Raw genomic sequence first — 50,713 nt, 5'->3', positions numbered from 1 at the left:
GCCCTGCGCCCCGCCCGACCCCGGGGTGCGATCTTCCGGACCGCTGGGCCCCGGTCGCGGCCCTTCCGGACCACCGGACCTGGCCGCGCCGCCGCCCTCCGGTCGCACCTGTTCGGCCGTGCCGGGGCCACCGACGCGAGGGCCGGGGCCACCTGCCGCCGGCCCGGGCGTCGGCGCGGCCTGGTCGGCGACCGCACCCACGTGCCGGCCGGGTTCGTCGAGTACGGAGGCGGAGCGCCGGGCCGACGCGGCCACCTCGGCGGCCCTGGTCAACTGCTGCTCGCTGCGACTCACGTCGTCGATGGCCGTGCCGGCCGACCGGGCCAGCATCTCGATGATCTGCGGGTTGTTGTCGATCGTGTCGAGCGCCCGGCCCAGGACCGTCACCAGCTGCTCCAACCGCACCCGCAGCTGCGCCTCGGCGTGCACCCCGTTGATGTCCAGCTCGACACCGCGCAGGTGCACCCGTACGCCCGCGTCGATCTGGAGCAGATTGGCCAGCCGTGCCCGCAGGGAGAGGTCGGCATCCAGCCCGTCGACCGCCAGCCGGATCGAGTCGACCGACACCCTCGGAATGTCCAGCAGGACGTCCGGGTCCCGTTCGCTGACGTCCCGGTCCGGCTTCTGCTGCTGCGCGCTCTCGCTCATTCTCTCCCGCCCCGCCGCACACCTACCCGGTCGTCCGGGTCGTCCGGCGCGGATACCCGCTTTCCGGCGGCACATCCCGTCGGTGACGGCCCGGCGACCGACTGTCAAGAACCGGCCCAGCCCGAAAGCTGCACACCGGGGCACCAGCCGGTATGGTCCGGGCCTATGGGACAGGAGATGACTGATCCGGCCGACATCCGGCAGGACGCGGAGCGGTTCTCCTTACGGTGCAGCCTCCTCGTCCCCGGCTCCGCCGAGCACGCGTTCGCCGTGTTCACCGACGAGCTGACCGACTGGTGGGTCACCGAGTACACCTGGTCGGGGCCGGAGTCCCTCGCCGAGTTGGGCATGGAGCCGCGGGCCGGCGGGATGCTCTACGAAATCGGCCCGTACGGCTTCCGGGCCGACTGGGGCCGGGTGCTCACCTGGGATCCGCCCCGCCGGCTCGTCTTCGCGTGGCAGATCGGCCCGGACCGGGTACCCGTACCGGATCCGGCCCGGGCGAGTGAGGTCGAGGTGCTGTTCCTCCCGGAGGGGGCCGAGCAGACCCGGGTCGAGCTGGAGCACCGGCACTTCGACAGGCATGGCGAGGCCGCCGAGGGGTACCGCAAGGCGCTCACCGCCGGCTGGCACGAGTTGCTGAGCCGCTACCTCGCCTCGGTGTCGCGCCGGCACCCCGAGACGTCCGCCTGACCGCTGTCAGCGGCCGAGCCGTCGGGCGGCGGCGGAGCTGCCGTTGAGGTTCCGGCCGCCCAGGTCGGCGCGACTGCCGGCCTCGGCCCCGGAGCTGAACCCGGTGCCGGCCAGCCGGCGCGGCGGTGCGGTACGCAGCCCCGGGTACTGCTCGGCGAGCCGTCGTTGCACCCGGTCCGAGCGGTCGGCGAGCACCAGCGCCACCGACGGGGTGCCCGATCCGCTGACCGCCGCCGTCTCCGCCGCCCGGAGCCGTCCCCCGATGACCTCCGCGAAGCCGGCCAGCCACGAGCGGCGGAAGGCGGCGGGGTGGTCGTCCGCGGGCACCGGCGTGGCGGCCAGGCCATGCGCCGCCTGCACGAGCAGTGAGGTGAAGAGCAGGTCGACGCGTTCCAGGTCGCTGGCGAAACCGAACAGGTGCAGCGCGAACCCGTTGCCCCGCCGGCGGCGTACGCACCGGCAGCGCAGCGGCTCGGCGACCGCGGCGAGCAGCCCGACCTTGTCGCGGGCGTACGGGGCGACGATGTCCAGCACCCGGTCGCCGACCGGGTCGGTGGCCGGGTCGCGGGCGGCGAGCAGGGCCCGGTCGACTCCGTAGCGGGCGATCAGCTCGGTGGCCTTGGCGGTGAACGCGGCCGACTCGGCGGGCGTGCAGGCCGGGTCCTCCGCCTGGGCGAGCAGCTTGCGCACCTTGCTGAGCATGGCCTCGGACATGCTCCAGAGCTATCACACGGGCAGGACAGAACGGGACCGCGCGGCCATTGATCGATCAGTATCATCGTCACGGTCCGCTCGACCGTCCAATACGGACGGTCAACTCACCGCCATCGGAGGCACGCATGTCATCCCCGACCGCTCGCCTGCTCGCCGTCGCCACGGCCACCGCACTGCTCGCCGCCGGTGCGCCGGCGCGGGCCGCGCAGACCACCCCGGTCACGCCCGCCGCCCCCGGGACGAACCTCTTCGCCACCCAGGCCACCTGCTACGGCGGCGCTGTCCGGTCGTTCTTCCAGACCGGCGGCTACGGCGGCCAGGCCGGCACCTACCGCACCACAACCCGCTGCCGCGACATCAACGTACGCAACGCCAGCGCGTACGGGACGGATGCCTGCGTGATCTTCGTGGACAAGACGAGCGCCTGCAACTACTGGACGTACCTGCCGGCCAACTCGGGCTGGACAACCGTCGCGACGAACGTCCGCGACGGGGTCGACTTCCGGGTCCGTTTCGAGAACCTGCGCTACGAGTACGAGCCGCTTGTGGCGTACCACGCGTTCTGAGCCGTCCGCGCCGGGCGCGGCGTCCGACCCCCCGGCGGACGCCGCGCCCGCGGCACGTCACCCCGCGCGGCTGCGCAGCGTGGCGATCGTCGAGCCGGCGAGCGTGAGCAGACAGTCGGGCAGCTGCCCGTCCGCGACGGCCGCGCCGAACAGGGCCTCCCCGGTGGGTACGTCCCGGTTGGCGTACGCGCTGACGAAGCGGGCCACCCAGCGGGTGTCGTACTCCGCCTGGTCGATCCCGGGGAACTCCAACGCGGCTCCGCTGCCCGGTGGCGGGTCACCGACCATCGTTGCGGCCAGGCACCAGGCGACCCCGTACGCGCCGCTCAGGCCGGCCCGGTCGACGACCGCGTCGAACGCTCCCACCACCGCGTCCTGGTCTCCGTCCAGCGCCGAACTGAGCACGGCGGCCGCGTCGTCGAACGTCTGCTGTGGTAGGTCGGTCACGCAGCGCACAGTACGAGGGACGGTCAAGGCCACCCAGCGCTCGTCACTCTCCGTGTTCAAGGCGGGCGACCTGCGCTTTACGCCACCTCCACGGTCCCGCCGCCGGGCTGGGCACGCTAATGTGCGCAGCGGACCTTCGCCGGAGGAAGGACGACCATGCTCGTATCACGCCGCTCGCGGGTGGCCACACTGGCCGCCTGCGCGACGATCCTGCTCGCCACAAGCGCTTGCGGGGATGACAAGGCCAACGAGGGAAGCGCCCAACAGGTGCGCCTCTACGGCACGGACGGCAACATGCTCAACTCCTATCCAGGGGAGTTGAAGGAACGTGGCAACCTCGTCGACGGGATGAAGGGAACCACGCCCCTCACCCCTCTGCCCGAGGACTTCAAGAGCCGGCTACGGTCCGTCGATCCGGCGCTGACGGACTACCTGTACGCCGCCGAGACGTACGACGCGGTGGTGATCGGGGTGCTCGCCGCCCAGTTGGCCGGCAGCACCGACCCGGCGGCCATCGCCAAGCAGATCGTCGGCGTGACCAACAACGGCCAGCGCTGCGAGGATCCGGCGAGTTGCCTCTCGTTGGCCCGCAACGGCCAGGACATCGAGTACCGCAGCGTGTCGCTGACCCGGGCGGGTTTCACCGAGAAGGGTGAGCCGGCCACCGCGAGCTACGCCACGCTGACCTTCGACGGGCAGCAGATCAACGACGGCAAGACCGAGTTCGTCGGGGCCGGTACGGAGTCGGCGGCGAGCACCAGGACGCCGCCGAAGCCGAAGAAGGAGCGTCCGGGCGGCAAGCCCGACCAGCAGCCGCTGATCCTCGGTGGCCTGCTGCCGAAGACCGGTGACCTGGCGATCGCCTACCCGCCGATGGCCGCCGGCGCGGCGCTGGCGATCAAGGAGATCAACGCCGCTGGCGGTGCGCTCGGCAAGCCGGTCACCTGGATCGACGGCGACGACGGCACCAGCCCCACGGTGGCCAAGGCGACAGTGGCCAAGCACGTGGCGGACGGGGTCAGTCTGATCATCGGCGCGGGCGCCTCGGGCATCTCCCGGGAGGTGCTGCCGGACGTGGTCGAGGCCGGGAAGATCCTCTTCTCGCCGTCCAACACCGACAGCAGCCTCACCGACGTCGAGGACAAGGGCCTCTACTTCCGTACCGCCCCGCCGGACAGCCTCCAGGGTCGGGCGCTGGCCGACGTGATCCTCCGCGACGGATCGCAGAAGATCGCCATCGTCGCCCGCAAGGACTCGTACGGCGAGGGTCTGCAGGCCACCGTCCGTGACGAGCTGGCGAAGGCCGGTATCGCCGACGACCGGCTCAAGCTGATGACGTACGAGCCGCCGGCCGACGCGAAGGCGCCGCCGGTGGACTTCACCTCCGGCGCGAAGGAGATCAAGGATTTCGGCGCGGACGCCGTGCTCCTCATCGGCTTCGGTGAGTCGGCACAGGTTATCCGGGCGCTCGCCGACAACGGGGTGCCGATCCGGCACTGAGCACGTCCACGCGGACCACGGACGGCCGCGCCGGCAGCTGCCGGCGCGGCCGTCGTCGTTCGAGGATCACCGGTTGCGGCGTCGCTCCAGGAACTCGGTCATCCGGCGGTGCTTCTCGTCGTCCTCGAAGAGCACCGCCTGGCTGACCAGGTCGAGTTGTGGGTGCGCGGCGGCCGGCGCGTCCACCGCCAGTTTGGTCAGGCGCAGCGCCAGCGGCGAGCCCAGGGCCATCTCGTCCAGCAGCCCGTGCGCCACCTCCAGCAGCTCACCAGGCTCGTCCACCACCCGGTTCACCAGGCCAATCCGCAGCGCCTCGGCGGCGTCCACCCGCCGGCCAGTGAAGAGCAGCTCCTTGGCCCGGCCCTCGCCCACGAGGGCGGGCAGCCGGTGGGTCGCGCCGGCGCCGGCCAGGATGCCCAACCGCACCTCCGGCTGGCCGAAGACCGCCCGCGCCGTGCACACCCGCAGATCGCAGGAGTACGCCAGCTCCGCGCCGCCGCCCAACGCCGGGCCGTCCACGGCGGCCACGGTCGGCATCGGCAGTGCCCGGATCCGGGCGAACGCCGCCGAGTTGATCGCGGCGAGGGCGTCGGTGCGGCCCCGTTCCCGGAGCTGACCGATGTCCGCGCCACCGGCGAAGATCCCCGCCGTGCCGCCGGTGAGCAGCAAAAGCCGTGGCCGGGCCTCCAACTCGGCGCAGACCTGGTGCAGCTCGGCGATCAGGTCGGCGTCGATGGCGTTGCGCTTCTCCGGCCGGTCCAGGGTGACCACCAGCCGGTCCGGTCGTTCCTCGATCCGCAGACCGCTCACTGCCTGACACCGCCTTCCCAGCGGTAGAAACCGTGCCCGGACTTCTTGCCCAGGCGCCCGGCGGCCACCATCTCCTCCAGCAGGGGTGGCGGCGCGAACCGGTCCCCGTACGCGGCCTGGAGGGTGCGGGCGATGTCCAGCCGCACGTCCAGGCCGACGAGGTCGGTGAGTTCCAGCGGACCGATCGGGTGCCGGTAGCCCAGCACCATGGCCTTGTCGATGTCGGCCGGGCTGGCCACCTCGTCGGCGACCATCCGGATCGCCTCCAGCCCGAGGGTGACACCGAGTCGGGAGGTGGCGAAGCCGGGCAGGTCGCGTACCACGACGGGGTCCTTGCCCAACCGGCCGGCGAGCGCGACGGCCGCGGCGGTGGTCTCCTCGGCGGTGGCCGGGCCGACCACGACCTCCAGCAGGGCCATCGCCCACACCGGGTTGAAGAAGTGCAGGCCGAGGAAGCGCTCGGGCGTGTCCAGCCCGGCGGCCAGCTCGCCGATGGGGATGCTGGACGTGTTGCTGCCCAGCAGCGCCGGGTCCAGCGCGGCGGCCTCCCGTAGGACCGCCCGCTTCAGGTCGAGCCGCTCGGGCACCGCTTCCACGATCACCTCGGGGGCGGACGCCACGTCGGCGATCCCCTGGCGCAGCGTGATCCGCTCCCGGTTCGCGGCGGCCTCGTCGGCGCTCAGCTTCCCGCGCTGCACGGCCCGCTCCCACAGGTCGGCGAGCCGGTTCAGCGCGGTGGCGCCCCGGTCGGGGTCCACCTCGACCAGTTCCACGGCGTGCCCCGAGCCGGCCGCCACGTACGCGATGCCCAGCCCCATCGTGCCGGCACCGACGACCACGAAACGATCGTTCATCACGCCTCCCTGTCCCGCCCGGCGGCGCGCGGGGTCCCCGCCACGCCGGCCCGGGTGATCCGCCCGCTCCGCTCGCTCATGGTGCGACCCTATTCAGCGCGAGGACCCGACCCATGCGTGGGGGAGCGTGGGATCGGGTACTGACCACCCGTCAACCGAGGGAAGGACCGCACCGACATGAGCCAGGCACCGGAGAGCGTCACCGACTCCGAGATCGTGGAGACCCGGGGCGACGAGCGGGTGGAGTTGCTGCGCGCCGACACCAACAACGACGGCAAGACCGACGTGTGGGTGGTGGACACCGACGGCGACGGCAAGGCCGACCTGTTCCAGTTCGACACCGACGGTGACGGCAAGGTGGACATCACCATGGTCGACATCGACGAGGACGGCCAGCCGGACGAGGTTGTCGACGGCGACGGCGGCCTCCCGCCCGAGCAGCTCCCCCCGACCGTCCAGGTCTGAGACGTACGACGGCCCCCGCCTCCGCCCCGCCGGAGCGCGGGGGTCGTCGCATCAGTCGGCGAGGCGCAGGGTGGCGAGGTAGTAGGGGGCGTCCCGGTCGTCCACATCGGTGAGTCGCCAGCCGCTGCCGTGCACCAGGCCGGCGAACTCGTCGGCCGAGCAGACCAGGTAGTCGAACCACTCAGTGCCCAGTTCGCGGTAGCGCAGCCGCAGCCTGAGCTGGCCGCCGAGCCGACCGCGCCGCCTGTTGCGCTCGTGGTAGGCGGTGTGCACCGGGTCGCGGGTGCCGTACGGGTCGGTGCCGTGCGCGATGATCTGCGCCCCCGGCCGGGCCAGGGCGGCGAGCGCGGCCAGGAACCCGGGTGCCCGCTGTCGACCCTCGAAGAGCCCGAGGTTGTTGCCGAGCAGCAGGAACGTGTCGTACCGCTGGCCGTCGGCGACGTGGGTGTCCACCGTGCCGTGCACCAGCCGCCGCACGCCGCGGCGCCGGCTCACCTCCAGCGCGCCGGCCGAGGTGTCCAGTCCGGTGACCGGTACGCCGCGCTCCTGGAGCAGCAGGGCGATCCGGCCGGCGCCGGTGCCGACGTCCAGGGTCTCGCCCCGCACGCGGTCCACGGCCCGGTGGTCGTACGGCTGCCAGTCGGCCGGCCCGTCCAGGTAGTGCGCTGCCGGCGCGCCGTTGATCAACCCGTCGTCGCGTTCGATGATCTCGATGACCGGTCGGGGCAGTCGGCCGCCGACCAGCGGTCGAGGGCCCACCCCGGTGGCCACGGCGAGGGTGTCCCGCAGCAGTTCACCTGTCACGTCACCGATTTGAGGCTCGCCCGTCACGACGTTCACGCTATCTGGCCCCTCGGTGGCCCATGCCGGCCGTATCCTGGCGGCGTGACCACGCTGGACCGGCTGTCGGCCGAGAAGTACATCCTGCTCACGACCTTCCGCAAGGACGGCCGGGCGGTGCCGACGCCGGTCTGGGCGGTACGCGACGGCGACGCGTTGGCGGTCTGGACCAGGGCCGACTCGGGCAAGGTGAAGCGGATCCGCCGCAACGGCGACGTGACGGTGGCGCCGTGCGACGTGCGGGGCCGTCCGCACGGGGCGGAGGTGCCGGCCCACGCGACGATCTGCGGCAATGGCGACACCGGCCGCATCCGCGATCTGCTCAAGCACAAGTACCGGCTGATCGGCCGCCTGAGCCTGCTCGGCAGTCGGCTGCGTCGCGGGGAGGGCGGGACGGTCGGCATCCGGGTCACGTTGGCCGAGGGGCGGCGCTGACCCCGGGCACGGAAAGGGGCGGCGGATCGAGATCCACCGCCCCTGACCGAAGAAACCCCTACCGGCTCAGTCGCCCTGCCGCTGCTGCGGGATCTGGCCCTGCAACAGCGCCCTGACCTCCGACTCGCGGTACCGACGGTGGCCACCCAGGGTGCGGATGGCGCTGAGCTTGCCGGCCTTGGCCCACCGGGTCACCGTCTTCGGGTCGACACGGAACATCGACGCCACCTCGGCCGGTGTGAGTAGCGGCTCTGGTTCGTGCGTTCGCGATGCCATCGGTCACTCCTCCACATGTATAGACATCGGCCGGGGTCCCGCCGGCCGACGCGTCTCCCATGGTCCGGCTAGTCCCCGATGTCCGACATGGGCCGAACGGATGAAGGTCCCTAGACGGACGGATGAACCATGCCCGATTTTTACGACTTTTACACGGCAGAAACTACCTTATTCGGACTCATGATCACGGTTCGTGATGCGTCAACTACGAGCGCGCCTCGTCTTGGGAGCGCTCCTCGGGCTATTTGCCCTAGTTGCACCGCTCCAGCAGCTGCACCGCACGCCACCGGGCCACCAACGTGTCGTACGCGGCCGACGCCTCCTCGGCCTCACCCCGGGACAGCCCCGCGAGGCCGCTGGCGACCAGCTCCGGCGAGTCGTCCGCGACAAGCGTCTCGTCGGAGAGCAGGTCGACCAGGCCGCCGTAGTCCAGCTCCACCACCGAACGCGGATGGAACTCCTCCAGCCAGCGGGCCGCCTCCTCCACCGCGTCGGTGATCGGGGCCTCGCCCACCGACTTGCGCAGCACCGACAGCGCCCGCGACGAGCGCCGCCGAGCCTTGGAGATCTCGGTGCGGTAGCGCAACGCCCGCCGGCCCGGCTCCGTGACCAGGTCACGCTCCGCCGCGTCGAAGAGCACGAACCACCGCAGCGGTACGCCCCAGGTCGCGATCTGCTCGTGGACGCGCGGCACCCCGTGCTCCAACACCCGAGCGCCGCTGCGCCAGTCGTCCACCACCGCCCTGGCCTGCCCGGCGAGCACCGGCGGCACGAACGCGTCGGCGAGCACCGAGGGCACCCCGTCCCGGGCGCTGAGCGCCGCCTCAGCGACCCGGATGCGCAGGTTCCACGGGCAGACCAGCAGGCTGTCGTCCGTCTCCAGGACGTACGCCTCCTCGGGCAGGTCGGGCAGCCTGGTCCAGCCCGCGCCCAACGCCTCGATGACCGCCGTCCGTTGCCGGACGGGACCCTCCACGGGCGCCACCGCCCGCCCCTCGGACACGTAGCGACGCCAGTAACTCTGACGCTCCCGGTCGAAGGCGGTCAGCGGCTCGTACACGCGCAGGTAAGAAGCGAAGAGCGACGGCACGGCGCGATCCTCCCACGAACCGCACACGGGCGCGGTCAGCGCCCGGACCACGCGCGCCGCAACGTGGGACGACGGCGGCGCGTCGAGCACCCGCGCGGCGGCCGATACTAGGCTCGATCACACCGGCAGCATCCCCGCCGGGGTCCACCAGGTCCGCGTCCCACAAGGACGCACACCACTCCAGGAGCCAGCCATGGGCGTATTCGCGAGCACCGACGACCCGGTATCGACCGGTCACGAACAGGTCGTGTTCTGCCAGGACAAGCAGAGCGGCCTGAAGGCGATCATCGGGATCTACTCCACCGCGCTGGGGCCGGCGCTGGGCGGCACCCGCTTCTACCCGTATGCCAGCGAGGACGACGCGCTCGCCGACGTGCTCGACCTGTCCCGGGGGATGGCGTACAAGAACGCGCTGGCCGGGCTCGACCTGGGCGGCGGCAAGGCGGTCATCTGGGGTGACCCGGAGCAGATCAAGAGCGAGGCGCTGCTGCGCGCGTACGGCCGCTTCGTGGAGTCGCTGGCCGGCCGGTACTACACCGCCTGCGACGTCGGCACGTACGTGGCGGACATGGACGTGATCGCCCGGGAGACCCGGTACGTGACCGGCCGCAGCGTCGAGCACGGTGGCGCCGGCGACTCGTCGATCCTCACCGCCTGGGGTGTCTTCCAGGGGATGCGGGCCGCCGCCGAGCACGTCTGGGGCACGCCCAGCCTGCGCGGCCGGCGGGTCGGCGTGGCGGGCCTGGGCAAGGTCGGCAAGTACCTGACCGGGCACCTGATCGAGGACGGCGCCGAGGTGGTCGCCACCGACGTCAACCCGAAGGCGCTGGCCTGGGTCCGCGCCAACCACCCGCAGGTCACCCTGGTCGACGACGCCGCCGCGCTGGTCGCCGCCGACATCGACGTGTACGCCCCATGCGCGCTGGGTGGCGCCCTGAACGACGACACCGTGCCGGCCCTGCGGGCCAAGGTGGTGACCGGTGCGGCGAACAACCAGCTCGCCCACCCGGGCGTCGAGAAGCTGCTGGCCGACCGGGGCATCCTGTACACCCCGGACTACGTGGTCAACGCCGGTGGCGTGATCCAGGTGGCGGACGAGATCGAGGGCTTCAACTTCGACCGGGCGAAGCTGCGGGCGACCCGGATCTTCGACACCACCCGGGAGATCCTGCACCTGGCCGACGCCGAGGGCGTACCGCCGGCGGTGGCCGCGGACCGGCTGGCGGAGCGGCGGATGGCCGAGGTCGGCCGGCTGCGCACCATCCACCTGCGCTGACCTGTTCCCCGGAGGCGGATCGATCGGTATCCGCCTCCGGGCCCCTCCGCCGGCCCGTCTCGGTAGGCTGAGGCCAGGTCAAGTTTGGCGTGGTTTGTCCCGTGTCACGGGTGCTCTCCGATCCGCTCCTTACCGGGTACACTGGGTGACGGCCGGATCGACGCGACGCGCAGAGCCGGTCGACGGTAACCCGAGGTGCCGAACGGTGGCATCCCCATGTACCGTAAGAGCCACGAGAGATGCCTGACGTCATCGGGGCCCGCCTTCGGGCTGCCCCGCATTCTGTGCGAGGGGGTCGAGCCATGGGGCGCGGCCGTGCTAAGGCCAAGCAGACGAAGGTGGCGCGGGAGTTGAAGTACCACTCCCCGAACACCGACCTCACCGCCTTGCAGCGCGAACTGGCGGGTGCTGGTAAGTCTGAGCACCACTTCGACGACGACTCAAAAGAGTTCGTCGACGACGATGATGAGAATCATGCGGACGACGACCCGGATCCCTGGGTCCGTCCGACCCGCTGACCTCTCGACGTGAGCTGAGCACGCGGTGACCCCCGCGTGCTCACGCATGTGCCCGTCGGGAGCGGCATCGGTGCCGACGCTCAGGGGCCTGCCCTGGCCGGGAACTCACCCGGCCGGCCGACAGGCCCCTGAGCGTGGCCGACCTCAGCGTGGCCGGTTGTTCCAGTTGTAGAAGGTCGGGATGTTCTCGAAGTGGTTCCAGGCGCAGACCGCGCTGGCGCCGTCGGAGCCCGACACCTCCGCCCGAAGCCGCCGCGCGTCCTCGGCCTCCTGAAGGAGCGCGACGAGCCCGGGGGCCGCCTCCCGTACCCGCTCGGTGACTCCGTCCGGAGCTTCGTCCGCTTCGCGCTCAGGCCGCCGGTGACTGGTGGTCTCGGGCATGCTCCAACACTCCCTCCAATAGGCGGATCTTGCTGTTGCGGCAGTGCTCGGTCTCCGTACCGTCAAAACGCCCCAGCTCGAAGTAACGGTTGGCGGCATGGCCACCACCACAGAAGCCGAAGTACGGGCAGGTCGTACGGCACGCCTCCACACCGGCCAGGAACTCGCCGACCCAGGGCGTGGCCGCCGCGCCGGCGAGGATCTCGGCCAGCGGGGTGGCCAGCACGTTGCCGCTGCTGAAATCGCCGTAGCTGGCATCCGTGAATCCCGCCAGCTCCGGCGACAGCACCGTCACGGAACCGTCGTGCCCGATCGTCGGGATCGGGTCCAACCGGCGGGGCAGCACCCCGTCCGCCGAGTCGTCGAGCACCGCCGCGGCGTACCGCAGCGACCACTCGACCTCACGCAGGTGGATCCGGGGCTCCCGCCGCCAGGCCGACACCAGCTCGGCCCAGAACGCCGTCACCGCCGCCGGGTCATGGCGGTTGTCGCGGGTGTTGACGCCCTCGGTCTCCTCGATGTTGATGCCCAGCACGTCACAGCCCAGTTCGAGGAAGTAGTCGTACAGCTCGGTGGCGAGCCCCGGCTCCGGTCGGGACACCACGGCCAGCGCGGAGAACGGCAAGCCGTGCCGGCGCAGCGCGGCGACACCGCGCAGGATCCGGTCGTACGCCGGCTGACCGCCCCGGTTGACCCGGTCGCCGTTGCGCTCCCTCGGCCCGTCCACGCTGACGCTCACCCGCACCTCGTGCCGGGCGAAGAAGTCACACCACTCGTCGTCGATCAACGTGGCGTTGGTCTGCACGTGGTGTTCGACCTCGGGACCGAACGGCGCGATCAGGGCCGCCAGATGCTCCCGGCCCGCGGCCAACGGCTCCCCGCCGTGCCACACCACCGAGAACCGGCCCGCCGTCGCCCACGGATTGACCGCCGAGGCCACCGCCTCGGCCACCGGCACCGGCATCCGCCGGTCATCGGCCCGGAACGGCAGATAGCAGTACGCGCAGTCCAGGTTGCAGAGGGTCGTGGGCTGCATGACGACGTACGACGGAACCGCGGCGAGGCCGCGCATCCCGCTGAACGCCTGTCCCCGAGCAGCCATCGCCCTCCTCCGCCTGGCCTGAGAGGCGGTCGGGAAGCCGCGAGGCGGCTCCCGAGCGTCTCTGAAGGGTGCCCTTCAGGCTAGGCGGCAATGGCCACTCGGGTGAAGCCCTGATCAGGTGCCCGTACGATCACCAGACTGTGATCATCCGCGGGTGTGCTGGCCGACCATCTGCACGTTGCCGGTGCCCTCGATGATCTCGCCGGCCTGCCACGCCTCGACCCCACGGCCGGTCAGCGTGGCCAGCGCCCGGTCGGCGTCCTCCGCCGAGACGATCGCGAACATGCCGACACCCATGTTGAAGGTCGACTCCATGTCGTGGTCGTCGATCCGGCCCTTCGACTGGATCAGGTCGAAGACCGGCTGTGGCTTCCACGTGGACCGGTTGACCACCGCGTCGACGTGCTCCGGCAGCACCCGGACCAGGTTGCCGGGGATGCCACCGCCGGTGATGTGGGACAGGGCCCGCACGTCGGCCTCGGCGATCAGCTTGAGGCAGTCCTTGGCGTAGATCTTGGTCGGGGTGAGCAGCTCCTCGCCGAGGGTCCGCTGCCGACCGAAGTCGTCGATCACGATGTCCAATCGCATCCGCGCGGCCCCGAGCAGCACGTGCCGGACGAGCGAGTACCCGTTCGAGTGCAGGCCGGACGAACGCATGGCGATCACCGCGTCACCCACCTCGACCCGGTCGGGGCTGAGGATGTCCGCCTCCTCGACCACGCCGACACCTGTCGCGGAGATGTCGTACTCGTCCGGGCGCAGGACGCCCGGGTGCTCGGCGGTCTCCCCGCCCAGCAGCGCGCAGCCCGCGTACCGGCAGCCGTCGGCGATGCCCGCGCCGATCTCGGCGACCTTGTCCGGAACGACCTCGCCGGTGGCGATGTAGTCGAGCAGGAACAGCGGCTCGGCGCCACAGGCCACCAGGTCGTCGACGACCATCGCGACCAGGTCGATGCCGACCGTGTCGTGGATGTCCATCTGCTGGGCGATCACCAGCTTGGTGCCCACGCCGTCGGTGGACGACGCCAGGATCGGGTTCTTGTACTTCGTGGTGTCCAGTCGGAACAGGCCGGCGAAGCCGCCGAGGTCACCCAGCACCTCGGGACGGCGGGTCTGGCGCACCTTCGACTTGAGCAGCTCCACCGCGCGGTCGCCCGCGTCGATCGAGACGCCGGCGTCGGCGTACGAGACCGAGCGTTTGCGCGCCTGGCGGCCGGCGCCGCCCGTCCAGGGCTGGCGGTCGCCGCCGGCGCCGGTCGGGCTGCTTCCTGCGCCGCTGCGCTCGGACACGTGCGTCACGGTTCTCCCCTTTGTGGTTCTCGGTGCCGCACCGGCGGTGGCCGGGCCGCGCCGGTTGGTGCTACGGGCGGTTTGCGGTCACGCCACCAGGAGTGGCGACGAACGAGCCGTTCGTGTGCGGGGCCGCCGGCGCCGAGTCGACGACCCGTCGGCCCACCCCTTCGAGCACGTGCTTGCCGATCAGGTTGCCGGCCGGCAGCTCGATCGGGTACTCCCCATCGAAACACGCCCGACACAGCCGGGTCTTCGGCTGCTCGGTCGCGGCGATCAGGCCGGGAAGCGAAACGTAGCCCAGCGTGTCGGCGCCGATCGAGCGCCGGATGCCGTCGTTGTCCAACCCGTTGGCCAGCAGCTCCGCCCGGGTGGCGAAGTCGATCCCGTAGAAGCAGGGCCAACTGACCGGCGGAGACGAGATGCGGACGTGCACCTCCAGCGCGCCCGCCTCGCGCAGCATCCGCACGATGGCCCGCTGGGTGTTGCCCCGGACGATCGAGTCGTCCACCACCACGAGCCGCTTGCCGCGGACGTTCTGCCGCAGCGGGTTGAGCTTGAGCCGGATGCCGAGCTGACGCAGGGTCTGCGACGGCTGGATGAAGGTGCGTCCCACGTACGGGTTCTTCATGAGGCCGGCGCCGTAGGTGATGCCGGACGCCTCCGCGTAACCGATCGCGGCCGGGGTGCCCGACTCGGGCACCGGGATCACCAGGTCGGCCTCGACCGGATGCTCCTTGGCCAACTGCCGACCGATCTGCACCCGCGCCGCGTGCACGTTGCGACCGGCGATCGTGGCGTCCGGACGCGCGATGTACACGTACTCGAAGAGGCAGCCCTTCGGCTCCGGCGCGGCGAACCGGGTGGACCGCAGCCCGTCCTCGTCGATCGCGATCAACTCACCCGGCTCGACCTCGCGCACCACGCTCGCGCCGACGATGTCCAGTGCGGCGGTCTCGCTGGCCACCACCCAGCCGCGTTCGAGTCGGCCCAGCACCAGCGGGCGTACGCCGTGCGGGTCACGGGCCGCGTAGAGCGTCGACTCGTCCATGAAGACGAAGCTGAAGGCGCCCCGCAGCTGCGGCAGCACCTCCATCGCGGCCGCCTCGACCGACAGATCAGGTCGGCTGGCCAGCAGCATGGTCACCAGGGAGGTGTCGTTTGTCGAGCCGTCCGCGACGAGGCCGCGCTCGGCGACCTCCTTCTCCAGCTCGGCGGTGTTTACCAGGTTGCCGTTGTGCGCCAGCGCGATGGTCGTGCCCGAGCTGGTCGACCGGATGGTCGGCTGGGCGTTCTCCCAGTTCGACGCGCCGGTCGTGGAGTAGCGGGCGTGCCCGATCGCCAGGTGGCCACGCAGGCTGGCCAGGGTGGGCTCGTCGAAGACCTGGGCCACCAGGCCGAGATCCTTGTAGACCACCACACCGGAGCCGTCGCTCACCGCGATGCCCGCCGCCTCCTGGCCACGGTGCTGAAGGGCGTAGAGGCCGAAGTAGGTCAGGTTGGCAACTTCTTCGCCGGGGGCCCAGACACCGAAGACGCCACAGGCGTCCTGTGGGCCGGGTCGTTGGGGATCAAGGTCGTGGCTCAAACGGCCGTCGCCTCGGGGCACCTACCGCTCCCTCACGCTGGTCTGGACCGGCCTGGCGGGGATCACAAGGCGGATCCACACTCCTCGGCCGGGACCACTGTCGTCGCCTGACAGTGTACGCGAACAGCAGTCGATACAGATAGTCACGATTTCCGTGCTGAGAGTCACCAAACTCAGCCATCGGAGCACTTAGAGGGGCAGAAACGCCGACAGGTCCGCGCGGACACCACTCACCTGGACACGACCGTCGGTGACCGCCTGCGCCCAGTCGATCCGACCGAGCGCCAACGCGAGCCAGGTTTCGGGCGACATCTCGACGACGTTTGGCGGGTTTCCCCTGGTGTGTCGAGGACCGGGGACGCACTGGATCGCCCCGTATGGTGGGACCCGTACCTCCACCGATCGGCCCGGGGCACGCTCCGCGAGGACGGCCAACAACGTCCGGACCGCTTCCCGGAACACCGACCGTTCGGGTGTACGCCCCTCGTCGAGCGCCGACAACACCGCCGCAACGGCGAGGGACTTACTGTACGGAGAGGACACGACGGGACGATACGACCCGCAGGTCGAGCACTCGACGCTGGCCCTGGGTCGCGCCGATCCAGTGAGACAAGGCATAGTTGCCGACGGCGTATTCGTACCGTGATGATCCCCGGCCCGGCGCCCCGCCGGTCACCAGGGAAGTCAGCCCGGAAGGCGGTGGACGTGTCAACACACCGACGTGCCTGGAAGCAGCGGGCCGGTGTGGTCGTAGCGCTGGTTGCCGGCGCTCTGCTCGCCGTCCCCGCCACACCAGCAATGGCCGAGCCCAATATCAACAACGTCTCAGCTTCACCGAGTTCGGTTGAGGCGGGCAAGACCACCAAGGTCACCTACACGCTCAACTTCCCGCTTGGGGCCGACGAGGCTGACATCTCTGTCACCTCCAACAACTCCAAGCTGAGGTGCATCGACGGTTGCAGTCGCAACCGGGTCGACTCCAGCGGCACGCTTGATGCCACATTCCAAGCTGCCGATGACGCAACCAATGGCTCCGCGGTCATCACGATCAAGGCCGTCAACTCCAGCGGGCAGAAGAACGAGCAGCAGGCCACAACGACTGTCAACCTTGTGGGCAAGGCTGCGCCGCCGCCGCAGAACCAGACCGTGCGGTCGGTCTCCGGCAAGGTGGTCAAGAAGGCCAACGGCGAAGCGGTACCGAACGCCATCGTGATCCTGCAGGACAGCACCGGCAAGCGGCTCGACACCATCAGCAACGGCAGCGGCGACTTCCGCTTCACCGGTACCACCGACAAGCCGATCGCCCCGGGGCGTATCGATCTCGGTGCCAGCTTCGACAACATCACCGCCACCAAGAGCTTCAACGCGAACGCGGGGCAGTCCGTCACCGGACAGCGGATCAGCTTGGAGATCAAGGTCGAGGTGACGCCCAGCGCCACCCCGTCCGCCACCGCCGAGGCGCTTCCCACGGAGGAGGCGACCGAGGAGGGTGCCGAGGATCAGCCATCCGAGGCGGCCAGCCCGGGGGCAGCGGCGAACGCCTCGAACGAGGACGACGGTGGCGGCTTCGGCTCGTACCTGATCATCCTGCTCGGCGGTCTGCTGGTCGCCGCCGGCGTCGGCACGATCGTGCTGCTCTGGATGCGGCGCAAGGAGAACGGCGACGACGAGGACGCTCCGGACGGCGTCGGCGCGGCCGGCGCGGTGCCGGCGGCCCGTGGCGCGTTCCGGGGCGGCGACGACCAGACCCGGGTGGTCAACCGGGCCGGCGGCGGACCGGACCCGACCATGGTGGGCGGTGCGGCGCTGAGCGAGGCGCCGACGATGATGCACCGTCCGGTGGTCGACGACGTTCCCCCGGACCCGTACGGCGCGCCCCCACAGCCCTACGGTGCGGCGGGCGGGCAGGGCTGGGGCGGCACGGGCTACGGCGACGAGCCGGCGCCCGGCGGCTACGGCGCGGGCGGTTACGGCAACGCTCCCGCCTCGGGTGGCGGCTACGGCACGGCGGCGGCCCCCGAGGGCGGCTACGGTGCCGGAGCGGCAGGTGACGGCTACGGCGCGGCACCCGGCTCCGGCGCGGGTCACGGCGCCGCGCCCTCCTCGGGCGGCGGTTACGGCAGCCGCGACTACACGGCCCCGGCCGGCACGGCCGGTTACCCGCCAGCCCCCGCCAGTGGCGCCCCCTACGGCGAGCGCTTCGACGAGCCGACCGGCCGGTACACCGGCGACAGCACGCAGTACCCGGCTCCGGCCGACCCGTACGCCACAGGCGTCTACCAGCCGGAGCAGGGCCAAGGCTACGGCCAGCCCGAGCCGACGGCCCCGTACGGCGGTCGACCGGCCGAGCCCACCGGCGGCTACGGCCAGCCGGCCGGCAGCTACGACCAGGGCGGGTACGACCAGGGCGGGTACGGTCAGCCGGCCGGCGGGTACGACCAGGGCGGCTACGGCCAGGAGCCCCCGGCGCAGCGCGGCGGCTACGACGACCGGGGCTACGACCAGGGCGGCTACGGCCAGCAGGCCGGCGGGTACGACCAGGGCGGCTACGGCCAGGAGCCCCCGGCGCAACGCGGCGGCTACGGCCAGGAGCCTCCGGCGCAACGCGGTGGCTACGACGAGCCGGGCTACGACCAGGGCGGCTATGGGCAGCAGGCCGGCCGCGCCCGGCCGGACGGCCCGCCGCCGACCGAGCGGGGCGGTCGACGCCTCGACTGGCTCGACGACTGACCCCCACCACAGCGCGAAGAACGGCCACCCGGAGATCCGGGTGGCCGTTCTTCGCTGTACTGAAGGGGTGAGCAGTGTGCGCCGCGTCTGTCAGGCGGCGGAGAAGACACCCTGGCGGAGCACCGGTACGACTGTGGACACGCCCACCCGGACGGCCACCTCCACGTCCTCGGCGAAGCCGCCCTCGGTCAGCTCCCGACCGGAGACGCTGCCCCGGACCGCGGCGGGCACGTCCGGGGTGCTGGCCAGCGCGGCGAGCGCCATGGCCGCCTCCACGGAGAGCCCGTCCGGTACGCCGGAGAGGGCGTCGAGCACGCTGGCCGCGCCGAGCAGATCCTCCACCGACGGGCGCAGCGATCCGTCCGGCCACCGCTCGCCCGAAGCGATCACGCCGATCGGGGCGTCCAGCGTTCCGTACCCCTGGCGGCGCAGCCAACGCCCGACGGCGCGTGCGTTACGCAGGCACCCCGCGACCACCGGCAGGCCGGTGGCGCTGGCGGCGGCACTGATGGCCGAGCCGTTCGGCGACGGCAGCACCAGGTCCGCCACCACCGGCGCGGTGCTCAACGCGGCGGGCGACAGCGACCACGGATGGTCCACCGTCGTCTGTCGCCGGCCCACCGCGGCCACCGCGCCGACCCGCACCGCGTAGTCGGCGGCCTGCTCACCCCACGGAAACGGGTGCACCCGCATACCCCGGGCCACCGCCACCTCCACGGCGGTGGTGAACGACAGGACGTCCACCACCACCAGCGCCGCGCAGACCCGGCCGAGTTCGGCCGCCCCGGTCAACCCCCAGTCGAACCGGGCGCCCGATCCGGGTTGGCCGTAGACGGCAGCGGCCAACGCCTCAGCGCTCGTCAGGCGACGGCTCGGTGTCACCGGAGTCCGACTCGGACTGCTCCGACCCGATCGGCTCGACGGCACCGGTCTCCGGGGAGGGCCCCGAGGAGGCGATCGGCTCGGAGAGCACCTCGGCCGGGTCGACCGGCTCGGCCGGAGCGGCCGGCAGCGGCACACCCTCGACCGCACCCGCCACACCGGCGGCCGGCGCGGGCACCTCGACGGCCGCCGTACCCCCGAAGAGGCGCGGCAACGTCTCGGTGTGCGCGGCGCGCAGCTCGTCCAGGCCGATCCGGAACTGACCGTGCACCTCCAGCGCACCGCCGGACGGGTCGGTGACGCCGATCAGCTCGAACGGCACGCCCCGCTCGGCGCACAGCGCCGCGAACGCCTTGTCGTGACCGCGCGGCACCGACACCAGCGCCCGCGTGGCGGACTCGCTGAACAGGTACACGAACGGCATCGAGCCCTCGGCGAACTGCTCCGGCACCGCGATCCGGGCGCCGACGCCACGGCGCAGGCAGGACTCCACCAGGCTCTGGGCGAGGCCACCGTCGGAGAGGTCGTGCGCGGAGGCCAGGTGGCCCACCCGGGCGGCCTCGGCCAGCAGGTCGGCAAGCGCCTTCTCCCGGGCGAGGTCGACCTGCGGCGGGATGCCGCCGAGGTGCTCGTGCGTCACCCAGGCCCACTCCGAGCCGGACAGCTCCACGTTCGTCTCGCCGAGCAGGTAGAGCTGGTCGTGGTCGCCACCGGCGCGCGGCACGAAGCCCATCGGCACCCGGTCGGCGACGTTGTCCAGTACGCCCAGCACACCGACCACCGGGGTCGGGTGGATGGCCGCCGCGCCGGTCTGGTTGTAGAAGCTGACGTTGCCGCCGGTGACCGGGATGCCCAGCTCCAGGCAGCCGTCCGCGAGGCCGCGCACGGCCTCGGCGAACTGCCACATCACGCCCGGGTCCTCGGGGGAGCCGAAGTTGAGGCAGTTGGTGACGGCGATCGGCTTCGCGCCGGTCACCGCGACGTTCCGGTACGCCTCGGCGAGGGCCAGCTTGGTGCCGTTGTACGGGTCGAGCCGGGCGTACCGGCCGTTGCCGTCCACCGACAGCGCCACGCCGAGCCCGGTCCGCTCGTCGATCCGGATCACGCCGCCGTCCTCCGGCTGCGCGAGCACGGTGTTGCCCAGCACGTAACGGTCGTACTGCTCGGTGACCCAGGTCTTGTCGGCCAGGTTCGGCGACGCGATCATGCGCAGCACGGTCTCCCGCAGCGCCTCCGGGTCGGCCGGGCGGGGCAGCGTCTCGGCCCGGTCGGCCTGGAGCAGGATCAGGTCCGCCGGCTCGCGCATCGGTCGGGCGTACACCGGGCCGTCGTCGACAAGCGAACCCGGCGGCACGTCGACGACCAGGTGGTCCTGCCAGGTGATCAGCAGTCGACCCGGGCGGCCGTCCGGATCCGGGGCGGTGACCTCACCGATCGCGGTGGCGAGGACGCCCCACTTCTCGCAGGTCTTGAGCACCGCGTCGAGCTTGTCCGGTTCGACGACCAGCAGCATCCGCTCCTGCGACTCGCTGGCCAGGATCTCGTGCGGGTCCATCGAGGGCTCGCGCAGCGGCACCCGCTCCAGCCAGACCCGCATGCCGGTGCCGGCCGCGGCGGCGGTCTCGGTGAGCGCGCAGGTCAGCCCGGCGCCGCCGAGGTCCTGGATGCCGACGACCAGCTGTCCGTCGTACAGCTCGAGGCACGCCTCGATCAGCAGCTTCTCGGTGAACGGGTCGCCGACCTGCACGGCGGGGCGGCGGGCCTCGCTGCCCTCGTCGAAGGTGGCGCTGGCCAGCACCGAGACGCCGCCGATGCCATCGCGGCCGGTCTTGGCGCCCATCAGCACCACGACGTTGCCGGGGCCGGCGGCGGCCTTGTTCTGCAGCCGGTCGACGGGCAGGACGCCGAGGCAGAGCGCGTTGAGTAGCGGGTTGCCCTGGTAGGAGGGGTCGAAGACCAGCTCACCACCGATGTTGGGCAGGCCCAGGCAGTTGCCGTAGCCGCCGACGCCGGCGACCACGCCGGTGAGCACCCGGGCGGTGTCCGGGTGGTCCGCGGCACCGAAGCGCAGCGGGTCCATCACGGCGACCGGGCGGGCGCCCATGGCGAGGATGTCCCGGACGATGCCGCCGACGCCGGTCGCGGCGCCCTGGTAGGGCTCGACGAAACTCGGGTGGTTGTGCGACTCGACCTTGAAGGTCACCGCCAGCTCGTCGGACACCTGCACCACACCGGCGTTCTCACCGATGCCGGCGAGCATTCGGTCGCTGTGCGGGGCCTTCTCGCTGAACTGGCGCAGGTGCACCTTGCTCGACTTGTAGGAGCAGTGCTCACTCCACATGATCGAGTACATGGCCAGCTCGGACTGGGTGGGCCGGCGGCCGAGGATCTGCCGGATCCGGTCGTACTCGTCGTCGCGGAGTCCCAGCTCGGTGTACGGCTGAAGCTCGCCCGGGGTGCCGTTCGCGCGCGGCACGGTGTCCACGCCGTCGGTCCAGTCGGCGATCGCCGGCTGGGCCGGAGCGACCGCCGGGGCGGGGGGCTGCGCCGGGAGCGGTTCGGCCGACTGCGCCGGGGCGGAGTACGCCTCCGGTGTGTCCCGTACCGGATCCGGATGGGTGGTCATGACCTCTCCTCGCTGCGCTCGTGCCCGCCAGAGAGGCGGTTGAGCAGACCGATGATCGTGCCGGCGGTCATGCCGGCGTCCCCACCAGGTGCTTGAGAACCGAGGTGAAGAAGCCGAGGCCGTCCAGCGAGGGGCCGGTGAGCGCCTCCACCGCGTGCTCGGGGTGCGGCATGATGCCGACGACGTTGCCGGCGGAGTTGGTGATGGCGGCGATGTCCCGCAGCGACCCGTTGGGGTTGCCGCCGACGTAGCGGGCGACGACCCGGCCCTCGGCTTCGAGCTGGTCCAGCGTCGCGGTGTCGGCGACGTAGCAGCCCTCGCCGTTCTTCACCGGGACGAGCACCTCCTGGCCGGGCTGGAACGTGTTGGTCCACGCCGTGCCGGCCGACTCGATGCGCAGCACCTGGTCCCGGTTGCGGAAGTGCAGGTGCTGGTTGCGGGTGAGCGCGCCGGGCAGCAGGTGCGCCTCGCAGAGGATCTGGAAGCCGTTGCAGATGCCGAGCACCGGCAGGCCACCCTGGGCGGCGTCCACGATCGTCTCCATCACCGGCGCGAACCGGGCGATGGCGCCGCAGCGCAGGTAGTCGCCGTAGGAGAAGCCGCCGGGCAGGACGACCGCGTCGACCCCGTGCAGATCCGGGTCACCGTGCCAGAGGCGGACCGGCTCGGCGCCGGCGATCCGGACGGCCCGGGCCGCGTCCCCGTCGTCGAGCGAGCCAGGGAAGGTGACCACACCGACCCGGGCGGTCACGAGCGGGCGTCCGCGGTCTCGTCGGCCTCGACCAGGCGGACGGTGAAGTCCTCGATGACCGGGTTGGCGAGCAGCTTGTCGGCGATCTCCCGGGCCCGGTCCAGGTCCGGTTCACCTTGGAATTCGATCTCGATCCGCCTGCCGATCCGAACCGAGGCGACGTCGCTGACGCCGAGCCGGGGCAGCGCGTTTGCGACGGCCTGGCCCTGCGGATCGAGGATCTCGGGCTTGAGCATGACGTCGACGACGACGCGAGGCACTGGGCACTCCTGACTGTGTACGCAGTTGGGTGCCGACCCACAACGGGCGAGCGCAGCCAGCGTACCTGGCAGATTCCGTCGCGGACGCACCGGTCGGGTGCAGTTCAGACGGTGATCAACATAACGGGTGCCCAGGACGGTCCGCCAGTCAGGACACGCGGTCCCACCAGGGCATATATGGCGTTCAGGGTGGCCGAATCGTTACATTGGTTACCCTCGATCGAATTCTTGAAAACGCCTGCCGTCCGCCCTACCCTACATCGACGTACCTCGATGCAGAGCGGTGGCGGGGACCTCCCGTCGTCGCCGTCCGGCACCCGGCGACCCCGGGCCCGCCCCGTCCAAGGAGTCACCCGATGCGCATCCGTCCCCTGCTCGCCGTGCTCGGCACCGCGCTGGTCGGCGTCCTCGGCGCCACGTCCGGAGCGGCCGCCGCCCCGGCCGGCCCGCAACCCATCATCGGCGGCGGCACCGTCTCGTCCGCCCCCTGGGCCGCCGCGGTGCTCAGCAACGGCTCGTTCACCTGCTCCGGCAGCGTGATCGCCCCGCAGTGGGTGCTCACCGCCCGGCACTGCATCAGCGGCACCATGTCCGTCCGGGTCGGCAGCGTGAACCGCACCTCCGGCGGGGTCACCCGCACGGTCAGCGCCACCTACACCCGTAACGACCTGGCCCTCATGCGCCTCTCCAGCACCGTCAGCACCTCGGCCGTGAGCCTGGCCAGCAGCAACCCGCCGATCAACTCGACCAACTCGATCTACGGCTGGGGCATGACCTGCTACAGCGGCTGCTCGGCGTCCACCACGCTGAAGACCGCGACCGTCCGGGTCACCAGCAACAGCGCCACCGACGCGTACGGCGGGCAGGCGATCCGCAGCACCCGGATCAACGGCAACGCCTGGCGCGGTGACTCCGGCGGACCCCAGTTCTACAACGGCCAGCAGGTCGGCGTCGCCTCCACCGCCGACGGGTCGAGCATCCAGAACTACGGCAGCGTTGCGTACAACCGGGCCTGGATCACCTCCACGGCCGGTGTCTGACAGTTAACGCCCGGCGCGGCGTGGATGGTCGACCGAGTGCCGACCGTCCGCGCCGCGCTGTTTTGCAGCATCCGATCAGGTGAACAATGCACCCGATCGGGTCGCCCCGCTCCTGACAGCATCGGAACCGTGCTGGTCGTGACGACGGATCAACTGCCCGGCTACGAGATCCGCCAGATCCTCGGTGAGGTGGTGTCATCGATGGCCAGGACGCGCAACCCGTACCGCGAGGGTGTCAAGAACCTGCGCGGTGGCGCGTACGACCCGATGGCACCGGACAACCTGACCCGGTGGCGTACCGACTCGGTCTCCCGCCTCGGTGAGGAGGCCCTGCGGCTCGGCGCGAACGCCGTGATCGGCATGCGGTTCGACAGCCGGGACTGCGGCGAGATGTGGATGGAGATCTGCGCGTACGGCACTGCGGTGATCGCCGTACCCAAGATGCCCGAGGTCATGCCCGCCGACCAGCCGGTGGTGGCGGCGGAGACCGCCACCGACCCGGCCTTCGCCGAGTCTCTCGGCGGCATCGCCGAACCCGCCAGCGCCCCCAACCTGAGAACCGCCGCCGAGACCCCCACCGGCGAGTGAGCCACCGCCACCAGCCCGGACCGGGAGTTACAGGATCGGGGGCGGGGAGTAGGTGGCAGCGTCGGGGTGGCTCTGCACCACCTTGGTGATGCGCCTGGTCACGGCCTGCACCTGGGCCTGGGCGGTGCCGACGAAGGCGGTACGGTCGGCGACCAGGGTGTCGATGTCGGCGCGGGACAGGCCGAGGCGGCCGTCCGCCGCCAGCCGGTCGAACAGGTCGTTCTCCGGGGCGCCCTTCTCGCGCATGGCCAGCGCCACGGCGACCGCGTGCTCCTTGATCACCTCGTGCGCGACCTCCCGACCGACGCCCCGCCGGACGGCCGCCACCAGGATCTTCGTGGTGGCCAGGAACGGCAGGAACCGCTCCAGCTCCCGGTTGATCACCGCCGGGTACGCGCCGAACTCGTCGAGCACCGTGAGGAACGTCTGGAACAGCCCGTCGGCGGCGAAGAACGCGTCCGGCAGGGCCACCCGCCGGACCACCGAGCAGGACACGTCCCCCTCGTTCCACTGGTCACCGGCCAGCTCACCGACCATCGACAGGTAACCCCGGATGATCACCGCGAAGCCGTTCACGCGCTCCGAGGAGCGGGTGTTCATCTTGTGCGGCATCGCGCTGGAGCCGACCTGACCCGGCTTGAAGCCCTCGGTCACCAACTCCTGGCCGACCATCAGCCGGATCGTGGTGGCCAGCGACGACGGCGCGGCGGCGACCTGCGCCAACGCGGCCAGCACGTCGAAGTCCAACGAGCGCGGGTAGACCTGCCCCACGCTGTCCAGCACCCGCGAGAAGCCCAGGTGCTCGGCGACCCGCCGCTCCAGGTCGGCCACCTTGTCGGCGTCGCCGTCGAAGAGGTCGAGCTGGTCGGCGGACGTGCCGACCGGGCCCTTGATCCCGCGCAGCGGGTAGCGGCCGATCAGCTCCTCCAGCCGCTCGTACGCGATCAGCAGCTCCTCCGCCGCCGACGCGAAGCGCTTGCCCAGCGTGGTGGCCTGCGCCGCCACGTTGTGCGAACGGCCGGTCATCACCAGCTCGGAGTGCTCGTGGGCCAGCCAGGCCAGCCGGGCCAGGGTGGCCACCACCCGATCCCGGATCAGCTCCAGCGAGGCGCGCACCTGGAGCTGCTCGACGTTCTCGGTGAGATCCCGCGAGGTCATCCCCTTGTGCACGTGCTCGAAGCCGGCGAGCGCGCTGAACTCCTCGATGCGGGCCTTCACGTCGTGCCGGGTGACCCGCTCCCGCTCCGCGATCGAGGCGAGGTCGACCTGGTCGAGCACCCGCTCGTACGCCTCGACCACGCCGTCCGGCACCGGTACGCCCAGATCGCGCTGGGCGCGGAGCACGGCGAGCCAGAGCCGCCGCTCCATCCGGACCTTCTCCTCGGGCGACCAGAGGGCGACCAACTCAGGCGAGGCGTACCGGTTGGCGAGCACGTTGGGGATCGTCGTCACGTGCCTCATTCTCTCCTACCCGGCGGTTCGCCCAGCCAGGAGGCCACGACGGAAGCTCGCGGGCGCGTTGGCCGTTTTGTCGCCCGGGGGCGTTGCGGCACCAGCCGGTATCGGATCATGGTCTCCATCTGATCTCCGGCGAAGCCGAATCCACCTTCCCGACAGAGGGCATGCATGCGTAGAAGATCCCTCGCCGGCCTCACCGCGATCGCGGTGACCGGCGGCACCCTGCTGGCCACCGGCGCACCCGCCCAGGCCGACGAACCCACGACCCTCTACGTCAAGAAGGCCGCCGCCAACTGTTCCGACCAGGGGCCCGGCTCCGCGACGGAGCCGTTCTGCACGATCGGCGCCGCCACCTCCGTGGTCACCACCGGCCAGACCGTCCGCGTCTACGACGGGGACTATGCCGAGCGTGTCACCTTCACCCGCTCCGGCACCCCCGACGCTCCGATCGGTTTCATCGCCAACGGCAGTGCGGTCAGGCTCGTCGGGCCGACCGCCGGCCTGGTCATCGACGGCCAGCACGACATCGGCCTCCAGGATTTCAAGGTCACCGGGACGGGGCTCGACATCCCCGCCCTGGACCTCCGCAACTCCTCGAACATCGAGGTCGCGGGCGGCGTCTACACGATGGCCAGCGCCGCGACGGCCCCCGCCGTGCGGGTCACCGGAGTAACGATGGCCAGTCTGCGGGACATCCGTGGCACCGGGACGGCGCTCACCAACGGAATCACTGTGGACGCCACGTCCACCGACGTGACCCTCGAGCGCGCGACACTGCTCACTGGATCGCAGTACGACAGCGCCGACCACAGCTCGGGCATCCGGGTCGAGGGGGCTCGCAACAGCGTCCTCGACAGCGTCGTCGGCGGCTTCACCGGCGCCGCCATCGAGATCGGACCGGGCGCCTCCGGCACCGTGCTGGCAAACAACGACATCAGGGGCGGGGCCGGTCACGGCATCCACAACCGCGGGGCCGCCAACACGGCGATCACCAACAACTCCATCAAGGACCGCTGCGTCGACGGTGTCCGGATCGACGGAGCGTCGTCCGGTGTCTCCGTGCAGAACAACACGTTCAGCAACAACGGTCAGTCCCGCCAGAGCTTCTGCGACCCCCAGCTCACCGGCGGGGTCGAGATCGGCGTCTACGACCAGTCCCTGACCGGCACCGTGGTCGACTACAACAACACGTACCACAGCATGTCCCCGTCCTCGACGAACTACTCCTGGAACGGGACCGTCATGGGCCTGGCCCAGTTCCGCACCGCGTCCGGCCAGGCCGCGCACGACCGGGACACGGCGAACGCCAGTGACCGGATCGACTCGGCGAACTCGGCGGCACCCGGCTTCCCGGAGCTCGACAGCCAGAACCAATCGCGCCGTGACGACCCGGCCGTGACGAACACCGGATCGGGCCCGGTCACGTACGCCGACCGGGGCATCATCGAGACCGTCAAGTCCCCGACCGCGTCCTTCGACGTCGCGTTGGGCCCGAGTGCAAGCGCGGTCACCGTTGATGCCTCCTCCTCCACGCCGGGCTTCGTCCCGATCCGGGAGTACGTGTTCAACTTCGGCGACGGCACAAACGTCGTCACCCAGGCCGCCCCGACCGCAACGCACTGGTACGCCACCCCGGGAACGTACGACGTCACCGTCACCGCCCGCGGCGAGGACGAGATGCAGGGCAGCAGCACCGAGCAGGTGAGCGTGCTGCGGCGGACCGCAAGCGTGGGTCTGCTCGCGCTGTCCAACCTCCGCTACGTCGGTGCCGTGCCCATGCGACCGGACCAGGTCGGCTTGACCGCCGCCGCGCAGTACGACCTGGCGGACGCCGGCAACGGCCAGGTCGCCCTCGTCGCACGGGCCAACGGCCGCTACGTCACGCAGTCGGCCAACGAGAACCTGGACGCCGAGAGCCAGGTCGTCGGCCCGACGGAGAAGTTCACAGTCGTGCGGAACACCGACGGCACCATCAGCCTCAAGGCGAACAACGGTCTGTACGTCACCGCCGACCCCAGCGGCTCCTTCACGGTGTCGGCGAGCAGTCCGGCGATCAGCACCTGGGAGAAGTTCCACCAGGTCCCGGTCGCCGACGCGAACAGGTCGCTGAAGGCCAGCGTGAACGGCCGGTTCGTGATGGCCGACGCCGCCGGCGTGAAGCCGCTGATCGCGAGCCAGACGACCGCCAGCACGTGGGAGCGGTTCGACATCGTCGACCTCGGCAACGGGCAGGTCGCCCTCCTCGCCCGCGCCAACAGGCGCTTCGTCACGGCCGACGGCGCCGGCAGCAAGCCGCTGATCGCGACCCGCCCCACGGTCAGCCTGTGGGAGCAGTTCACCATGATCCACAACAGTGACGGCACGGTGAGCTTCAGGGCCGCCGTCAACAACAAGTACGCCAGCGCCGACGGCGCGGGCAGCAAGCCGTTGATCGCCAACGGCCCCGCGGTCAGCCTCTGGGAGAAGTTCACCCTCGGCTGAGCCGTTACCACACGCGCGACGCCCGCCAGACCTCCCCGGTCCGGCGGGCGTCGCCGTCAGCGCAGCTCGTAGACGATGACGCTGCCGGAGACGAGACGCACGTGAGCCAGCCCGGCCAGTTCGGGCGACACCGCACCGGCCCGCGTGTCGGCGAACAGCCAACGGACCCGGTACTCGGCGCGCAACCGGTCCAGGTCGGCCGCCGTCGGCGAGCGGAAGATCCGCTCGTTCAACGCGAACCGGTCCGGGTCGGGCGGGTCCTGCCGTACGTAGCCGAGGCCCCGACGACCGTTCGCGGCGAGGGCGGCATCCGTGTATCCCCAGCTCTCGATCACCGTCCGGTGCCCGCCCAGCCCGGTCACCCAGTAGGCGCGGGCGTCGCAGTGCGCGGTGGTCGGTACCGGCCGACAGTGCACGTTCGTGGCCACCACGTCGTCGTCCGCGGAGTGCTCGTCGAGCCAGAGCGCCGCCCGCATCTCCGCTGCCGTCACGGTGGACGGCAGCGCGACCGACGCGGGTCGACCCGGCGCGACCTGGACGTACCGGACAGCGCCGTCGACGCCCCGCGCGACGCTCGCGCTCAGCAGCGCCGCCGTGATGCCGGCCAGCGCCACGGCCACGAGGCGTCGCCGCCCACCGCCGTCCGGACGACGGCGACCCAGCAGAGCGTGCACGCCGACCGCGATCAGCGCGGCCAGCAGCAGAAGGACCGCGAGCCGCAGGTACGACCGCCCGAGGACGCCCGCCCAGCCGGCCATGGTCGCGGCCGGCCGGGCCATCAGGGGTACGACGAGGTACGACGCCACGCCGAGCAGCGCGGCGCACACCGCCACCGGCCAGGACGGCCGGACCAGGGTGAGCAGCCACACGCTCAGCACAGCGCCGAACGGGAGCACGTCCAGCCAGAAGTAGACCTGGCTCAGCGAGGGATGGTGCAGCGTCCAGATGCCTCCCGCACCGGCCAGAATCGCGCCGGAGAGCAGCCAGGGCGCCGGATCGGCGCGACGCGGCCCGGTGAGGATCAGCATGCCGATCAGCCGGGGCAGCTGCACCAGCAGCCACCAACCGAGCAGGGCGAAGGTCAGCAGCCATCCGGCGGCCCCCGCCCGGGCGAGACCGAACGGCAGCAGCCCACCGCCGCGCACCCCGGCTCCGGCGCCGATGGTCTCCCGGTACTGCGGCATGGCGTGCAGGAACGCGAACGCCTGCGGGCTCAGGGTGCCCGCTCCGCCGCCGGCGAAGAGCAGGTAGCCGACGCCCATCGGCGCCACGAGACACAGCAGCGTGGCGAGCACCGGCCAGGGCACCCGCCGTCGCTGCCACCAGGTGGCGAGGAGGGCGACGCCGACGCCGGCGATCAGCGGCGGCAGCGCGCTGGACTTGGATCCGGCGCAGGCCAGCCCGAGGGCGGGCAGCAGCGCCCAGGCGACACCCAGCGGTCGTCCGCGTACGGCGTCGACGCAGATGCCGCCGAGCAGCACGAGCAGCGGCAGGACGTACGTCTGGGACGGGCTGGAGAAGGAGAAGGCGAAGGCGCCGTCCGCGATGGCCGAGTTGACGGCCACCGGCATACCGAGACCCGCCGCCGCGCCCGCCAGCGGTCCCGCCCACCCGCGTCCGGAGAGATCCCGGGCCAGCCCGGCGGTGACCAGCACGGTGATGATGGCGACCGGCGCCAGCCACAGCCGGAGCAGGACCGTCGCGGGCGGGATGCCGGTGATCATGCTGCCGGCGGCCATGTGCGCGTCGGACAGGTAGTGGTAGCGCAGCGGTTCACCGGCCATCTGCGGCAGTTGGAACGGCAGATCCCGGGTCAGCTCCTGCACCAGCGACAGGTGGTACAGCAGATCCTGGTAGTACGTGTGGTTCACCGGCGGCAGCGGCACCAGGCGCCACTGCGCGACGGCCCAGAGCAGCACCAGCAGCAGCACCGCGGCCATCGACCAGTGCCAGGCGAGCGGGAGCGGCCGGCGGGGCCCGACCCGCCAGTTCCTGCGCAGCCGTGGAACGACGGCGAAGGCCAGCACCAGGGGTACCGGCCACCACCGCAGCAGGTGCTGCTGGCCGGTGGCGGCGGCGACGATCCAGGCGCCGAGTTCGAGAAGAAGGCCGGTCGCCGCGCCGTAGCCCAGGTCCTCGGGCAGGTTGCCCCGGCCACCGCGTACCGCCCGGTGCACCAACGTGCCGGGCAGCAGCAGGGCCAACGACCAGTACGCCGCGTAGCGGAGCACGTCGCCGGCGGGCACGTCGGTGTACCACCAGGCGGCCGGCAGCGCGGCGAGCAGGACAGCCCACGGCAGGACGGCGGCCACAGCGGAACCGATGGACCGGGCAGTCCGGCGGTCGGGCTGCGGCGCGGGGGCGGGCGCGGCCGGTTCCACCAGCGCGAGCGAGTCAGCCACGGACGCTGCCCACAGGTGTGACGGCGATCGGGGAGGCCAACTCGGTCTCCGCCGAGTCGGCGCCGACGTGGTACGTCGGTCGGCCCTGCACGGTCGCGTAGATCCGCCCGACGTACTCGCCGAGCAGACCGAGGCAGACCAGCTGCACGCCACCGAGGAGCAGGACCGCGACGAACGTCGACGTCCAGCCCGGGATGGTCAGACCGCGCAGGTACGCGACGATGCCGAACCCGATGAGGCCGAGACAGGCCAGGAAGCTGATCGCGCCGAGCCAGGTGGCGAGGCGCAGCGGAGCGGCGGAGAAGTTGGCGACGCTGTCCCAGGCGAGCGCGATCATCCGCGGCAGTGGGTACTTCGTCTCGCCCGCCGCCCGTGTCTCCCGGACGTAGCGCACCTCCGCGCTGGCGAACCCGAGCGCGGGCACCAGCAGCCGGTAGACCGGGGTGCGTTCGGGAAGCTGACGCAGTGTCTCGATCACCTCCCGGCTGACCAGTCGGAAGTCGCCGGCCTGGGCGGGCACCTCGGCGCCGACGAGCCGACGCATCAGCCGGTAGTAGAGCTGCGCGGTGCGCCGCTTGAACACGGTGTCGGAGCTGCGGTCCGCGCGTACGCCGTACACGACGTCGACGCCCTGCGCACGGGCCACCCGCAGCATCTCGGCGACCGTCTCCGGCGGGTCCTGGAGATCGGCGTCCAGGCTGACCACCCACTGACCTCGGGCGCGGTACAGCCCGGCGGTCAACGCCGCCTGGTGGCCGCTGTTGCGCCGCAACTGGACCAGGCGCAGTTGCGGCCAGCTCCGCGCATGGGTGAGCAGCACCGCGACGGTGTCGTCCCGGCTGCCGTCGTCGACGGCCACCACCTCGTAGTCGACGTCGAGCGCGTCGAGCACCGGCCGCAGCCGGGCGATCAGGGCCGGGATGACCGCGGCCTCGTTGTACATCGGAATGACGACAGACAGCACCAACACTTACCGGCCCCGTTCCGGACGCATGTGGCATCGAACGCACCTCGTTCGGGGGTGCGGACGGTCACCGTTACCCGGCAACCTCACGAGCGGTCGGCCACCCGTTGAACAGGACGTGAACGTCGACCTGCGTACTCCCCCCGATTTCCTCGTCCGGTCGGGCCGCCGGCCGGAACGGCCCCGGTGGCCGTTTTGTCGCCCCGGTCAGCGCCTCGATCTCGCGTGGTGCAGGATCGGCCTCATCTGATTCCGGCGTCGCCGGGTCCTCCTTTTTTCTTCGGGGCCAGCATGCGTAAATCCCTCTTCTCCGGTCTCGTGACCACAGTCCTGACCGGCGGCGCGTTGATGGGCACCACAGTGCCCGCCCAGGCCGACACACCGACGACGCTGTACGTCCGGCAGAATCCTTCCGCCAACTGCTCCGACCAGTACCCGGGCACCCTGGCGCAACCGTTCTGTTCGATCGGGGCCGCCGCCGCGATCGTCACCGGCGGGCAGACTGTCGACATCGGCGGCGGTGTCTACATGGAGCGGGTCAGCGTCACCTCGTCCGGCACCCCGCAACAGCCGATCGTGTTCAGTTCCAGCTCCAGCTCCGCCACCCTGTCCGGCGCGTCGGCCGGTTTCGTCATCGACGGCCAGCACGACGTGGTGTTGCAGAACATCCGCGTCTTCGGGTCGGGCGACGTGCCAGCCGTGGACGCCCGCAACTCGTCGGGCGTCACCATCCGCGAGGGCGGCTACGGTCTGAACAGACCCGCGACCTCCCCGGTGATCCGGTTCGCCGGTGTCACCGGTTCGAGCGTGTCGAAGACGACAGTCACTGGGTTGACCTCCACCGCGGCCGTCACCGTGGACGCGGCGAGCAGCGACGTGGACATCGTGGGCACGACCGTGCAGGGCAATGCCAACTACACCCTCGCCGACCACACCGTCGGCGTCCGGATCGACGGGCCGGGCAACTCGTACGTGGGTGGCCGCGTCGACGGCTTCACCGATGCGGCCGTCGCCCTCGGGCCGGGCGCGGCCGGTGTCGTGGTGGCCAACAACCTGATCACCGGCGGCGCCGGCCACGGCGTGCACAACAACGGCGCCACCGGCACGGCCATCGCCAACAACACCATCAAGGACCGCTGCCGCGACGGCATCCGCGTCGACGGAGCCTCGTCCGGTGTCTCCGTCCAGAACAACGTGCTCGCTGTGAATGGTTACTTCAGCCAGGGCTTCTGCGACCCGGCGTTCCTCGACGGCGTCGAGATCGGCGTCTACGGCGGTGCCGTCGGCAGGACGGTTGTCGACTACAACAACGCCCACCACTACTACAACGACTCCCCGCAGATCTACGCCTGGAACACCCCGACGAGCCTTGCCGGGTTCCGAGCGGTGTCCGGTCAGGCCGCGCACGACCGGGAGACCGGACAGGCCCCGGACAGCTACGACTCCGCGAACTCCGCAGCTCCCGGCTATCCGGACCTCGACCGCACCGGCCAGCCGCGAATCGACGACCCGACAGTGCCGAACACCGGCGCCGGCCCGGTCACCTACGCCGACCGCGGTGCCGTGGAGACCATCCGCACGCCCGTGGTGCTGTTCAACGTCGGCCTCAACCTGGAGGCGCGGTCGGTGACCGTGGACGCGTCCGCGTCCACCCCCGGCCTGGCCCCGATCGCCTCCTACGAGTTCGGTTTCGGCGACAACAGCGTGGTCACCCAGGCGGGCCCGATCGCCTCGCACACCTACACGCGTCCCGGCCGCTACACCCTCAGCATCAAAATCATCGGCACCGACGGCCGGTCGACGACTCGTACCGAGCAGGTCAGCCTGTTGCAACAGACGGGCACGTTGGCTCTGCGCGCCCTGTCCAACCGCCGCTACGTCAGCTACGAGTCCGGTTCCGGCCTCCAGCCGAACCAGACCGAACCGGGCGCGACCGCGCAGTTCGACCTGGCGGACGCGGGCGACGGCAAGATCGCCCTCTTCTCCCGGGCGGTTGGGCGCTACGTCGCCATTTCGGAATTCGACAACGCCACGTTGACCGCGACGAGCATTCTCGTGGACACGCGGGAGGCGTTCACGATGATCCGCAACAGCGACAGCACCATCAGCTTCCAGGCCCCCATCACGGCGAAGTACATCACCGCTGACCCCAGCGGCACCGTCGCGATGAGCGCCAGCAGCTCCACCATCAGCACCTGGGAGAAGTTCCTCCAGGTGAACCCTCCGGAGGCGAACACGGCCCTGAAGGCAAAGGTCAACGGCCGCTACGTCAGCGCCGACGGCGCCGGCGCCAAGCCGCTGATCGCCTCCGCCCCGACGGCGAGCCTGTGGGAGCGGTTCGACGTGGTGGAGCTCGGCAACGGCCAGGTCGGCCTCCTCGCCCGCGTCAACAACAAGTTCGTCAGCGCCGACGGCGCCGGCTCCAAGCCCCTCATCGCGAACGCGCCGACGGCCAGCACCTGGGAACGTTTCGACATCATCCGCAGCAGCGACGGCACGATCAGCCTCAGAGCCGCCATCAACGGCAAGTTCGTCAGCGCCGACGGCGCGGGCTCCAAGCCGCTGATCGCCAACGGCCCGGCCATCAGCACCTGGGAGAAGTTCACCCTCGGCTGAGCCCTCACCACGACCGACGCCCGCCAGACCCTCAGGTCCGGCGGGCGTCGCCGTTCACAGCCCCTGCTCAGCGCTCCAGGATCGCCGTCACGCCCTGGCCACCTGCGGCGCAGATGGAGATCAGCCCGCGTCCGCTGCCCTTCTCTGCCAGCAACTTCGCCAGCGTGGCCACGATCCGGCCGCCGGTGGCGGCGAACGGGTGGCCGGCGGCCAGCGACGAGCCGTTGACGTTGAGGCGGTCGGTGTCGATCGCACCCAGCGGGGCGTCCAGGCCGAGCCGGTCCTTGCAGAACTCCGGCGACTCCCAGGCGGCGAGGGTGGCCAGCACCTGCGACGCGAACGCCTCGTGGATCTCGTAGTAGTCGAAGTCCTGCAACGTCAGCCCGGCCCGGGCCAGCATCCGGGGCACCGCGTACGCGGGGGCCATCAGCAGCCCCTCGTCGCCGTGCACGAAGTCCACTGCCGCCGTCTCGGACCAGCTGAACCAGGCCAGCACCGGCAGGTTGTGCGCCGCCGCCCACTCCTCGCTGGCCAGCAGCACCGTCGAGGCGCCGTCGGTGAGCGGCGACGAGTTGCCGGCGGTCATGGTGGCGTGCTCGGCGTCCGGGCCGCGGGTGCCGAAGACCGGCTTGAGCGAGCCGAGCTTCTCCACGCTGGTGTCCGGGCGGAGGTTCGCATCGCGGGTGAGTCCCAGGTACGGCGTCATGAGGTCGTCGAAGAAGCCCCGGTCGTACGCGGCGGCGAGCCGCTGGTGCGAACGCAACGCCAGCTCGTCCTGGGAGCGCCTGTCGATCTGCCAGCGCCTGGCGGTCTGGGCGGCGTGGTCCCCCATGGACAGTCCGGTACGTGGCTCGGCGTTGCGCGGAATGTCCGGCTTGAACGGCTGGAGTGGGCGCAGCTTCGCGGCGATCTTCAGCCGCTCACCGAGGGTGCGGGCGGAGTTGAGTTTGAGCAGCGTACGCCGCATGTCCTCGTTGACGGCGAGGGGCGCGTCGGAGGTGGTGTCGACGCCGCCGGCGATGCCCACGTCGAGCTGCCCGAGGGCGATCTTGTTGGCGACCAGGATCGTCGCCTCCAGGCCGGTGCCGCAGGCCTGCTGGATGTCGTACGCCGGGGTGTGCGGGTCGAGCCGCGACCCGAGGACGACCTCGCGGGTGAGGTTGAAGTCACGGGAGTGCTTGAGCACGGCGCCGGTGACCACCTCGCCGACCCGCTGCCCGGCCAGCCCGTACCGGGCGATGAGGCCGTCCAGCGCGGCACCGAGCAGGTCTGTGTTGGACGCGTCCGCGTAGCGGGAGTTCGAACGGGCGAAGGGGATCCGGTTGCCCCCGATGACCGCGACCCGCCGGATGCTCTGCACGATCCGCCTCCTCCGAGATGTGTTGCACCAACCCTACTCGCCAGTAGGCTACGCCCATGACCGACAGGTACGCGAGCTTCGTCCAATCGGCCGCCGGCCGCACGCTGGTCAAGCGCCTCGGGCTGCCCGACCCGCCCCGACTGCGCCGGCACCACCCCGGCGACCCGCTGCTGACCGGGCCGGCCCTGCTCGGCGCGGCCACCGGCAGTCGGCTCGCCGAACCGGTCGCGCAGATCCTGACCGCCGCCGGGGTCGAGCTGGCCGACGCGGCCGCCGCGCCGCACACCGACACCCCGCAGCGGTACGCGGCACTGCTCTTCGACGCCACCGGGATCACCGACTCGACCGGGCTGCGCCAGCTGTACGACTTCTTCCACCCGCAGGCCCGGGCCCTGCTGCCCAGCGGCCGGGTGATCGTGCTCGGCACCCCGCCGGGCGAGTGCCCGACGCCCCGCGAGGCGACCGCGCAGCGCGCCCTGGAGGGGCTGGTGCGCAGCATCGGCAAGGAGTTCGGCCGGGGCACCACCGCGCAACTCGTCCAGGTGACCCGCGACGCCAGCGCTGCCGGCACCCGGACGAGCCTCGAATCGACAGTGCGGTTCCTCCTGTCCGGCCGGTCCGCGTACGTCTCGGGGCAGGTCGTCCGGGTCGGCGCCGGCGAGGCGAGCGCCCCGGCGGACTGGAACCGGCCGCTGGACGGGCAGGTCGTGCTGGTCACCGGCGCGGCCCGGGGCATCGGCGCGGCGCTGGCGAAGGTGCTCGCCCGCGACGGCGCGCAGGTGGTGGCGCTGGACATCCCGGCCGCCGGTGACGCCCTCGCGGCGGTGGCGAACGAGATCGGCGGGACCGCCGTGCAGCTCGACCTGACCGCACCGGACGCGCCGACGCGGCTCGCCGACCACCTGGCCGACCGGCACGGCCGCGTCGACGTGGTGGTCCACAATGCCGGCATCACCCGGGACAAGACGCTCGGCCGGATGGACGCCGACCGGTGGGACCAGGTGATCGACGTCAACCTCTCCAGCCAGGAGCGGATCAACGACGTCCTGCTGGAGCGGGGGCTGATCCCGGCCGGCGGGCGGATCGTGGCGGTCTCCTCGATCGCCGGGATCGCCGGCAACCGGGGGCAGACCAACTACGCCACCAGCAAGGCCGGCGTCATCGGGCTGGTCGACTCGCTCGCCCCGGCCCTGCACGAGCGGGGGATCAGCGTCAACGCGGTGGCCCCCGGCTTCATCGAGACCCGGTTGACCGCGCGGATCCCGCTGGTGGTCCGTGAGGCGGGCCGGCGGATGAACAGCCTGTCGCAGGGCGGGCTGCCGGTGGACGTGGCCGAGACGATCGGCTGGCTGGCCTGGCCGGCGTCCGGCGCGGTGAGCGGCAACGTGGTCCGGGTCTGCGGCCAGAGCCTGCTGGGGGCGTGATGGGCGACCGCACTCTGGTGGAGCTGCCCCGGATGCCGGCGGCCGGCCCGCTGTACCGGCGGGCCGTGCTCGGTGCGCTGCCGGGCCTCGGCGGCGGACGGCGCGCGACCGACCTGCCGGCGGTCGAGTTGGCCACCGGCGGGGTGAGCGTCGACCGGGCGCACCTGGCCGACTACGACCGGGTCTGCGGATTCCGTCTCACCGATCGACTGCCTGCCACGTTTCCGCACGTCATGGGCTTTCCGCTGACGCTGCGTCTGATGACCGCGCCGGAGTTTCCCATCCCGCTGACAGGCGTGGTGCACGTCGGCAACCGGATCACGGTGCACCGCCCGATCACCGCCGACGAGACCCTCGACTTCACCACGTACGCGCAGGACCTGCGTCCGCACGACCGGGGGCGGCAGGTGGACGTGGTGCTTGTCGGCTCGGTCGGCGGGGAGGAAATCTGGCGCGGCGTGTCGACGTACCTGGGTCGGGAACGCACGTCCGGCGGCGGTACGCGGGGGGAGCGTCTCGAGGCGCCGGCCGCCACGGCGCGTTGGCGGGTGGAACCCCGCGTCGGCACCGGGTACGCGCGGGTGTCCGGGGACCACAACCCGATCCACACGTCCCGGCTCGGGGCGCGACTGTTCGGGTTCCGCCGGCCGATCGCGCACGGTATGTGGAGCAAGGCCCGCTGCCTGGCCGCTCTGGAGAGTCGACTGCCGGACGCCTACACGGTCGAGGTGGCCTTCAAGCTGCCCGTTCCGCTGCCGAGCACGGTGAGCTTCGCCCTCCTGCCGGACGGCGGGTTCGCCCTGCACGACTCGCGCGGTCGACCGCATCTGGCGGGTCTTCTGCACTGACGCGAATCGGGGTTGGCAGGGACACCGTCGTGCGTTAAGTTGTTCTCACAGCGAGATGTTCTCAGAGTGAGGTTGACGGGATGAACGAGCAGGAGTTCCTGGAGGCGTACGACCCCAGGGCCTACCCGTCGGTCGCCGTGACAGTCGACGTGGTGGCGCTGACCATCCGCGACGACGCGCTGCACCTGCTGCTGATCCGACGCGGCGAGGCACCCTTCGCCGGGCACTGGGCGCTGCCCGGCGGCTTCGTCCGCCCCGACGAGGACCTGAGCGCCGGCGCCCGACGGGAGCTGGCCGAGGAGACCGGGCTCGGCGGCGAGGGGCTGCGCCGCGTACACCTGGAGCAGTTGGGCAGCTACGGCGCTCCCGACCGTGACCCGCGGATGCGTATCGTCTCGATCGCCCACCTCGCGTTCGCCCCGGACCTGCCCGACCCAGCCGCCGGCAGCGACGCCGACGCGGCGATCTGGCTGCCGGTGACCGCGTTGACCAGCCGGCAGCTCGCCTTCGACCACGGCCGGATCATCGACGACGCGCTGGAGCGCGCCCGGTCCAAGCTGGAGTACACGCCGCTGGCCACCCGCTTCCTCGCCACCGAGTTCACCATCAGCGAGCTGCGCGCCGTCTACGAGACCGTCTGGGGTCACCCGCTGCACGCCGGCAACTTCCACCGCAAGGTGCTCTCCGTGCCGGGCTTCGTGGAGAGCACCGGCGCCAGCACCGAACGCGGCGGCGCGCGGGGCGGCCCCCGCGCCCGGCTCTACCGGGCCGGCGACGCCCGGCTGCTGCACCCGGCCCTGCTGCGTCCCGCCCGCGAGGAGACCGTGCGATGAGAACCGCCGAGGCCATCGGCCTGGTCACGGCCGCCCGCACCGACACCGACCTGTTCGGCACGGACCAGCCGGCCCGCCGCTACCGCGAGCTGGTCGCGGCCCTGCACCCCGACCGGCTGCCGGCCGACCCGGCGGTACGCGCCGAGGCCACCGACGCGTTCATCCAGGTCACCACCCGGTGGCAGGCCCGGCAGGTCACCGTCCTCGGCGCCTACCGCCTCGGCACACCGGCCCACTCGGGCGACCTGGCCGACCTCTACGACGTCGGCGACGACCGGCTCCTCAAGCTCCCCCGCCGGCCCACCGACAACGACCTGATGGCCCGCGAGGCACACGCCCTGTGCACCATCGCCGAACGCGGCGACCCGCGCTACCTGCCGTACGTGCCCCGCCTCGTCGACGAGTTCCGACACTGCGACGCCACGACCGGCGCGGAACGGCGGATCAACGTGCTCGCCATCGCGCCCGGCCTGCACGACCTCGACGAGGTGCGGCGCGCGTACCCCGACGGGTTGGACGCCCGGGACGTGGCCTGGATGTGGCGGCGGCTGCTGGTGGCGCTAGGCCTGGCCCACCGGGCGGGCATCGTGCACGGCGCGGTCCTGCCGCGACACGTACTGATCGAGCCGGACGCCCACGGCGTCGTGCTTGTCGACTGGTGCTTCTCCGCTCCCGCCGGGAGCCCGGTCCCGGCGCTGGTGCCCGGTCACGAGGACTGGTACCCGCGCGAGGTCCTCGACAGGCGGCCCTGCGGGCCGGGCACCGACATCGCGATGGCCGGCCGCTGCATGACCTGGCTGATGAACCGTCACGCGCCGCGCGAGCTGCGCGCCTTCGCCCGGGGCTGCCGGCAGCGCTCCCTGGACGCCCGACCCGACGACGCGTGGCGGCTGCTGCGCGAACTCGACCAGCTGCTGGACCGGCTCTACGGGCCCCGCACCTTCCGACCCTTCACCCTTACCCCCTGAGGAGCTGTCATGGGCAGTGGAACCTGGTCCACCGACGTGTACGACGCCGCCGACCGTTACCGGCGCAGGACCGGCCGCAGCGCGTTCTCCTACAGCGACAGTGGGGCGCGCACCGTGCACCCCGCGCTCGACCCCCGCGACGCGAGCCGCGAGAGCCGCGACTCGGACGAGCACCCCCGCTCGACGCCCATCGCGGTGCTCTTCGACGTGACCGGCTCGATGCGCACGGTGCCGCGCGTCCTGCAGACGAAGCTGCCGCAGCTGCTCGGGCTGCTGCAACGGCAGGGCTACGCCAGTGACCCGCAGATCATGTTCGGCGCGATCGGCGACGCCACCTGCGACCGGGTGCCGTTGCAGGTGGGCCAGTTCGAGTCGGACAACCGGATGGACGACGACCTCGGCCGGATCGTCCTCGAAGGCGGTGGCGGCGGGCAGATGACCGAGTCGTACGAGCTGGCCATGTACTTCATGGCCCGGCACACCACCACCGACAACTGGGAGAAGCGCGGCCGGCGCGGCTACCTGTTCATCATCGGCGACGAGCTGGCGTACCCACAGGTCAAGGCCCGGGAGGTGGCCGGCCTGATCGGTGACGAGTTGGCCGAGGACCTGCCGCTGCGGCAGGTCGTGGACGAGGTGACCCGCCGCTGGGACACCTACTACCTGCTCCCCGCCGGCAGCCACTACGCCGGCAACGCCAAGGTGCTGGACTTCTGGCGGGACCTGCTCGGGCAGAACGCCGTCGTGCTCGACGACCTCGACGCGGTCTGCGAGACCATCGCGCTCACCATCGGCCTCGGCGAGCAGGCCATCGACCTGGACGAGGGCCTTCGCCACCTGGACCGCGCCGGCTCCGGTGCCACCGGGACCGTGTCCAGGGCGCTGGCCCGCCTCGGCCGGGGGCGGCGGGCCGAGGTGTCGACGCTGCCGGCGTTCCGCGACACGACAGGTGGGGTGACCCGGCTGTGAGGCACGTGGCGGTGGTCGACCTCGGCTACGGCGACGCCGGCAAGGGCACGGTCGTGGACTGGCTCTGCGCCACCCGCCCGGTGCACACAGTGGTCCGCTTCAACGGGGGCGCGCAGGCGGCGCACAACGTCGTCCTGCGCGACGGGCGGCACCACACGTTCGCGCAGTTCGGGGCGGGCACGTTCCACCCGGGTGTGCGTACGCACCTGTCGCGCCACATGGTGGTGGACCCGCTCGCGCTGGCCGCCGAGGCCGACCATCTCGCCACGGTCGGGGTGCCCGACGCGCTGGACCGGCTGACCGTCGACGGGGACGCGCTGCTCGCCACCCCGTACCACCGGGCCGCCAACCGGGCCCGGGAGATCGCCCGGGGAGCCGACCGGCACGGCTCCTGCGGGCTGGGGGTGGGCGAGGCCGTCGCGTACGGTCTCGCCCACCCCGACGAGGCGCCCCGGGTCGCCGACTGCCATCAGCCGGCGCTGCTACGACGCAGGTTGACCGCCCTGCGGGACCGGCTGACCGCCGAACTCGGCCCGCTGGACGCCCCGCCGGCCGAGGACTGCCTGCCCGCGTTCACCGGGTTCGCCGGGCGGGTCGCGGTCGTCGACGGGAGCTGGCTCGCGGGCACGCTGCGCGCCGGGACGTGCGTCTTCGAGGGCGCGCAGGGCGTGCTGCTGGACGAGTGGCACGGCTTCCACCCGTACACGACGTGGAGCACCACGACGTTCGCCAACGCCGACAGTCTGCTCGCCGAGGCGGGCCGGGCCGGCGACGTGACGCGGATCGGGGTGCTCCGGGCGGTCACCACCCGGCACGGCCCCGGCCCGCTGGTGACCGAGGACCCGGCGCTGCCGTTCGCCGATCCGCACAATCCGACGAACCCGTGGCAGGGCCGGTTCCGGTTCGGCCACTTCGACGCGGTCGCCCACCGGTACGCCCTCGACGTGGCCGGCGGGGTGGACGGCCTGGCGCTCACCCACCTCGACCTGACCGGCCCCGACCTGCGGATCTGCCGCCGCTACGACACCACCGCGCGGCTCACTCCCGGTCCACCCGGTGACCTGGACCGGCAGGCCGCGCTCACGGACCGCCTGCTGCGTTCCCGCCCGGTCTACGACGATCCGCCGGTGGACTGGGCGGAGGCGGTCCGCGCGGAGCTGGGCGCGCCAGTGGTGCTCACCTCGCACGGCCCCACCGCCGATGACAAGACGCCGCATGGCCCACTGCTCGCCCCGCCGGCCCTGGTGCGCTCAGCCTGACGTCCGGAGCGGGCGATCCGGCGACTCGGCCACCGAGCGGCGCACGCCCGGCGAGCATGGGTGGATGGGCGCCCTGCTCGACCTCCTGCATGGGACCGTCACGTCACCATGGGTGTACCTGGTGATCTTCGGTCTCACCGCGGTCGACGCGTTCTTCCCGGCCGTGCCGGGCGAGGCGGCGGTGATCACCGCGGCGGTTCTCGCCGCCGACGGCGGGCACCCCAACCTGACCCTGGTGATCGTCAGCGCCGCCCTCGGCGCGCTTGTCGGCGACCACATCTCGTACGCCATCGGGCAGGGAGGGGGCGCGCGCCGGCTGGCCCGGCTGCCCGACGGCAGCCGCCGCCGGGCCAGCTCCGAGTGGGCCCGCCGCGCCGTGGACCGGCGCGGCGGGGTGATCCTGACCACCAGCCGGTACGTGCCGGGCGGCCGGACCGCCGTCACCCTCACCATGGGCGCGGTGCGCTATCCCCGGCGGTCGTTCCTGCTGTACGACGGCATCGCGACGGTCACCTGGGCGCTGTACTGCGGACTGCTCGGCTACTTCGGTGGGCTGGCCTTCGAACGCGACCCGGTGAAGGGCGTGGCGGCCGGCGTGGGAATCTCGGTGGTTGTCACGTTCGGGCTGGAGGGGATCCGGTGGCTGCGCCGCCGGGCGCACCGCCGCGCCGCCTCCCGACGTTGACGGCCGCACACGTCACAGTAGATCGGCGTCGTACACCAGGATTGCCACCTGGACCCGGTTGGCCACCTGGAGCTTCGCCAACGCGCGGCTGACGTGTGCCTTCACGGTGGCCTCGCTCATCGTCAGTCGCCGAGCGATCTCCGCGTTGCCGTGCCCGCGCGCCACCTCCCGGACGATCTCCAACTCACGGGCGGTGAGCGCAGCGAGCCGCTGACGCGCCACGTCCCGGCGGGCCGGTCCACGCTCGGCGAACGAGCTGATCAGCCGTCTGGTCACCGTGGGAGCGAGCATCGCGTTCCCGGCGGCCACCGTGCGGACGGCGGCCGCCAGTTCGCGGGGCGGGGTGTCCTTGAGCAGGAAGCCGACAGCTCCGGCCTGCAACGCCCGGTGCACGTACTCGTCGAGGTCGAAAGTGGTCAACATGATCACCTTGGCGCCGGCGGCGATCACGTCGGGAGCGACGGTCAGCCCGTCAATGCCCGGCATCCGCACGTCGAGCAGCAGCACGTCCGGGCGTAACCGATGCACCTGTTCCAGCGCGCCGGCGCCGTCCGACGCCTCGCCCACCACCGTGATGTCCTCCGCCGCCTCCAGGATCAGCCGCAGCCCGGCGCGGATCAGTTGCTCATCGTCGACCACCACCACCCGGATCACGCCGTGTCCGCCAACGGGATCAGGGCCCGGACCAGGAAACCGCCATCCTCGGGCGTCGCCGCCAGCCGACCGCCGAGCAGTTCCACCCGCTCGCGCAGCCCGAGCAGTCCCTGCCCGGCACCGGGCAGAGCCGGCCCACCGCCGGACGGCCCGTTGCGGACCACCACCTCCAGCCCGTCGGCCAGGTAGCGCAGGCAGACGGTCGTCTCGGCGTCGGCGGCGTGTTTACGCACGTTGGTAAGCGCCTCCCGAACCACCCGGTACGCGGTACGCCCCACCGTCGCCGGCAGTGCCGACGGAACGCCCTCGTCCTGGCGGCACACCCGCAGCCCGGCGGCGCGAGACTCCCCGATCAACTCGTCCAACTCATCGAGCCCTCGCTCCGGCACCACGGCCGGACCGGCTTGTCGCAGCACGCCCAGCACCTCACGCAGGTCGGTGAGCGCCTGCCGGCCGGTCGTACGGATCAACGCGGCGGCCTCGACGGTCGTCGCGTCGGCAGCTGTCACCTCCAGCGCACCGGCATGCACCACCATCAGGGAGACCCGGTGCGCCACCACGTCGTGCATCTCCCGGGCGATCCGGGTCCGCTCCTCGGCGCGAGCCCGGTCGGCGCGGGCCTCCTGCTCGCGTTCCAGCCGGTCGGCCCGATCCCGCAAGGCGGCGAGCGTGTCCCGGCGCGCCCGCACCCAGAGGCCGAAGACCAACGGAAGTCCGACCAGACCGGCGGCGAGCAGCAGCACGTTGCCGCTGGTGGCGGTGGTGATCCGTCGTACGCCGCCCACCGCCAGCCCGACCAGCACCCCACCGGTCAGCACCACTGCCGCAGCGGCGAGGTAGCCGGCGAGTCGCCGACCACGCAGCCGCAGACCCGCCTGGTACGAGGCGACCACCCCGGCCGCCGCGGCGGCGAGCACCAGCCAACCCACCACCGCGGCCAGGAACAACGGCCAGCGGCGCGTCCGGACTGTGCCGGCGGCCCAACCCGAGGCCACCGCGAGGAACAGCGCGACGACTCCGGGCAGCGGTGAGCGGACCCCGATGTCACCGGTCGCGCTGGCCCAGACGGCGGTAGCCACCACCACGGCGAGCAGCAGTGGGGTGTACCGCTGGACGACCCGCCGGAGGGCGACGGCGTTGGAGGCCACGCAGCGAGCGTAGGACTCTGCGGACGGATCGGGCCGCCCTGCGCAGCCGAACCCGGGTGCGGTGAGGGAAGACCCCTAGCCGCCGTCCGGGCCGGTCACTACCTAAGTAGTGGTGCCCGCCCGACCACTGGCCGATGGCCGGAGCCGCCGCCCGCACCAGCATCGGAATCATGGATCTGCTCGACCTGCTGCACGCAACGATGTCCTCGCCCTGGGTGTACCTGGCGATCTTCGCGATCGCGGTGCTCGACGGCTTCTTCCCGGTGGTGCCGAGCGAGACGGCGGTGATCACCGCAGGGGTGTTCGCCGCCTCCGGCGCGCCCTACCTGCCCGCGGTGATCCTGGTGGCCGCCTGCGGCGCCCTGGCCGGCGACCACATCTCGTACGCCATCGGTCGGGGTGGTGGCACCCGCCTGCTCGAACGGCTTCCGCCCGACGGTCGGCGTCGCAACGCCGTCGAGTGGGCCCGTCGGGGGATCGCCACCCGGGGCGGTCTGATCCTCACCGTGGCCCGCTACATTCCGGGCGGCCGGACGGCGGTCACCCTCACCATGGGCGCGATGCACTATCCCCGGCGGCGATTCCTGGCCTTCGACGCGCTGGCCGCCTGCTCGTGGGGGCTCTACTCGGCGCTTGTCGGCTATCTCGGCGGGCTGGCCTTCGAACAGGACCCGCTGCGCGGGCTGCTACTCGGTCTGGGCCTCGCGCTGGCGCTGACGGTGACCGTCGAGGTGGTCCGCTGGCTCCGCAACCGCCGCCGGCCCGCCGCGCCGACGCCGACGGCCGAGCCGATGGACCGGGCGTCGGTGGGTGAGGTCAGTCGGCCGGCGGGCGCCAGGTGACGCCGTGCAGGAGTTGGGCGGCGCCGAGCCAGGCCACGTTCATCATCCGGGTGGCCGTCTTCTCCGGGTCGGCGTCCGGGTGGTCCGCGAGCCAGTCCGCCAGCGACTCGGTCGCGCCGACCAGCGCGTACGCGACGACCTCCAGGTCGATGGCGGCGATCTCGCGGCCCTCGGCGCGCAGCGCGTGGTCGAGCATCCCGGCGACCACCTCGACCAGCCGGGCCCGCATGGCGGCCAGTTCCCCGGCGAACGGCTGCTCGCCCCGGGCCTGCCGGTAGAGCACCGCCCAGCCGTCCCGGTGTGCGCCCACGAAGCCGAAGAACGCCCGCAACCCACGCCAGAGCCGCTCGTCAGCCGGCAGGTCGGGGGCGGCGGCTCCGGCGATGGCCTGCATCATCCGGGTGCCCTCCCGGTGCAGGCAGGCGACGAAGAGCTCCTCCTTGGTGCCCAGGTACGCGTACACCATGGGCTTGGAGATGCCGGCGTCCTCCGCGATCTCGTCCATGCTGGCGGCGTGGAAGCCGCGCCGGGAGAAGACCTTCACGGCCGCGTCGAGCATCTGCTGCTCGCGGACGGCGCGTGGCAGGCGCTTGAAGGCAGGGGCGGTGGACACCTTGCGAGCATACCTACTCGTGCGTAGGGTTACGCACGAGTAGCCAAACCTTCCGGAAGGCACACCTGATGACTGACTTCGACCCGGCCACCTTCGCCAACGTCGGCCCCAAGGAGTTCGCCCAGCTGGTCAAGTCCACCCCGGACGACAAGATCGCCCAGGTGATGTCCGGTGACCTGCGGGACAAGATCCTGGGCGAGGTGTTCGGCCGGATGCCGTCGCTGTTCCGCGCCGACCGGGCCGGCTCCACCAACGCGGTCATCCACTGGATCATCACCGGGCGTCCGGACGGCGGCAGCGACACCTACGAGGTCGTCATCGCCGACGGCAAGTGCGACGTGAACGAGACCCCGCAGCACGACCCGAAGCTGAGCCTCACCATGGGCCCGGTCGAGTTCCTGAAGATCGTCTCCGGTGGCGCCAACCCGGTGATGATGTTCATGACCGGCAAGCTGAAGGCGAAGGGCGACCTCGGCCTCGCCGCCAACATCGCCAACCTGTTCGACATCCCCAAGGCCTGACATGGGCGAGTTCTCGCTAGACCTGACCGAGGAACAGCGGGATCTACGCGACTGGGTGCACGGCTTCGCCGCCGAGGTCGTGCGCCCGGCCGCCGCCGAGTGGGACGAACGCGAGGACACCCCCTGGCCGGTGATCCAGGAGGCCGCCAAGGTCGGCCTCTACGGCTTCGAGTTCCTCGCCACCTGCTGGGCCGACCCGACCGGGCTGTCGCTGCCGATCGCCAGTGAGGAACTCTTCTGGGGTGACGCCGGCATCGGCCTGTCCATCTTCGGCACCTCGCTCGCCGTCGCCGCCATCTACGGCGCCGGCACCCCCGACCAGATGGTCGAGTGGGTGCCGCAGTGCTTCGGCGACGTCGACTCGCCGGCCGTCGCCGCGTTCTGCACCAGCGAACCCGAGGCCGGCTCCGACGTCGGCGCGATGCGCACCCGGGCCGTCTACGACGAGGCCACCGACGAGTGGGTGCTGAACGGTCAGAAGGCGTACGCCACCAACGGCGGCATCGCCGGAGTGCACGTGGTCACCGCCTCCGTCGACCCCACGCTCGGCTCCCGGGGCCAGGCGGCGTTCGTCGTACCGCCGGGCACCCCCGGCCTGGCCGCCACCCGCAAGCTGCGCAAACTCGGCCTGCGCGCCTCGCACACCGCCGACGTCTTCCTCGACGGAGTACGCGTACCCGGCCGCTGCCTGCTCGGCGGAAAGGACGCCCTCGACGAGCGGTTGGCCCGCGCCCGCTCCGGGAAACGGGCCACCGGACAGGCCGCGATGCGTACCTTCGAGCTGTCCCGACCCACGGTGGGCGCGCAGGCGCTCGGCGTGGCCCGGGCCGCCTACGAGTACGCCCTGGACTACGCGAAGGACCGCGTCCAGTTCGGACGCCCGATCATCGAGAACCAGGCGGTCGCGTTCGCGCTCGCCGACATGCGGATGGAGATCGACGCGGCTCGGCTGCTCGTCTGGCGGGCGTCCTGGATGGGCCGCAACAACCGTCCGTTCACCGCGGGCGAGGGCTCGATGTCCAAGCTCAAGGCCGGCGAGGTGGCGGTGTCGGTCACCGAGAAGGCGGTGCAACTGCTCGGCGGAGCCGGTTTCCTGCGCGACCACCCGGTCGAACGCTGGTACCGCGACGCCAAGATCTACACCATCTTCGAGGGCACCTCCGAGATCCAGCGGCTGGTCATCTCGCGGGCGATCTCCGGAATGCAGATCCGCTGACCCTCGGGTCGGCTGCCGCTCGGGTCGGACACCCGATCCGGCCCGGGCGGCGGGTTCCTACCTATCCGTGCCGTCTTCGTCACCCCACGCCGACGCAGGCTGGGCCTGCTGCCGCACCCGGTGCATGATCAAGGAAGACGCCCCGACGGACGGGGCTGTCCGCGAACCGCCCCCAAGGAGGTCTGCGGCATGGACCTGCCGTTCATCGTTGCCACGCTGACCCGTCGCGGCCTGCTCACCCCGGGCCGGCCGATCCGGATCGCCTCGCAGCTCAACGCGTTGCGCACCTGGGGGTGGAGCCTCGCCGGCGAGTTGCGCCAAGCAGCCGCGCGGGATCCCGGTCGAGTGGCCGTCATCGACGAGGACGGCACCGAGCTGACCTATCAGGACCTGCTCGACCGTGCCGAACGGATGGCCCGGTCCATGCGGGCCGGGCTCGGCGTACAGGCCGGCGACCGGATCGGCGTGCTCTGCCGCAACCACCGCGGGCTGATCGAGACGATCGTCGCGGCCACCCTGCTGGGCGTGGACGCGGTCCTCGTCAACACCGGCCTCTCCGCAGCCCAACTGGCCACCGTCGCCGAGGAGCAACGACTCCGCCTGCTGGTGCACGACGACGAGTTCGCCGAGCGGGTCCTCGGCCTCCCCGCCGAACTGCCCCGCCTCGACGAACGCGCCCGCGAGGAACTCGTCGTCGGCGCACTGCCCGGTGAGCTGCACCCGCCGGAGCGCGACGGCCGGATCATCGTGCTCACCTCCGGCACCACCGGGGCGCCCAAAGGTGCCCGCCGGCCCACACCCAGCGGCTTCGGCCCGCTGGTGTCCATCATCGACCGCATCCCCCTGCACGTCCGGGACCGCGTGATGATCGCCGCGCCGATCTTCCACACCTGGGGATTCGCCGCACTCCAGGTGTGCTTCGCGCTCCGCGCCACCATCGTGTTGCAGCGCCGCTTCGACCCGGCCGCCACGCTCACCGCCCTGGTCACACACCGCTGCGACGCCCTGTTCGCCGTACCGGTGATGATGCAGCGCCTGTTGGAGGTCCCGCCGCCCGACCCGCGCCCCAAACTCAAGGTCGTCGCGATCAGCGGCTCGGCCCTGCCCGGCGGGCTGGCCCCCAGGTTCATGGACGCCTACGGCGACGTGCTCTACAACCTCTACGGCTCCACCGAGGTCTCCTGGGCCTCCATCGCCGGGCCGCCGGAGCTGCGCCAGGCGCCGACCACCGCCGGCCGGCCACCACACGGCACCCGCCTGGCGATCCTCGACGACGACAACCAGCCGGTGTCCGACGGCCGCGTCGGACGGATCTTCGTCGGCAACGAGATGCTCTTCGAGGGGTACACCTCCGGATCCAGCCGGGAAACCCGTGACGGGTTGCTCGACACCGGCGACCTCGGCCGGCTCAACGCCGACGGGCTGCTCTTCGTCGACGGCCGAGCCGACGACATGATCGTCTCCGGTGGTGAGAACGTCTTCCCGTCCGAAGTGGAGGACCTGATCGCCAGGTTGCCGCAGGTCCGCGAGGTCGCCGTGATCGGCGTACCCGACCCCGAGTACGGCCAGCGACTCGCCGCGTTCCTCGCCCTGCACCCCGGCGAGACCCTCGACCCCGACGCGGTCCGCGAGTACGTCCGCCACTACCTGGCGCGGTTCTCCGTGCCCCGGGACGTGATCTTCGTGAAGTACCTGCCCCGCAACGCCACCGGCAAGGTGCTCGCCCGGGAACTGCGCCGCTACTACGGCTGAGACGCGCCCCGGCCAGGAATGGTGATCCGGCCCTCGACCGCGGCGGCGGCGATGTCGGTGCGGTGCTGCGAACCCGCCAGCTCGACAGCGTCCACCAGCGCGTAAGCGGCGTTCCGCGCGGCGGCCAGGTCCGCGCCGGTGGCCGTACCGCAGAGGACCCGGCCGCCTGCGGACACCAGCGCCCCGTCACCGGCCCGCCGCGCGGTGCCGGCGTGGATGATGCCCTCGCGGTCCGCGCCGGTGATCACATCGCCGGTACGCGGCGCGGCCGGATAGCCCTGCGCGGCGAGCACCACGGTGACGGCCGCGCCGTCCCGCCAGCGCAGCGGCGGGTGCTCGGCCAACGTGCCGGTGGCCGCCGCGTGCAACAACCCGCCCAGCGGAGTCTCCAGCAGCGCGAGCACCACCTGAGTCTCCGGGTCACCGAAGCGCGCGTTGAACTCGATCACCCGAGGGCCGGCGGCGGTCATCGCCAGGCCGACGTAGAGCAGGCCGGCGAACGGGGCGCCCCGACGCCGCAGCTCGGCCAGGGTGGGGTGCACGACGTCGCGCATCACCTCGTCGACCAGGCCGGGCGGAGCCCAGGGCAGCGGCGCGTACGCACCCATGCCGCCGGTGTTCGGGCCGGTGTCGCCGTCGCCGATCCGCTTGAAGTCCTGTGCCGGCAGCAGCGGCAGCGCCGCCTCGCCGTCGGTGACCACGAAGAGGCTGACCTCCGGGCCGTCGAGGAACTCCTCGACCACCACCCGACCACACTCCGCGGCGTGCGCCAACGCGGCGGAACGATCGTCGGTCACCACCACGCCCTTGCCGGCCGCGAGCCCGTCGTCCTTCACCACGTACGGCGCGCCGAACTCGTCGAGCGCCCGGGCGGTGCTCGCCTCGTCCGCGCAGACGTACGCCCGGGCGGTCGGCACGTTCGCGGCCGTCATCACGTCCTTGGCGAACGCCTTGGACCCCTCCAGCCGGGCGGCCTCGGCCGACGGGCCGAACACGGCGATGCCCTTGGCGCGTACCGCGTCGGCGACCCCCGCGACCAGCGGCGCCTCCGGCCCGATCACCACCAGGTCGGCGGCCGTCTCCACGGCCAGCGCCGCCACCGCACCCGGATCGGTCGCGTCGACGGCGCGCACATCGGCCACGCCGGCGATCCCCGGATTACCTGGCGCGGCGACAACCGCCGAAACAGCCGGATCCGCAGCCAACCCGAGCGCGAGAGCATGCTCCCGCCCGCCACCACCCACCAGAAGAACCCGCACAACCCGGCATCCTACTGTCCCGCTGTCAGCCCCCGACCCAGCGCCGCCCGGGGGCCCAGGGGGGTCAGGGG

General features: G+C 71.9%; 47 protein-coding genes and 1 pseudogene. 23 read left to right on the top strand and 25 right to left on the bottom strand.

Annotation, left to right across the window (positions count from 1 at the left end):
- Positions 1 to 648, bottom strand: a 648-nt coding sequence (locus FHG89_RS21180) for a hypothetical protein (RefSeq protein WP_139586150.1), incomplete at its 3' end; no start/stop codon positions are given.
- 165 nt (positions 649 to 813) lie between these two features.
- On the opposite strand from FHG89_RS21180, the gene FHG89_RS21175 reads away from it, so the two are divergent.
- The gene (locus tag FHG89_RS21175) at positions 814 to 1,341 is read left to right on the top strand and encodes an SRPBCC family protein (protein WP_139586149.1); all 528 of its coding nucleotides are present in this window, start codon (positions 814 to 816) and stop codon (positions 1,339 to 1,341) included.
- A 6-nt stretch (positions 1,342 to 1,347) separates the two neighbouring features.
- On the opposite strand, the gene FHG89_RS21170 is transcribed toward FHG89_RS21175, so the two are convergent.
- A complete protein-coding gene (locus tag FHG89_RS21170; protein WP_139586148.1) occupies positions 1,348 to 2,055 on the bottom strand; it encodes a DUF2786 domain-containing protein in 708 nt (235 codons plus the stop codon).
- A 125-nt stretch (positions 2,056 to 2,180) separates the two neighbouring features.
- Between FHG89_RS21170 and FHG89_RS21165 the strand changes: the two genes are divergently transcribed.
- Complete coding sequence (locus FHG89_RS21165) at positions 2,181 to 2,621, top strand: hypothetical protein (RefSeq protein WP_139586147.1); 441 nt, start codon at positions 2,181 to 2,183, stop codon at positions 2,619 to 2,621.
- 57 nt (positions 2,622 to 2,678) lie between these two features.
- Here FHG89_RS21165 and FHG89_RS21160 read toward each other — a convergent pair whose 3' ends face one another.
- A complete protein-coding gene (locus FHG89_RS21160; RefSeq protein ID WP_139586146.1) occupies positions 2,679 to 3,068 on the bottom strand; it encodes a hypothetical protein in 390 nt (129 codons plus the stop codon).
- 156 nt (positions 3,069 to 3,224) lie between these two features.
- On the opposite strand from FHG89_RS21160, the gene FHG89_RS21155 reads away from it, so the two are divergent.
- Positions 3,225 to 4,568, top strand: a complete 1,344-nt coding sequence (locus FHG89_RS21155) for an ABC transporter substrate-binding protein (protein ID WP_139586145.1) — start codon at positions 3,225 to 3,227, stop codon at positions 4,566 to 4,568.
- A 66-nt stretch (positions 4,569 to 4,634) separates the two neighbouring features.
- Here the strand turns inward: FHG89_RS21155 and FHG89_RS21150 are convergent, their stop codons facing one another.
- Together FHG89_RS21150 and FHG89_RS21145 are read right to left on the bottom strand one after the other, a co-directional pair.
- Positions 4,635 to 5,378: an enoyl-CoA hydratase/isomerase family protein gene (locus FHG89_RS21150; RefSeq protein ID WP_139586144.1), complete on the bottom strand. Its 744-nt coding sequence runs from the start codon at positions 5,376 to 5,378 to the stop codon at positions 4,635 to 4,637.
- Entirely contained in the window at positions 5,375 to 6,232 is an 858-nt protein-coding gene (locus FHG89_RS21145; protein ID WP_139586143.1) for a 3-hydroxyacyl-CoA dehydrogenase family protein, read from the bottom strand. The genes FHG89_RS21150 and FHG89_RS21145 overlap by 4 nt, the downstream gene beginning before the upstream one ends.
- A 177-nt stretch (positions 6,233 to 6,409) precedes the next feature.
- Between FHG89_RS21145 and FHG89_RS21140 the strand changes: the two genes are divergently transcribed.
- Positions 6,410 to 6,697: a hypothetical protein gene (locus FHG89_RS21140; protein WP_030491406.1), complete on the top strand. Its 288-nt coding sequence runs from the start codon at positions 6,410 to 6,412 to the stop codon at positions 6,695 to 6,697.
- A 51-nt stretch (positions 6,698 to 6,748) separates the two neighbouring features.
- Here the strand turns inward: FHG89_RS21140 and FHG89_RS21135 are convergent, their stop codons facing one another.
- Positions 6,749 to 7,528: a class I SAM-dependent methyltransferase gene (locus tag FHG89_RS21135; protein WP_139586142.1), complete on the bottom strand. Its 780-nt coding sequence runs from the start codon at positions 7,526 to 7,528 to the stop codon at positions 6,749 to 6,751.
- Positions 7,529 to 7,582: 54 nt separating this feature from the next.
- Here FHG89_RS21135 and FHG89_RS21130 point away from each other — a divergent pair, with 54 nt between their 5' ends.
- Complete coding sequence (locus FHG89_RS21130) at positions 7,583 to 7,972, top strand: PPOX class F420-dependent oxidoreductase (RefSeq protein WP_139586141.1); 390 nt, start codon at positions 7,583 to 7,585, stop codon at positions 7,970 to 7,972.
- 66 nt (positions 7,973 to 8,038) lie between these two features.
- On the opposite strand, the gene FHG89_RS21125 is transcribed toward FHG89_RS21130, so the two are convergent.
- Complete coding sequence (locus FHG89_RS21125) at positions 8,039 to 8,248, bottom strand: BldC family transcriptional regulator (protein ID WP_007073996.1); 210 nt, start codon at positions 8,246 to 8,248, stop codon at positions 8,039 to 8,041.
- 250 nt (positions 8,249 to 8,498) lie between these two features.
- Positions 8,499 to 9,338 carry a DUF8083 family protein gene (locus FHG89_RS21120; RefSeq protein ID WP_139586140.1) on the bottom strand — a complete coding sequence of 280 codons (840 nt, stop codon included), beginning with the start codon at positions 9,336 to 9,338 and terminating at the stop codon, positions 8,499 to 8,501.
- A gap of 193 nt (positions 9,339 to 9,531) precedes the next feature.
- On the opposite strand from FHG89_RS21120, the gene FHG89_RS21115 reads away from it, so the two are divergent.
- Both FHG89_RS21115 and FHG89_RS21110 read left to right on the top strand, forming a co-directional pair.
- Positions 9,532 to 10,614, top strand: a complete 1,083-nt coding sequence (locus tag FHG89_RS21115; RefSeq protein ID WP_139586139.1) for a Glu/Leu/Phe/Val family dehydrogenase — start codon at positions 9,532 to 9,534, stop codon at positions 10,612 to 10,614.
- 302 nt (positions 10,615 to 10,916) lie between these two features.
- Positions 10,917 to 11,132 (top strand): DUF3073 domain-containing protein, encoded by a 216-nt coding sequence (locus FHG89_RS21110; protein ID WP_007454329.1) that lies wholly within the window; start codon positions 10,917 to 10,919, stop codon positions 11,130 to 11,132.
- Between the two features lie 144 nt (positions 11,133 to 11,276).
- On the opposite strand, the gene amcA is transcribed toward FHG89_RS21110, so the two are convergent.
- The 5 genes from amcA to FHG89_RS21085 form a co-directional block, all read right to left on the bottom strand.
- A complete protein-coding gene (gene amcA, locus FHG89_RS21105) occupies positions 11,277 to 11,513 on the bottom strand; it encodes a multiple cyclophane-containing RiPP AmcA (RefSeq protein ID WP_139586138.1) in 237 nt (78 codons plus the stop codon).
- Entirely contained in the window at positions 11,482 to 12,585 is a 1,104-nt protein-coding gene (gene amcB, locus FHG89_RS21100; RefSeq protein WP_341874268.1) for a cyclophane-forming radical SAM peptide maturase AmcB, read from the bottom strand. Before amcB ends, amcA begins: the two co-directional genes overlap by 32 nt.
- Positions 12,586 to 12,759: 174 nt before the next feature.
- Positions 12,760 to 13,914 carry a phosphoribosylformylglycinamidine cyclo-ligase gene (gene purM / locus FHG89_RS21095; protein WP_139586136.1) on the bottom strand — a complete coding sequence of 385 codons (1,155 nt, stop codon included), beginning with the start codon at positions 13,912 to 13,914 and terminating at the stop codon, positions 12,760 to 12,762.
- 61 nt (positions 13,915 to 13,975) lie between these two features.
- Positions 13,976 to 15,514, bottom strand: coding sequence for an amidophosphoribosyltransferase (gene purF, locus FHG89_RS21090; RefSeq protein ID WP_139586135.1), 1,539 nt, complete (start codon positions 15,512 to 15,514; stop codon positions 13,976 to 13,978).
- Positions 15,515 to 15,682: 168 nt separating this feature from the next.
- Positions 15,683 to 16,036 carry a sterol carrier family protein gene (locus FHG89_RS21085; RefSeq protein ID WP_244295677.1) on the bottom strand — a complete coding sequence of 118 codons (354 nt, stop codon included), beginning with the start codon at positions 16,034 to 16,036 and terminating at the stop codon, positions 15,683 to 15,685.
- A gap of 112 nt (positions 16,037 to 16,148) precedes the next feature.
- Between FHG89_RS21085 and FHG89_RS21080 the strand changes: the two are divergent.
- A pseudogene (locus tag FHG89_RS21080) lies at positions 16,149 to 18,223 on the top strand (carboxypeptidase-like regulatory domain-containing protein); the annotation flags it as partial.
- 90 nt (positions 18,224 to 18,313) lie between these two features.
- Here the strand turns inward: FHG89_RS21080 and FHG89_RS21075 are convergent.
- The 4 genes from FHG89_RS21075 to purS all read right to left on the bottom strand — a co-directional run bounded on the left by FHG89_RS21075 (position 18,314) and on the right by purS (position 22,742).
- Positions 18,314 to 19,069, bottom strand: a complete 756-nt coding sequence (locus FHG89_RS21075; protein WP_139586133.1) for a 2-phosphosulfolactate phosphatase — start codon at positions 19,067 to 19,069, stop codon at positions 18,314 to 18,316.
- A 4-nt stretch (positions 19,070 to 19,073) separates the two neighbouring features.
- Positions 19,074 to 21,731, bottom strand: a complete 2,658-nt coding sequence (gene purL, locus FHG89_RS21070) for a phosphoribosylformylglycinamidine synthase subunit PurL (RefSeq protein WP_139586132.1) — start codon at positions 21,729 to 21,731, stop codon at positions 19,074 to 19,076.
- A 67-nt stretch (positions 21,732 to 21,798) separates the two neighbouring features.
- Positions 21,799 to 22,482: a phosphoribosylformylglycinamidine synthase subunit PurQ gene (gene purQ, locus FHG89_RS21065; protein WP_139586131.1), complete on the bottom strand. Its 684-nt coding sequence runs from the start codon at positions 22,480 to 22,482 to the stop codon at positions 21,799 to 21,801.
- A complete protein-coding gene (purS, locus tag FHG89_RS21060) occupies positions 22,479 to 22,742 on the bottom strand; it encodes a phosphoribosylformylglycinamidine synthase subunit PurS (protein WP_139586130.1) in 264 nt (87 codons plus the stop codon). The genes purQ and purS overlap by 4 nt, the downstream gene beginning before the upstream one ends.
- A gap of 356 nt (positions 22,743 to 23,098) precedes the next feature.
- On the opposite strand from purS, the gene FHG89_RS21055 reads away from it, so the two are divergent.
- Positions 23,099 to 23,782 carry a S1 family peptidase gene (locus FHG89_RS21055; RefSeq protein WP_139586129.1) on the top strand — a complete coding sequence of 228 codons (684 nt, stop codon included), beginning with the start codon at positions 23,099 to 23,101 and terminating at the stop codon, positions 23,780 to 23,782.
- Positions 23,783 to 23,806: 24 nt separating this feature from the next.
- The gene (locus FHG89_RS21050) at positions 23,807 to 24,370 is read left to right on the top strand and encodes a YbjQ family protein (protein WP_139586128.1); all 564 of its coding nucleotides are present in this window, start codon (positions 23,807 to 23,809) and stop codon (positions 24,368 to 24,370) included.
- A 27-nt stretch (positions 24,371 to 24,397) separates the two neighbouring features.
- Here the strand turns inward: FHG89_RS21050 and purB are convergent, their stop codons facing one another.
- Positions 24,398 to 25,822, bottom strand: coding sequence for an adenylosuccinate lyase (gene purB / locus FHG89_RS21045; protein ID WP_139586127.1), 1,425 nt, complete (start codon positions 25,820 to 25,822; stop codon positions 24,398 to 24,400).
- Between the two features lie 174 nt (positions 25,823 to 25,996).
- Between purB and FHG89_RS21040 the strand changes: the two genes are divergently transcribed.
- A complete protein-coding gene (locus tag FHG89_RS21040; protein ID WP_139586126.1) occupies positions 25,997 to 28,309 on the top strand; it encodes a PKD domain-containing protein in 2,313 nt (770 codons plus the stop codon).
- Between the two features lie 56 nt (positions 28,310 to 28,365).
- Here FHG89_RS21040 and FHG89_RS21035 read toward each other — a convergent pair whose 3' ends face one another.
- Together FHG89_RS21035 and FHG89_RS21030 are read right to left on the bottom strand one after the other, a co-directional pair.
- A complete protein-coding gene (locus tag FHG89_RS21035; protein WP_139586125.1) occupies positions 28,366 to 30,711 on the bottom strand; it encodes a hypothetical protein in 2,346 nt (781 codons plus the stop codon).
- Positions 30,704 to 31,675 (bottom strand): glycosyltransferase family 2 protein, encoded by a 972-nt coding sequence (locus tag FHG89_RS21030; protein ID WP_341874267.1) that lies wholly within the window; start codon positions 31,673 to 31,675, stop codon positions 30,704 to 30,706. Before FHG89_RS21030 ends, FHG89_RS21035 begins: the two co-directional genes overlap by 8 nt.
- 291 nt (positions 31,676 to 31,966) lie before the next feature.
- On the opposite strand from FHG89_RS21030, the gene FHG89_RS21025 reads away from it, so the two are divergent.
- Complete coding sequence (locus FHG89_RS21025) at positions 31,967 to 34,291, top strand: PKD domain-containing protein (RefSeq protein WP_139586123.1); 2,325 nt, start codon at positions 31,967 to 31,969, stop codon at positions 34,289 to 34,291.
- 67 nt (positions 34,292 to 34,358) lie between these two features.
- Here the strand turns inward: FHG89_RS21025 and FHG89_RS21020 are convergent, their stop codons facing one another.
- On the bottom strand, positions 34,359 to 35,651 hold the full coding sequence (locus FHG89_RS21020; RefSeq protein ID WP_139586122.1) for an acetyl-CoA C-acetyltransferase: 1,293 nt from the start codon (positions 35,649 to 35,651) through the stop codon (positions 34,359 to 34,361).
- A 56-nt stretch (positions 35,652 to 35,707) separates the two neighbouring features.
- On the opposite strand from FHG89_RS21020, the gene FHG89_RS21015 reads away from it, so the two are divergent.
- From FHG89_RS21015 to FHG89_RS20985, 7 genes are all read left to right on the top strand, one after another.
- Positions 35,708 to 37,075, top strand: a complete 1,368-nt coding sequence (locus FHG89_RS21015; RefSeq protein ID WP_139586121.1) for a 3-oxoacyl-ACP reductase — start codon at positions 35,708 to 35,710, stop codon at positions 37,073 to 37,075.
- A complete protein-coding gene (locus FHG89_RS21010) occupies positions 37,075 to 37,923 on the top strand; it encodes a MaoC/PaaZ C-terminal domain-containing protein (protein WP_139586120.1) in 849 nt (282 codons plus the stop codon). The genes FHG89_RS21015 and FHG89_RS21010 overlap by 1 nt, the downstream gene beginning before the upstream one ends.
- A gap of 80 nt (positions 37,924 to 38,003) precedes the next feature.
- A complete protein-coding gene (locus FHG89_RS21005; RefSeq protein ID WP_139586119.1) occupies positions 38,004 to 38,756 on the top strand; it encodes an NUDIX hydrolase in 753 nt (250 codons plus the stop codon).
- On the top strand, positions 38,753 to 39,724 hold the full coding sequence (locus FHG89_RS21000; RefSeq protein ID WP_139586118.1) for a serine/threonine protein kinase: 972 nt from the start codon (positions 38,753 to 38,755) through the stop codon (positions 39,722 to 39,724). Before FHG89_RS21005 ends, FHG89_RS21000 begins: the two co-directional genes overlap by 4 nt.
- Positions 39,725 to 39,733: 9 nt before the next feature.
- Positions 39,734 to 40,693, top strand: coding sequence for a hypothetical protein (locus tag FHG89_RS20995; RefSeq protein WP_139586117.1), 960 nt, complete (start codon positions 39,734 to 39,736; stop codon positions 40,691 to 40,693).
- Positions 40,690 to 41,952 carry an adenylosuccinate synthetase gene (locus FHG89_RS20990; protein WP_139586116.1) on the top strand — a complete coding sequence of 421 codons (1,263 nt, stop codon included), beginning with the start codon at positions 40,690 to 40,692 and terminating at the stop codon, positions 41,950 to 41,952. The genes FHG89_RS20995 and FHG89_RS20990 overlap by 4 nt, the downstream gene beginning before the upstream one ends.
- Before the next feature lie 64 nt (positions 41,953 to 42,016).
- A complete protein-coding gene (locus tag FHG89_RS20985; RefSeq protein WP_139586115.1) occupies positions 42,017 to 42,637 on the top strand; it encodes a DedA family protein in 621 nt (206 codons plus the stop codon).
- 12 nt (positions 42,638 to 42,649) lie between these two features.
- Here FHG89_RS20985 and FHG89_RS20980 read toward each other — a convergent pair whose 3' ends face one another.
- Both FHG89_RS20980 and FHG89_RS20975 read right to left on the bottom strand, forming a co-directional pair.
- Positions 42,650 to 43,291, bottom strand: a complete 642-nt coding sequence (locus tag FHG89_RS20980; protein WP_139586114.1) for a response regulator — start codon at positions 43,289 to 43,291, stop codon at positions 42,650 to 42,652.
- On the bottom strand, positions 43,288 to 44,439 hold the full coding sequence (locus tag FHG89_RS20975; protein WP_139586113.1) for a sensor histidine kinase: 1,152 nt from the start codon (positions 44,437 to 44,439) through the stop codon (positions 43,288 to 43,290). The genes FHG89_RS20980 and FHG89_RS20975 overlap by 4 nt, the downstream gene beginning before the upstream one ends.
- A 170-nt stretch (positions 44,440 to 44,609) precedes the next feature.
- On the opposite strand from FHG89_RS20975, the gene FHG89_RS20970 reads away from it, so the two are divergent.
- Positions 44,610 to 45,281 carry a DedA family protein gene (locus tag FHG89_RS20970; RefSeq protein ID WP_425280196.1) on the top strand — a complete coding sequence of 224 codons (672 nt, stop codon included), beginning with the start codon at positions 44,610 to 44,612 and terminating at the stop codon, positions 45,279 to 45,281.
- Here FHG89_RS20970 and FHG89_RS20965 read toward each other — a convergent pair.
- Entirely contained in the window at positions 45,256 to 45,894 is a 639-nt protein-coding gene (locus tag FHG89_RS20965; RefSeq protein ID WP_139586112.1) for a TetR/AcrR family transcriptional regulator, read from the bottom strand. The genes FHG89_RS20970 and FHG89_RS20965 overlap by 26 nt on opposite strands.
- Before the next feature lie 68 nt (positions 45,895 to 45,962).
- On the opposite strand from FHG89_RS20965, the gene FHG89_RS20960 reads away from it, so the two are divergent.
- The 3 genes from FHG89_RS20960 (at position 45,963) to FHG89_RS20950 (ending at position 49,383) form a co-directional block, all read left to right on the top strand.
- Positions 45,963 to 46,415 (top strand): SCP2 sterol-binding domain-containing protein, encoded by a 453-nt coding sequence (locus tag FHG89_RS20960; RefSeq protein WP_139586111.1) that lies wholly within the window; start codon positions 45,963 to 45,965, stop codon positions 46,413 to 46,415.
- A gap of 1 nt (position 46,416) precedes the next feature.
- On the top strand, positions 46,417 to 47,631 hold the full coding sequence (locus FHG89_RS20955; protein ID WP_139586110.1) for an acyl-CoA dehydrogenase family protein: 1,215 nt from the start codon (positions 46,417 to 46,419) through the stop codon (positions 47,629 to 47,631).
- A 189-nt stretch (positions 47,632 to 47,820) separates the two neighbouring features.
- On the top strand, positions 47,821 to 49,383 hold the full coding sequence (locus FHG89_RS20950; RefSeq protein WP_139586109.1) for an AMP-binding protein: 1,563 nt from the start codon (positions 47,821 to 47,823) through the stop codon (positions 49,381 to 49,383).
- Here FHG89_RS20950 and purD read toward each other — a convergent pair.
- Positions 49,374 to 50,642, bottom strand: coding sequence for a phosphoribosylamine--glycine ligase (purD, locus tag FHG89_RS20945; RefSeq protein ID WP_139586108.1), 1,269 nt, complete (start codon positions 50,640 to 50,642; stop codon positions 49,374 to 49,376). The two genes, FHG89_RS20950 and purD, sit on opposite strands and share 10 nt — an antisense overlap.
- Positions 50,643 to 50,713: the final 71 nt, after the last annotated feature.

The organism is Micromonospora orduensis (genome assembly GCF_006228125.1).
GTDB classification, from domain to species: Bacteria; Actinomycetota; Actinomycetes; order Mycobacteriales; family Micromonosporaceae; genus Micromonospora; species Micromonospora orduensis.
This window is presented reverse-complemented; position numbering and strand designations above follow the sequence as displayed.

Coding starts and splice junctions, on each gene's coding strand:
- FHG89_RS21175 (WP_139586149.1), top strand. CDS start 814: ATGGGACAGGAGATGACTGATCCGGCCGACATCCGGCAGGACGCGGAG.
- FHG89_RS21170 (WP_139586148.1), bottom strand. CDS start 2,055: ATGTCCGAGGCCATGCTCAGCAAGGTGCGCAAGCTGCTCGCCCAGGCG.
- FHG89_RS21165 (WP_139586147.1), top strand. CDS start 2,181: ATGTCATCCCCGACCGCTCGCCTGCTCGCCGTCGCCACGGCCACCGCA.
- FHG89_RS21155 (WP_139586145.1), top strand. CDS start 3,225: ATGCTCGTATCACGCCGCTCGCGGGTGGCCACACTGGCCGCCTGCGCG.
- FHG89_RS21145 (WP_139586143.1), bottom strand. CDS start 6,232: ATGAACGATCGTTTCGTGGTCGTCGGTGCCGGCACGATGGGGCTGGGC.
- FHG89_RS21140 (WP_030491406.1), top strand. CDS start 6,410: ATGAGCCAGGCACCGGAGAGCGTCACCGACTCCGAGATCGTGGAGACC.
- FHG89_RS21125 (WP_007073996.1), bottom strand. CDS start 8,248: ATGGCATCGCGAACGCACGAACCAGAGCCGCTACTCACACCGGCCGAG.
- FHG89_RS21115 (WP_139586139.1), top strand. CDS start 9,532: ATGGGCGTATTCGCGAGCACCGACGACCCGGTATCGACCGGTCACGAA.
- FHG89_RS21110 (WP_007454329.1), top strand. CDS start 10,917: ATGGGGCGCGGCCGTGCTAAGGCCAAGCAGACGAAGGTGGCGCGGGAG.
- amcA (WP_139586138.1), bottom strand. CDS start 11,513: ATGCCCGAGACCACCAGTCACCGGCGGCCTGAGCGCGAAGCGGACGAA.
- amcB (WP_341874268.1), bottom strand. CDS start 12,585: ATGCGCGGCCTCGCCGCGGTTCCGTCGTACGTCGTCATGCAGCCCACG.
- purL (WP_139586132.1), bottom strand. CDS start 21,731: ATGACCACCCATCCGGATCCGGTACGGGACACACCGGAGGCGTACTCC.
- FHG89_RS21055 (WP_139586129.1), top strand. CDS start 23,099: ATGCGCATCCGTCCCCTGCTCGCCGTGCTCGGCACCGCGCTGGTCGGC.
- FHG89_RS21050 (WP_139586128.1), top strand. CDS start 23,807: ATGGTCGACCGAGTGCCGACCGTCCGCGCCGCGCTGTTTTGCAGCATC.
- FHG89_RS21040 (WP_139586126.1), top strand. CDS start 25,997: ATGCGTAGAAGATCCCTCGCCGGCCTCACCGCGATCGCGGTGACCGGC.
- FHG89_RS21025 (WP_139586123.1), top strand. CDS start 31,967: ATGCGTAAATCCCTCTTCTCCGGTCTCGTGACCACAGTCCTGACCGGC.
- FHG89_RS21015 (WP_139586121.1), top strand. CDS start 35,708: ATGACCGACAGGTACGCGAGCTTCGTCCAATCGGCCGCCGGCCGCACG.
- FHG89_RS21010 (WP_139586120.1), top strand. CDS start 37,075: ATGGGCGACCGCACTCTGGTGGAGCTGCCCCGGATGCCGGCGGCCGGC.
- FHG89_RS21005 (WP_139586119.1), top strand. CDS start 38,004: ATGAACGAGCAGGAGTTCCTGGAGGCGTACGACCCCAGGGCCTACCCG.
- FHG89_RS21000 (WP_139586118.1), top strand. CDS start 38,753: ATGAGAACCGCCGAGGCCATCGGCCTGGTCACGGCCGCCCGCACCGAC.
- FHG89_RS20995 (WP_139586117.1), top strand. CDS start 39,734: ATGGGCAGTGGAACCTGGTCCACCGACGTGTACGACGCCGCCGACCGT.
- FHG89_RS20985 (WP_139586115.1), top strand. CDS start 42,017: ATGGGCGCCCTGCTCGACCTCCTGCATGGGACCGTCACGTCACCATGG.
- FHG89_RS20970 (WP_425280196.1), top strand. CDS start 44,610: ATGGATCTGCTCGACCTGCTGCACGCAACGATGTCCTCGCCCTGGGTG.
- FHG89_RS20960 (WP_139586111.1), top strand. CDS start 45,963: ATGACTGACTTCGACCCGGCCACCTTCGCCAACGTCGGCCCCAAGGAG.
- FHG89_RS20955 (WP_139586110.1), top strand. CDS start 46,417: ATGGGCGAGTTCTCGCTAGACCTGACCGAGGAACAGCGGGATCTACGC.
- FHG89_RS20950 (WP_139586109.1), top strand. CDS start 47,821: ATGGACCTGCCGTTCATCGTTGCCACGCTGACCCGTCGCGGCCTGCTC.